Source organism: Paraburkholderia sp. SIMBA_027, from assembly GCF_046535315.1.
Lineage (GTDB): Bacteria > Pseudomonadota > Gammaproteobacteria > Burkholderiales > Burkholderiaceae > Paraburkholderia > Paraburkholderia tropica.
The window spans coordinates 230132-285325 of record NZ_JAWRWY010000013.1 but is presented as its reverse complement, the minus strand read 5'-3'; the positions used below and the strand labels follow the sequence as shown (position 1 = coordinate 285325).

The window sequence follows — 55194 nt, the reverse complement described above, 5'->3', positions numbered from 1 at the left end:
GCACCGCTTCGAGCTCTTGCGTCTCCATTGACGCGTGCATCCGCGGAGTTCCTCATCGTGTTGTCGGCATTTCTCGTCTTTCAGGTGAGCAAGGCAAGGATGCCCTTCCTTCGTATCACATCGTATGGAGACGAACGGCGAGTGACTGAGTTCGACCTAAGTCGGCCAGTCGTTCAGCCATATACGCTATGACGGCTATTTGCATTATTTCAGACGTTTGCCCAGTCTTCGAGGGGGCATTGGCTCGATGCGGCCCTTAGATCACGCTGGAAATCAGGCGACAGCCGCACGTCGCGCGGTGTCCGTCGCGTGCGATGGGAACGCCGTCGTCGGTGATCGACTCGTCGCCTTCGATGATTACATTCGGTCGTATGTCCTCGTGCCGCGGACACGTGACCTCATCGCCCTTACGCGCGACGTAGCGGCCGTCGAGTTGCATTGCTTGTGACGCCGTGGCGACCTTGCCGCCGTGATCGGTATCGTCGCCGAGTCGAATCAGATCCATTGCCTTAGGGCTCCTAGTGTGTCGTGACTCGCTCGTGGGCGCGGCATGCGAAGCTCATTTGCTGTAGAACTCGTAACTGCCGTCCTTTACCTTGAAGCAACCGTTGCTCGCCGGTTTGGGATTGTCGACCATGACGTTCGCGTATTTCGGCCGCTTCGACTCGACGTCGATCGTGATAATGACGTCGCCGATCTCGCCATGATCAATGAACTGGTTGGTCTTGACGTTATCACCATCGGGCAGATATGCGGAATCACTCATGCCGTCAGTCTTGCGAAAAAACATGGCAGTGCCGGATGCTGACAATTTGCAGTCGGGGGTGTTGAGTGCAAGGGTGTAGGCGTAACGCTTCTCGGCACCAGCGGTTGCTGGGGCGCTCTTGAGCACCAGCGTGCCTTGCTGCGCGTCAGCCTTGAGCACGACCGTCTGCGCGAAGGCTTGGCCGCAGCCGAGGACGAGTGCGGTGGCGAGCGCGGCGCTGTAGAACGAGGCGAGGTGCATGCGAATTTTCACTGGGTGACTTTCCTGGGTTGATTGTCGGGACGCTTTCGGTCGACGCGTTAATGCGTCGAGGCGGCAGTCATTTGCGCATTGTCCGTATGCGCGCGCTGCAGGTGATAGTCGTCAGGTGATTCCGTGTAATCGGACGGGAAGCGGTAGGCGACGACCCACGACGCGGGCAGCGAGCTTTCGCTTACCTCGTGCGCGTGGCCCTGGTTGCCGCCGAGCGTCGCAATACGCGTAACGTTACCGTGCGCGTCGAGTGTGGCCGCGCCGTTCACGAAGGTGACGTGCGGGATATTGTGCGGTGGAATATGCACAACCGCGACGGCGCCGTACGCGGGCTTGTTGCCCTGTGTCGGCTTGCCCCAGGATGCGAGGCTGTTGGCACCGGCGTTGTTGTTGCCGCGAAAGCCTGCGCGCGTCATGCACCAGTTCACGAAAGCGGCGCACCACGGCACTGTGTCGGTGTGTTGGCGCCCCAGGCTTGTCGCGCTGAAGTATTCCATGATGTGTTGATCGGGATGTGCGCCACCTCGGCGCTTCACGCCCGCATGGAACTCCTGCTCAGCGATGGTCATCCACGGGGCGCGGCGACCGCTCAGTACGTCGATTTGTGGATGGTCTGCCTCGTTGCGCAGATGAACGGCGTGGACTGTGTTCTCCGAATGTTGCTCGTGCGTGGGTACGGAGGCGGCTGATGGCGCAGGGGCTGTCGTGTGGGCAGCGGTGGGCGAAGCGGCGGTAGTGGTCGATGCGGGGGAAGTGCCTTTGGCGGCTTGCGTGACCTTCGGCACGCGCAGCACCTGACCTGGAAAAATGTGATAGGGAGAGGTGATGCCATTCAGGCGTGCGATGGTCAGATAGCTCGTGTGATGGGTCCTGGCGATCTGGCTGAGGGAGTCGCCCTTTTTGATCGTGTAGTCTTGCAGCGCTGGGTGGGCAGCACCAGCGTTTGTGGAGGACGTAGTTTTAGCGTCGCTCGCATGTGTAGCCGATGTGGGCGTTGAGGCTTTTTGCGAGGCTTCAGGCGTATTCGTTTCCGCCGCCGGCACATGATGCTGGGTCGACGTTTCGACGACAATCGTCGGCCCTACAAGCGTGACGGCGGTTGGAGGCGAAGTCGGCGTGATCTTGTCCGGAATCGCAATCCACCGCTTGTCGTGTTCCGACCACACCTCCAAAGCGATCTGTCCGCCCGACAACGCGGCTTGGACCTGCACGTGGCCGGTCTTGTCGGTGAGGAGCTGGCAGGTGTTGGTGCCCTGAGTTGCCTTGACCTTGACGTTCGCGAGCTCGACGCGCGCGGCATCGCGCAGATAGACGTTGATGGTTGGCAGGCAACCCTTGCAGCCTTCCTTCTGCGCGGCGGTGATCGCGCGCTTCATGGTCGGGCCGTCGAAGACTTCCTTGAGCTTGCTGGCGTAGAGCTTGTCGGTTGCGTAACCGGCGTTGTGCAGCGCGTTCGCCTCCTTGACGAGGTCACCTTTGGTGCCATCGTCGTAGAGGCCCGCTTTCGTGTAGCGCGGATTTTCCTTCAGGAACTTTTGGCGATCACGAAGGCTTTCGAGGTAGTTTGGGTAGATGCGAAACGGCGCGTTGACCCACACCTTCACGCCGTCCACCTCCTCCCAAACGCGGAAGGTTGCCTGTGGTCCCGGCCAGTCAGGTGTCGCCTTGATGTTAAAGACGTTGTTTGTGCCGGGGAGCACTTTCTCACCCCAGCCCGTTTCCTGCGCCGCCTGGGCGAGGATTAACTGCCAGGAACAGCCGGTTTCGTCGGCGCACTGACGCGCCGGGCAGTAGAGCGCCTGGATGAATGCCAGTTTCTTCTCGTACGGGTACTCGTTCTTTGCCGCTGTTGCCATATCCGCTCCGCCGCTTTATTGTGCACTGCGCCTGAAGAACTGGTCGTGCGCTTTCGTCTTCACGATGCCGACCCAGACATCGCCGTCGAAGGTAGATGCCGACACATCGCCGCCGAGAGCACGGGCGGCTGTTGCCGCCTTCGATGCTAAGTCGATGCTCGCTATGGCGGGGGCGTCGCCATCACATGCAGTACCGATGGCCTTGAGTGTGCTGCCACTCAGTGTCAGCGCATCGGCGCCGCACAGCGGCTTTTTGACGGTGAAGGCACTGAGCGTTTTACCTGTACGATCGACTTTGGCGACAGCTAGATCGTTCGGCGTGAAGCCGACCATGTACGTTGTGCCGTCCGTCGAGAACACCGCATTGGCCGAGCGTGTGTTATCGGGTAACGCATAGTTGGCCCACGCATACTTCCGGCTGGCGAGATCAATCTTTGCGGTGGCATAGGCATCACGTCCACCAGCCTGAGGCCCCTTGTTCGGAAGAAACTCGCCAGACAGCAGCAGATGGTTTCCGTCGAGTTGTGCCCGCGTGTCTGTCCAGAACGCACCGTTGTCGAGCTTGACGGTCTGGGTCGGCTGCAGATCGGTGTCGAACCGGGCGACCCAGGTGCCGAAGCTGCCGCCGCGTTCGAGCGTCGCGCTCGTGCCGCCCGCGACGGCGACGCCGCCAGCGTTTGCGTCGAGCAGATACGACCACTCGTCGAAGCCGGCGTTGATCGCCTGCTGCTTGAGCAGCACGCCCTGACTTGATAGCTTGTTGATGATGACCTTGGTCTGGTTGAGCGACTCGGCACGGTTCGTGTGCTCTTCGGTAACGGCGTACCAGGCCTTGCCGTCGCCAATGCAGCGCGTCGCGGTGTTGCCCACGGTGTTATGACCATGCGGAATCGAAGCGCGCCATAGTACCTGCCGGTGCGTCGTGTCCACGAGCAGTACGTAGGCCGATTCGCTCGGCCCCGTGTCATCGACAACCGAGCCGCTTATGCAGTAGCGGCCGTCGCCGCCCGCGTGGATATCCGATGCGATGAAACCGGCGGGCGCGCCGAGCGCGATGTCAAGCGGCGCCTGGGCGATTGCGCTTTGCATTGCTGGGAAAAACAGCAGTCCCAGCAGCACGGATGGGGCGATACGGTGCTTCATGTGTGGCGGATCCCGATTGATTTTCAAATGTTCTGCGCAGACGCGGATGGTTGGCGCACGTCCGTCTGCTTCATGCGCGTGAACCCTCTACGCTATAGTTGACGTCGTCGTCGCTCGGGTCGCTGGCGTGCGTGTCGCTGCTGTCGTTTGACGCGGCGTCGGCGTGATCTGGATAGTCGAATACGCCGGCGTCGGGGTTGTCGGTGGCATTGGTCAGCAGATTGTATGGTTCGTCGTACTGTAGGGCGGTCCATTTGCCTTGGCCCAGGTCGAGCATGGCCTTGATTGGCTGCGGCGTGTCGGTGAAAGCGCGCAGCGTTTTGCCTGCTCCATCGATGACACCACTGCCGAGCACTGCACCCGCTGCATCGACGAACGTGTAGTTGACTTCAGTTGCCGTACCCTCGGGCTTGTGCAGAACGTCGTCGAGGAATAGCTGTTGACTAAACGCGAGCGGCGTCTGGCTCTCGAAGAATGTCTGTTGCTGCTGCTGTACGCTGGTCGCGGCCTGCTTCTGCCACGAGGCGCCGCGCTCGAGGATCTGGCCCGGCGTCCCATTCTCAATGAGATTGCCGTTGATGCGAATATATGAGCCGCCAGCGCCGATCCACACTTCCTTCTCCGCGGTCAGTACCAGCCTGCCGTTCGCGCTTGTGATCTTGAGGTCCTTGAGCGCAGAAAGCGCTAGTTCGTCGCTCTGCGCGTTGATCTCGACTTTGCCTTTTGCTGCGAACAGCTTCATGCCCGCGTTCTGCACGAACAGGCTGAGCTTTTCCCCGACGCTCGCAAGCAGTGACTTGCCCGCCGCGATGTGCGTGTTCTGCCCACTCGCTATCGTGACGTGTTGATCTGAGGTCACATGCGTGGACTGTTGTGTTGAAAGTGCGATGCCCGCCGGGCTCGCCATTAGCATGATTGGTTTCTCGAAGCCGTTCGCATTGCCGTCACCCCCGCCCGCAGTCCGGCCTCCGGACTGGGTGCCGGCGACGCTGTGCTGGGTGGCGTCGGAGAAGTCCTTGAGCGCGTCCTGTGCCGCTTGCAGGCTCTCTGCGCGATTGGCGGCGCTCGCCTGCGATAGATTTTCGACGAGTGCGTCGGCGCGCGCGAGTTGCTCGCTAGCCTGCCCGGTGCTCATCGGCTGCGTGGCAGTGGCGGGGTGCGTCGTCACGAACAAACCGCGGCCAGCGCGGATCGCACCCCACGCCTCGGACTTGAGGTCAAAGCCGCTGCCCAGATAGGTGCCGCGGTTATTGCCGGTGTGCTGTACGAGATACCCTAGATGCAAATGCGAATTCGCGCTGCTGCTGTAGAGTTGTACGCGATTCTGGCCGGTCGAATCGTCCATCACCATCTGGTTGTAGCCAGCGCCGCCGTATTCCTTCGAGCGATAGCCCGAGAGCAGACCATGCGAATGCCATTGCGGCGTGGCCGCGCTGTTGTACAGGCGCGCGACAACGACGGGCCGGTCGCAGTCGCTGCCGATATGGTCGATCAACACCTCCTCGCCGACGCGCGGAATGTGCACGCCGCCGTAGCCGTCACCCGTGTCGGACTGAGCGACACGCACCCAGGAAGAGGAGCGCTCGTCGTAGCCGCCCTCGCGGTCCCAGATAAACTGGACCTTGATACGATTCAGCGCGTCGGTGTAGACCTCTTCGTTCGCAGGGCCGACGACGATCGCAGACTCCAGGTGGGTCTGAGGCTTCGCGTGTTCGAGTGGACTTCGGAAAGGTACCGTCGTGCGTTGTGCTTCGATCTCGATGCGATAAAAGCCTTCCGATCCATCTGCGTGCGGCACCGCGAATGACTCAGCGTCGCCTTGGCTTGCGCGCGCGTTGGCAAGTGTGCCTTGCAGGCTGTGTGGAAAGAGCGGGCTCTTGCTGTTACCGGGCAGGTTGTTCTCGATCGTCCAGGATGTCTCGATGATTGCGAATTCGCGCTGGCTCGTGGGATCGCGGTCGTGGTCGGGATGACCGTGCAACAGGAAACGGCGGCCCGCGTCGGCGCCGCGCACGCCGCCGACACCGTGAAATCGCTTCGCGCGTGACTCCCATTCCTCCATGCGGATGCGAGACAGTTCATCGCCGCGCTTCTGGTCCGCATACGTGTAGGCACCGGTGTACTCGTAAACTTCGGTCTGCTCCGGCAACGCGCCCTGATCGGGCATCGTTGGGATGCTGGTGTCCTTCGGGTTGTACCGCGTCGAAGGCGCCTTGTAGTCGAAGGTGCGCGTGGTTAGCACGGAGCTTTGCAGTGTGCGCGTGCCCGACCATTGAGTGAGCGCGTCTACCTCGCTCCCAGCGCCTGCGCGATGGAAGCACACCGTCCCGAATGCGATCGGATCGAGCGTCTGCAGGCGGTCAGTGATGACAAGCGTGTGAGAGTGGCCGTCTTGTGCCTGCTGCCAGTAACCGTATAGCCCTTCGGATTCGAGCAGGCGGTGCACAAAATTCCAGTCGCTTTCGTCCTGACGGCAGTAGGAGCGAATCGGCAGGTTTTTCGAGAGCGCAAAGCGGTACATGCCCTGAGCCTGCGGATGAGCGTTGAAGACATCGGCAACGATGGTCTCGGCGGTCACGTCTTGCCAGATCCGCTGGTCGCGGCGAAATCGCAGGAAGTGCAACCATGACGCAAACGCGAGCTGATAGCTCGTGAGACCGCCGTTGGAGCCGAGTCGCCGTGCAGTGTGTACGTAGCCATGATGCGGCGCGTACGTTTTGTCGGCTTGCTGGATCCAGAGCGTGACGGGTTGCGCGATCAACGACTTGAGATCGAGCACGACCGCCGTCGAAGCGACATCGACCGTGAACTCGAAGTGACGGCCTAGTCGCGAGCGGCCGACAACTCTCTGCGGTATCAGCGCATCGCGGCCCAACGGCGTGTCGAGCATGACCAGCCGATCCTGCTGGAAATATCCCCCGGAAACGCTTGTTACCGGATATTGCGCGTCCATCGCGCCCCCTTTTTTTCTGCGAATTGATGCTATTTGCTTGTTTTATCGCGAGTGCGGATTATAGCGAATTATTGAATGCGGGAAATCGATTTTTCAGGCATTTTAAAGTTTTAAAGTGTCGGGTTATTAAGAGCATTCTTGATGGATGCGCGTATCAAAAGAGCTAAAGTAATGCATTCCGCATTTGTCACTCGCAATTGAATACCGTAAAAAAGTATTTATTTCCGTATGGAGCCGTAAGCTTTTTGACGTTAGGGAAAATTTACTCTATAGCTGACGGTGGTACTACCTGAGAAATGGTAGGGCAACGCTGGTTTCTGGAAAACCGATCGAAACCACGAGCGCAGCGTCGACCAAATTGTCAGCCGGCGGTGAGGTGTCCGACCTGGATAAAAATCAGGCGTCGAGCTTCCGCTCAAGAACATCGGTCGTCACGGGTGCCTCTGCTGATTCTCCCCTTGTGCTCCGCACCTGGTCGGATGAGTTAACTCGACAAGACGGTGTGAACTGGTCACTTTGTAGTGGGCGGCGGCGGGATACTCAGCAGGTTCCTGCCTGAGGCACTTCGCAGGAACCGAAGCGACATTGAAGTACGGCGATCAACATAGTGCGACCCGAGGCGGTCACCTGTGTGCGCCGCAAGCGGACGTTCGCTGCGGCTATGCCGCGCCGTGCTCATGGCGGCGCACGCGCCGTAGCTTATAAGCGGCTATGTGTCAACGCGACTGCAATTGATGCCTTGGGTTGTTTCGATTAATTCATCACGCGTATGTTCTGTTTCGAAGCGACAAGGAAAGGTTCTCCAAAAGCGCCATCAGTTGGTGAACCCCACATGCTGCTTGATTCAATTCAATGTCTTTACCTGGGCACCTCACCCAATCTGCGCAATCGCGCAGCGACAAACCTGCCGCAATATCAATCAGACTTCGGTTTCCGCGACACCCGCATGGCGACGCGACTACTCTCCTTCGACGTTCAATTCGCCTTGCGGCAATACGCCGCGCTCGCGCGCTGTAACTCCTTATGCGATTGCGCTCCCGCTCGCCGCGATATGTACCGGAGCGAAGCGTATAGGGACAAACCCTAAAGATTTTTTTAACTTCTGTCGTAAGTCCTCGTAGATGAAGTTCTCCTTTCCACGGTAGCAAGACTTTCCAGCAGGTAAGAAAATCATGTTGAACGGCTTCACAATCAAGGCGAAAGTGGGCGTATCAATGCTCGCGCTCGGGGCGTTGATGGTCATGATCGGCGCTTTTGGTCTTTACGGCATGGCGTCCAGCAATAGCGATTTCGGTGATACGCACAACAACAAAATGCCGGGCATGCTGGCCGCGGCCATGGCCAATTTGAACGTCGCGCGCGAAAGACTGAATTACGACCGTGCTGTGATTCAGATCGGTACGCCGTCCGTCGACGTGGCCATCGATAAAGCCCACGCGTTTCGCCAGGCTGCCGCAAAGCAATTGAAGATTTACGAAGACCTGCCGGATGCACCCGGTGAAGCGGAGTTTCACGACGCCGTTCGCAAGAGCTACGAAGCCCATCAGCAACTCCTCGATCAAGGTTGGGCGGCCGTGAAGGCGGGCGATGCGCCGACGGCCCAACGCATCGCAGGCGAACTCGCCGGTCAATTCAATGCGTATGCGAAGGCCAACGAAGCGCTCTTTGCCTTTCAGCAAAACAGCACGGATAGTGCGTTTCGCGATGCAACCGCCCGTTATGAGCGCATTCGCGCGATCAGCGTGATTGCGATTCTCGTCGGGCTCGCGCTTGCGGTTTACGCGTGGTTTATGTTGCGTCGCGCGATCGGCGTGCCGTTGTCGATTGCACTCGAACATTTTCAGGCTATTTCCAAAGGCGATTTGACGCGTCCGGTGCACATTCATTCACGCGACGAAATGGGCCAATTGCTCGACGGCTTTTCGGCGATGAAAACCGCGCTGACCGAAACCGTCAGTTCCGTGCGGAGCGGAAGCGCGGCCATCGTGCAGGCGACCAGCGAAATTGCGGCGGGTAATCTCGATCTGTCTTCGCGTACGGAAGAGCAGGCTTCCGCGTTGCAGGAAACGGCGGCAAGCATGGAGCAATTGACCGGCACCGTTAAACAGAACGCGGAGAACGCGAAGCACGCGAATGCGATGGCCGAGAACGCATCGGAAACGGCATTGCGCGGCGCCGATGTCGTCGAACAGGTGGTATCGACGATGAGTGAAATTAACGAGAGCTCGACGAAAATCGCGGACATCATTGCGATCATCGAAGGTATTGCATTCCAGACCAATATTCTCGCGTTGAATGCGGCTGTTGAAGCCGCTCGAGCTGGCGAACAAGGCCGTGGTTTCGCCGTGGTGGCTGGCGAAGTGCGCACGCTCGCGCAACGTTCGTCCAGTGCGGCCCGGGAAATCAAGGATTTGATCAATACCTCGGTGTCGCGCGTGCGTTCGGGCACGACGCTCGTCGACGACGCAGGCAAGGCGATGCGCGAGATCATTTCGGCGATCAAGCGCGTGACGGACATCATGGGCGAAATCACCGCCGCTTCGCAGGAACAGAGCAACGGGATTGGCCAGGTGGCGCTTGCCGTCGGGCAAATGGATGAAGCGACGCAACGCAACGCGGCGCTCGTCGAACAGTCGGCCGCAGCGGCGCAGTCGCTTGAAGATCAGGCCGGGAAACTGCGCGAAACCGTGGCGGTTTTCCAGCTCGCCTGACGCTTGATTGAACGATCGGCTTGTCTGCTTCTCGCGCGACGAGAGGGCAGATAGTCCGATCGTCATCAGGCGTACTGATTTGCGAAACTCGACATGGCTTTAAAATAGTCGATGGCCGCGCCATGTCGGCGAACCGGCCATAACATTATAAGAACGCACGCTATGAAGAGAATCCTCACCGCTGCTCTCTGCTTTTCAACGACCTCGGTTTTCGCCGCGACGCCGGTTTTACTTGAAACGCCGGTCACCTACGCGCCGGACGCGAGCGTCGTCGAGCAGATCAAGAACGAATGCCACATTGAAGACATGCTCGCCCAGCACGTCTCCAAGATGCTCCGCAAGATCAACCATGGCGGCGACGGTACGATTGCCGCGCAAACTGATGCCGGCGATGCTCGGATTCTCAGGTTGCAGATTACGCACGTGCTGGGCGTGGGCGGCGGCGCATGGAGCGGTCCGAAGGCCACGACGGTCAGCGCCGATCTGATTGAAAACGGCAAGGTGGTTCGTCACACCAAAATCAATCGCTGGTCCGTCGGCGGCGTGTGGGGAGCGTTCAAGGGGAGCTGTTCGATTCTGGATCGCACGACTATTGTGATCAGCAAGGACCTGAGCCGTTGGGTGCGCGATCCGTCCTATGAGATCAAGGATGAGGCGCCGCCGAAAGAGGCGTCCGCGCCGACCGCGCAGGCGGAGTCGGCGAGTTCGGTCGACGCTGAGTAAGCGGTGAGGTAGGGGGGCACACGGCACGTGTGCCCTCGCTGCGACGCCGCCGACCATGGCCGACCAGGGCGTGAATGCTCTAGATCCATCGCGCTTCGCCAGACTGGTCGACGCTGCGCCGCGCGATCAATAGCAGTTTGACCTCATCGGCTGCGTACGGCTTGTGCTCGATACCTTTGGGCACCACAGCCATTTCGCCCGCGCGCAATACGAGCGAACGGTCGCGAAAGTCCAGACGTAATTCTCCGTCGAACACGAAATACGTCTCGTCGCTTTCAACGTGCGTGCGCCACAGAAAATCGCCTTGCAAACGCACGATCCGAAATTGATGATCGTTCATTTCGGCGATCACATGTTGGCCCCAATGCGATTCGATGCGTTCGAACTTGCCGTGCAAGGCGATGGCATGGCGCTGGCCGCGCGCGGCGTGCGTATCGAGTGTGTCGCGAGACATGACGGCAATTTCCCTGTGCAATGGATGGCGCAAAGGCTACGCACCATGCATCAGTCCGTCTTGCACGATATTGCAACTTGCTTACAGTCGCGGGAATCGGGATCGCTGCCGGTTATCGGTGATCCGCGGTCGGGTCGCGCAACATTTGCAGCCAGCGCGCCGGTGCGATGCCGAAGGCCTTGCCGAAATGGCGGGTGAGGTGGCTTTGATCCGTGAAGCCGGTGGCCGCGGCGACGCTTGCCAGCGGCGTGCCGGCTTCCATCATGCGGCGCGCGGCGTCCAGTCGGCGCAGGGTGAGGAAGCGGTAAGGGCTCGTGCCGTAAAAGGTGTGGAAGTCGCGCGTGAGGCTCCAGCGGTCGCGGCCCGTGATGGCTTCGAGTTCGTCCAGCGTGACCACGCGCAGCGCATTCTCGTGCAGAAATTCGCGTGCGCGACGGGCGCTGGCGAAATCGCGCGAAGCGGGCGCGGGCCGCGCACCGGAGACGGTCGCCAGTGCCATCGCGAGGTCCGCGAGCGCTTCAGCCTGTTCCATGGGATCGAGCGTGACGTTCATCGGCTGAAGCAGCATGTCGGTCGCGGCCAGCAGGCGCGGGTCGGTCGAAACACCATGCTCGATGAAGGGCAGCGCGCGCCCGGCCAGCGCATCCTGAAACAACGTGGGCTCGACGTAGATCATGCGATAACGGAAGCCACCTTCCGCGCCGGCTTGTCCGTCGTGCAGTTCGTCGGGATGCAGGACGATGGTGTGGCCCGGCAGGCTGCGCCGCTTGCCGCGCCGATACTGGAAATCGTGGACGCCTGCGAGGGAGCGGCCGATGGCATAGGTGTCGTGTCGATGGCTCGCGTAGGCGTTGCCGGTGAAAAAGGCCTCCATGCGCTCGACGCCTTCCACCGCAACAGCACGCTGGATCCAGTCCGTCTCGCTGGATCGACGGGCCCGGCTCATGCACGCCCCCGCGCCGTGCAGGCTGCTGGAGTTGTTTCGCCTGAGGTTCTAAAACAAGCCGCCATATTCCCCGATTTCGATTTATCCAATTCAGTCACGAATTCATCATAACGCGATATTCGAGTGAATCCGGAACTGTCGATCGGCGACCGCATGCTCAGTAGGGAGATTAAGCGATTGACGGGCAATGCGTCCGCACACTAATTACTTCGTTTCGTCGAGGGCGTTTAAAACACGAAGCGCGCGATGAATCGCTGATTCAATCAATCAACCGGTCTCGTCCCGACAATACCGCGAATACGGTGACGAGCGCGCTCGCGCCGACGAGCATCGCGAGCGACGCCGTCCACGAACCTGTGACGCCGTGTAGCATGCCCGTCAAAACGGGCCCTGGCGCCGCGCCCGCATAACCGACGAACTGCGCCATGCCGGAGAGCTTCGCGGCCTCGTCATGATGGCGCGTGCGAAGCGCGAACAAGGACAGGCTGGTCGTCATCGAAAAACCCGCGCCCAGACCCGCAATCGCGAGCCAGAGCGCCGGAAAGGGCGCGGCGACGCCGAGTCCGATCGTTCCCGCAAGCAAACTCGCGCCGCAAACGAGGCCGATGGCGCGCTGGTCTTTCGTGCGCTTGATGAGCGGCGCGGACAGCAGATTCGTGGCCACCGCGACCACCTGATAAAGCAGCAGATCGAAACCCGACGCAGTAGCCGATTCGCCGCGCGCCGCGCTCATCGCCGCGTACCAGGTGATCAGCGAGTAGAACACGAACGACTGGAACGCAAAGAAGCTCGACACCTGCCAGCCGATCGGATGACGCCACGGCGAGACTGCGTGCGACGCGTTCGCGCGCGACGCCACGGCATGATGCGGGCGACGCAACTGCGGCAGCCAGACGAGGATGGCGGCAGCGGTGATCACGGCGCCGAGCGCAATGGCGATGCGCCAGTTCGAGCCGGGCAGGTCCGCCACGGGCGCGGCGAGGCCGGCGGCCAGACTGGCCGCGCTGGCCATGGCCGCCGCGTACACGCCGATATACAGCGTGGCGTGCTCCGGAAACGCGCGTTTGACGAGGCCCGGCAGCAGCACGTTGCCGACGGCGATTCCGCAACTGAGCAAAAGCGTGCCGATCCAGAGGCCGCCCGATAAAGGGCACGAACGGATCAGCGTGCCGATGAGGATCGCAACCAGTGCGAAGGCGAGACTGCGCTCCAGTCCGAAGCGCCGGCCGAATGCGGGCGCAACCAGCGAAAGCAGCGCGAAAATCAGCAGTGGAAGGGCGCTGAGCAGGCTGGCGGTCGTGTCGCCGAGCGCCAGATCGGCCTGAATGCGGTCGAGAACCGGGCCGAGCGCGGTGATCGGCGCACGCAGATTGGCGCCAATGAGGACGATGCCGAGGGGGAGGAGAAAGCTGGAACGACGGCGCGATAGCGCCTTCGAAATGGCGTTATTCATCAATATGAACCCGACGCAATTGAGCCCGACGTCAGGTCGTCCGGCTCAAGGATTTGCGTTGGTTCACGTTAACGCCTACGCGAGAATCGAGCGAATGGCTGAATCTCGTCTGCGGCGCAGTGTAACGGGCTGAACGCCCGAACGCAAGCGTGCGCGGGAGACGGCGCGAGGTTGCGCGACCCGCTGCTGGCGCCGTTCGACGCGGTGCTGCCGACGCGCAAAACCGGCCATGCACGTCGAAAAAATAATCGGGACGACGAGATAAGCGGAGAAAGCCGTGTTTTTTGTGTCATCGCGTGGACCGCGACCTGTGCTACTGTGAGCCTTCAGAGCCCGCAGCACATTTCAGTCGAACACCAGAAGGATGCTCATGGAATTCAACAACGGCGCTGTACTTGAAGCTCTCCGACTCGCGTTGTATCGCCAGATACCGTGGCACAAGCGACCGGCAATTTTTACTTTGCTTCGCTCGCAAGGGCTGATTCAGACCGTTGATCAGAAACCTCCTCCCAGTACGAAATTCGTCCCGACGCTCCAGATTGCGATCCTGACCGACAAGGGGCAGCAGGAAATCCGGCGTATCGAGGCGTCGGAACATGTTTCCGGCTGGCTCGACGACGATTACTTCGCGACGTTTCTCGCGCAGGTTGCGTCATGAGTTGTTGACCGGATACGACATGAAATGGCGCACGTCGCTTGAACTGTCTATCAGGAAGCCGTTCCGTTCATAAAGCCGCCTGGCGGGATTCACGCGAAGAACGCGTAGCCGGATGGGCTTGTTGCACGCGTGCGCGCGCTCGATCAGGCGCGTGAGCAGCCACGTGCCGATGCCGCGTCCCTGAAAGGCCGGCAGGATATAAAGTTTTTCCAGCGACAGCACGCCCTCTTCTGCGACGACGGCCATGCAGCCAATCTCGTCTCCGTCGTATTGGATAATCTCGTGTATTTCGGGCCGGAAGTTTTCCGGTGGCTCGGGTATCCATGTTCCCCACGTTTGTACCGCGTACTCCTTCATGCAGGTTTCCTGAATCATGCTCAGTAAGATCCAGTCTGCATCTGATGCCTGGCGCAGCGTAATTGTCGGCATGGGAAAGGGGCGAGCAAGGGTTGTGGTGATATCGATTCTCGGTGAATCGGGTGCTTGCGCCGACTGATTAAAAATCCCTGAGTGGGGCGAACGATTATCACGCGAGAACTCGCGAGTTCATAAAAGTAATACGGAACCCTAAATAACCAGGCATCCCCGTGTCTCGGCTACCGTCACGGTCGCTTCCATGCCTGCCGTGAATCGCAAATAGTCGCTTTCCATGCCATCGGAAAAGATCACGCCGTTTTCCGGCATCCGCGAACGCACTCGCAGTGGCTGCGCGGCGCTCACGTGGCCGAATACCAGTTCGGTTTTCGACGCACGGCTCGGAAACGGCTCGCGCACGGCGAAGGTCAGTTCAGGGCTGTCCCAGTCCTGAGGCTCGTAGTGGAAATTGCCGCCCGAGCCTCGCACCGCCTCGCTCACGCCAATCGATCCCGTCACCACGCTTTTGATCCACGCGGTCGATCCCAGCCCCGTGGACACGATCACGCCCGACGACGACTGCGATTCGCATCGCTCGCCCAGTTCGATTTCGTAGAGCGCGGACGCATGCGTGCGCGGCCCGATAAACAGATCGTTGACCGCACGCAGCACCTGCCCGTCCGAGAGTCGCGCTTCCGCCATGGTGACGGATTTCGTCGCGCGACGCGGGCGGCTGTGGGCGACATCCGCGAGCACGGCACGGAGGTCGGGTGCCTCGAACGGCAGCAGCACGCCGTCCCATCTGCCGGGTTCGGGGTTCAGGCCGATCAGCGGCTGGCCGTCGAGGTATTTGATCGAGTTCGCGACGATGCCATCCTGCCCGAGCGCGACGACGATGTCGTCCGGCGCGAAAATGAAATTGGGCAGATAGCTGCGATCGACGATCTGGTAACGACCCCAGTCTTCGAGCGTGCGAACCGTCAATTCCAGTGCGCGCGCGTAAGCGGCGTGTTCGGCGAGATAGTCGGAAAAGTCCGCGCCCAGATGCTCGATGTAAAAGCGCGCCTGGGCGAGCGTGTGGTGCCGCGCGATCAACTCTTCGTAGCGCGTGCGGCGCGTCACCAGCACGACCTTGCGTGATTCGGCGCTCATGCTGCCTTCCTTTCGCCGCCGCCGATCAAGCCCTGAAGCAGATCGGGCGACACATTGAGCTGGCCGATACGTTCCGCGCGCTCGGCAATGCCGCCGAATGCCTGAGCGATCAACTGACCCGGTTGCATGCCCGCCGCCGCGAGCGCGCTGACGATGCGCGGATCGGCCTTTTCGAGCGCCTCCATGACAGCGGCGACACGGTGCGCTTCGGCTTCCGCGAGCGTCCGGCTGTTTTGCGCCTGGCCGTTCACGAACGCCTTGCGCTGTTCCTCGAGTTCGATATCCGATGTCATCTGCTCGTTGCGCAACGCGTTTTCCTTGCGCATCAACGTGGCCTTCGCTTCCATCTGCGTTTCGCGGATCTGCCGCTTCTTCTGCTCGACGGCGATGTCCGTATCGAGTTCGTTCTGGCGGATCGCGCGTTCGTTTTCCACCGCCGACATACGGCGCAGATAGACGGCGTCGTCGGCGGCCTTGAGGTTGGATTCGCGGGCCTCCGCTTCGAGTGCGCGTGCGATGTCCGGCGTCGGCTTCACGGCCATCACGGAAACGCCGAGGATTTCCAGACCGAGCGCGCCGATTTCCGTTTGATCGGCGAGGCCCGTTTGCACGGTTTGTGCGATCGCCGCGGAGGCGCGCAACGCCTGCTTCAGATCGAGCGCCTGCACGGTCTGCTGGACGATCACCTCGACCTGCATCGCCACGCGGTCGCCGAGGCGTTTGGGATCGTCGGACACATAGCTCCGGCCGTCCTTGCCCAGCGAAAAATCCATCATGGCGGCCGTGCGATGCGGATCGCGAACCCGGTAGGTGACTTGTCCCTGCACGGTCACGCTCTGAAAATCCGCTGTCACCAGTTCGAGGATGAAGGGGCGATCCTGGCTCGCAACGGGCACCGACACGAGCGTCGTGGCGGGCGCGTAATAGAAGAACGACAGCCCGGCGCCTTCACGCACCATCTGGCCGGCGCGGAACTGCATGAGGTGGACGGTCGGTTGCGACTTGATGAACCGGATGCCGAACATGGTCTGCTCCTTGGTTGAGTTGTACAGTGCAACTTGCATGGGTTGTACAATACAACCTCGAATCCGGAACGTCAAGCATTCAAGGTGCACCATGGCAAACACGAAGCCTTCCTCCAGCCGCCGCGCGCGACCGGCGCGCGAGTTTCCGCAGCCTTATACGACCGTCGACGTCGTGATCTTTTCGGTGATCGACAATGCGTTGCAGGTGTTGCTGGTGCAGCGTCCGGACGTGCCGGGCGAGCCACATCCGGGGCGTTGGGCGCTGCCCGGCGGTTTCGTCGACGTCGAGGTCGATACGACGCTCGAGGATTGCGCGCGCCGGAAACTCCACGAGAAGACCGGCGTGAAGAGTCCGTATCTGGAGCAACTGGGAAGTTGGGGCAGTGCGGTACGCGACCCACGCGGCTGGTCCGCCACGCATGTGTGGTTCGCGCTGATTGCCGCGCAGGATGTGTCGCTCGCGAAGGGCGCGAATGCAGCCGAGGTGGCGTGGTTTGCCGTCGATGCGCTGATCGGCAAACACGCACTCGCATTCGATCACGACGCCATTCTCATGGCGGCGGTCGAGCGGCTGCGCAGCAAGGTCGAATACACCTCGCTGCCTGCGTTTTTGCTGCCGGAGCCGTTCACGCTGCCGCAATTGCAGCGCATGTACGAGGTCGTACTGGGCCGACCCGTGGATAAAAGCGGCTTTCGCACGCGCATGCTTGCGGCGGGATTCCTGAGCGAAGCCGGTTATGTCGCCGGCGAATCGAACCGGCCGGCGCTCGGTTATTGCCTCGTCGATCGCAGCGCGCCAGCGGTGTTTCCGCGTACGTTCAGCCCGCGCGGCGGGGATTGATTAGGAGTTCGCGCGCGCGATTAGCCGAAGTCGCGGTTTAAGCGCAGACTGGATTGAACATGACATGGGCGGGCACGAATGAATGGCGGCGATATGCAGCCGGTAACCATTCATCGCCGCCATCTTACGCACTGTGCTGCAAGCTATCGAAGGTATCGAGCAGCGCGTGCATGGCGTCCTTGCAATCGGCGGGCTGCGGAGTCGAGGCGCGCAGCGCGTCCAGCGCGCGGTCGATGGCCTTGTCGACACGATGCCAGTCGCCGGGCGCGCGCGGTTTGATGCCGGCTTCGGCTTCATCCCAGGCGATCTCCAGATCCTTGATGCGCGCCTTGGCCGCGGGCAGGTCGCCGCTTTCGACTTTCGCCGTCACGTCTACCGCAATGGCGCGGAATGCGCCCAGATCTCCGAGTGCGGAATTCGCGCCGGCCAGGCCTTGTGCGTCCTTCTGTGCGGCAGCGTTGCTGGCGGGATTCGCGGTCGTGTTGTCGGCGGAGCGAGAGCACGCGCTCGTGGCAAGCACGAGCGTAGCGCAAGCGGAGAGCAGCAGGGTGGATCGAATCGACATCGCGACTCCTTCAGGCATGAGGTGAATGTGCGTGAATCAGTGAGTTGAAGATTCGGCGCGAAGTGATCGCGCCTTGATTTCCACCATCGCGACCAGTCCAACGATGGCAGTCAGAAATACGGCGCTGGTCCATTGCGCGCCGAAGCCGAGTCCGCCATAAACACGCGCTTGTGTCAGCAGATCACCCAGCGCGGCGCCAAATGGCCGCGTCAGGACATAGGCGACCACAGAATGTGGCGACGGCATTCGCGCCTAAGCGAAACAGCAGCCAGACCGCCGCGATCAGCACGCCGAAAATCATCGCGCCTCGCGTAAAGCCGAGTCCTGCGGCTTCCGTCGCGAGATCGCCTGCCGCCGTGCCTAATGCGAAGGTGCAGAGAATGGCGGCCCAATAGAATGCTTCGCGGCGGCGCGTCACAATGGTGTGGATCGAGAGCGTATGTTCGCTGCGATACCAGACGATAAAGATCGCGGCGAGCGTGACGGCGAAAAGGGCGGTGCTGACATACAGGCTGACGCCTAATCCATCGGTGAGCAGGTCGGTGATCTGCGTGCCGACGATGCTCACCAGAACCACAGCGAGCCAATAAAGCCACGCACGGAAACGGTCCGACGACCATTGCAACGCGAGAATCGCGACTAGCAGCGTGCACATGACGACACTTGTCACGCCTTGCCCCCAGCCCGCGTTGACTGCGAGATAATCCGCGCCGGTTTCACCGACTGTCGTCGAGAGTATTTTGATAATCCAGAATGCGAGCGTGATTTCCGGCACTTTATTCTGGCCGTGCGCGGAGGGCATTGAATACGTGGATGTCATGACCATCTCCACGGAAAAAGGAAAAGAGAATCGAAACGGCTTGGCTTGCGTGAAGCCTACGCTTCAAAGCTTAGCTGACGCTTAGCTTGCAATGCGTTGCGCGAATTCAGGTTGTCCTAAGTGATCGGCGAAATCCGGACAGGGAGTTCACGTTGAGGTGAATGACTCTTTGCGATTCGACGTGACGTGACGCGCTTGACTCGACGCGCCCGGCAGCTTGAACAGCCGCCGCAGCATGCCGATTGCGCATCCAGCGCCCAGCTATTTCCGGCAAGTGAAATAATGCTCTGCCCGCCGCCACGCCAATCTTCGGCGGGTTTCTTTACGTGCGAGAGTCGTTGTTGCAGGTCTGCATGCGACAGAGGCACCGGTATACGCTCCACGGGCGCTCCATTTCGGGCCGCGCGCACTCGCGCGGCTTCGGCACAGACCGGACAACCGTTTCCGCGACCACTGACCGGGAGACGTTCCGATGTCCTACCTCGAAGTGCTGGAACCGCTTGTTTCCACCCTCATCGCCCCCGAAGCCGCTCAGACCGACCAGCTCGCCCGCTTTCCGCGCGCGGCCGTCGATGCGCTCGGCGAGGCCGGCCTGCTCGGACTCATCAGCGCCGAGGAGGTCGGCGGGATGGGCCTGGGTGCGGCGCAGGCCTGCCGGGTCGTGGAGCGCATCGCGCGCGATTGCCCGTCCACGGCGATGGTCGTCACCATGCACTACGCGGGCGCGTCGCTGATCGAAAAATACGGCCCCGTCGAAATCCGTCGCGCGATCGCGCGCGGCGAGCACCTCACGACGCTCGCATGGTCAGAGACCGGCTCGCGCAGTCACTTCTGGGCGCCGGTCGGCACGGCCCGCGCCGATGGCGACGATTTCGTGCTCAGCGGCAGCAAGAGCATGGTGACGTCGGCATCCGAAGCCGATTCCTATGTGTGGTCGTCGCGGCCCGTGAGCGCGGAAGGCGCCAGCACGCTTTGGCTCGTCGACAGCCGCGCGCAAGGGCTGCAATCGCCGCATGCTTTCGACGGTCTCGGTCTGCGCGGCAACGCATCCGCGCCGATCCGCGCCGAGGGTTTGCGCGTGCCCGCAAGCGCGATGCTGGGCGCGGACGGCAGCGGCGGCGACATCATGAATGGCGACGCGCTGCCGGTGTTTGCAAACCTCGTTGCGTCGACTTCGATCGGTCTCGCCGACGGCGCGTTGCAACGCGCAACGCAGCACATCACCGCGAGCCGATTCGCGGAGAGCGGCGAGGCGCTCTGCGATCTGCCGACAATCCGCGCCTATCTCGCCCGCGCGCAACTGCGCGCCGACCAGGCTCGCACGTTGCGCGACGACACGCTGGCCGCGATGTCGGCAGGGCGGGCCGACGCGATGCTGCGCGTGCTCGAAGTGAAAGCCGCGGCCGCCGAAGCCGCGCTCGACGTGACGGATACGGCCATGCGTATTTGCGGCGGCGCGGCATTTCGCAAGGAGGTGGGCATCGAGCGTTTGTTTCGCGACGCCCGCGCCGCGTCCATCATGGGACCGACCTCGGACGTGCTTTACGACTTTCTCGGCCGCGTGCTGTGCGGCATGCCGCTCGCTTGACGGAGAAAAACGCCATGTCACGCAACGCACCGCTGATGCTCGGCGCCGTCGCCTACGCGCCGAAAGTCGTCACGATCTGGGAGGGCTTCAAGTCCTGGTTCGCAGAACAAGGATTGGCCATCGACTATCTGTTGTATTCGAATTACGAAACGCAGGTCGAAGCACAGTTTGCGGGCGATATCGCTTTCGCCTGGAATTCGCCACTCGCATGGATACGGGCGCGGCGCATGGCCGAGGCGCGCGGCGAATCGGTTCAATCGCTTGTCATGCGCGATACGGATGTTGATCTGCATTCCGTATTAATTGTTCGCAGTGAAAGCCATGTGAAAACGCTCGCCGATCTGCGCGATACGGCGATCGGTTTTGGCGCCATAGATTCGCCTCAGGCCACGCTGATTCCGCTCGATCATCTGCGTCATGAAGGCGGCATCGTCGCGGATCGGGATTATCGCGCGCGTCGTTTCGACGTGCTGGGCGGCAAGCATGGCGATCATATCGGCGGCGAGCGCGACGCGGCCCGCGCGCTCGTGAGCGGCGAGATCGACGCGGCGTGGATGATCGCCGGCAACTACAAGGCCTTCGCCGACGAAGGCACGCTGCCGGCGGGCGGCACGCGTATCGTCGCCACGACCGGCGCGTTCGATCACTGCAACATGACGGTCAGCCCCGGCGTGGCGGAGGACGACGCGCGCCGCTTTGGCGAGTTGCTGATGGCGATGGACTGGAACGATGCGAGCGTGCGTCCGCTGCTCGAACTGGAAGGACTGCGGCGCTGGCTGCCGGGCCGCGCGAGCGGCTACGCATTGCTCGATCGCGCCGTGACCGAGGAGGCGTTTTATGACGACCGAGGCCGGATCATCGAGCCCGCTTATCGATATTGAGGCGCTCGGTTTCGATGCGGGCGCGCATCTCCTGGTCCGGCACGCGCTCGATGCGTTGATGCCGGGCGAGCGCTTGCGCGTGGTGGGCGCGGCGCCCGGCTGGGACGTGATGCTTGCGCACTGGTGCCGCGCGCAGGGCCATGATGTGCAGTGGAAAGCCGAGGGAGGCGAGGACGGCGATGAAGGGGATATGAACGGCCGTCGCTATGCACTCGTTGCTCGAAATAGCCGGTACGGCCGCTGGCGCGACGCGCAGCAGAGCGGTCACAGCGATCCGCATGCGCCCGAGGCGGTGGCCGCGCGCGCGTTGCCCGTTTGGGGACTCGCGGCGCGCGGCGCGCAGGTCGAAGCCGGTGCGCCGGCATTCGCGTTTCGGCTCGACCAGAAGGCGGAAGTCTGGACCGACAACGCGGCCGATCTCTACGCGCAGGCCGTTGCGTCGCAATGGAATCCCGACGAGGCGATCGACTGGTCGGTGCCATTCGATCTGCCCGCGCCGGTGGAAGCGGCCGTCGTGCAGATCATGACCTATATGGTCGAGAACGAGAACGCCGCGCTGATTGTGCCCGCGCGCTTTCTGGGCCAATTGCATCCGCATTACCGCGAATTGCAGGCGGCGCTCGCGATTCAGGTCGCCGACGAAGCGCGCCATATCGAAGTCTTCACGCGGCGCATTCGCCACAAGGGCCACGAGCCTGCCTTATCGACGGCGGGCGGACAGGCGTCGCTCAAAACGCTGCTCGATGAAGCGGATTTTTCCGTTGCGAGCTTTTTGCTCTCGGTGATGGGCGAGGGTACTTTCGTCGCGCTGCTGCAATTTCTGCAGACACACGGGCCCGATCCGCTGACGCGACAGATCGCACGACTGGCCGCGCGCGATGAAGCGCGTCACGTTGCACTGGGCATGTCGCATCTGCTTTATCGTTTGAAAGGCGAACCGCATTTGCGCACGCGGCTCGCGCGCGCCATCGAATCGCGTCACGGCGCGCTCGCGGGAACGGCGGGCTTAAACGAAGAAGTGTTCGATGCGCTGATTCTCGTCGCGGCAGGCGAATTGACGCCAACTGCCGTGGCGCGCGGTTACGCGCTCGTGCAGAACCTGATGCGCGAGATGGCCGATGGCCGTTATACGCGCCTCGTGCGTCTGGGTTTCGACCCGCACGAGGCGCGCGAACTCGCGTCGCTGCACACGCGCAATTTCATGTAGCGCGAGTTATAGAACGCGGGCCGATTTTATTACCGCAATCAAACCGTGAATAACGCGCGCAACGCGCGAATATCGTGCACGGTTTCCAGACGATTGATCTGCGCGATCAATTGTTGCGTCTTGTCCTTGCCGAGCACCGGCGCCATCAAATCGCGCGCTTTGTCATTCACGCCCTCCACGCTCAAGGGATTTTCTTTCGTGCCAGGCGGAAAGCGTGTCGTATGCGATAACGTGCGGCCGTCTGTGGTCGTGACGTCCACGCGCGCGCCGCGTGGCGCGGCGGGATCGTCGAGCGCCTTATCGGCGACAACGCTGATCTTGCTGCGTAACGCGACCATATTCGGATCGTGCATCAACGCGGCGTTATGGCTGTCCGCGAACGACACCGCGCCTTTTACGAGCGCGACCGCCACCATATGCGCGCAATTCACATCGGGCATCGAACTGTCGCCGACGATACCGACCGCATCGCTCGGCACATGCACCTCGATCTTGCTGACGTTGCCGGGCGTGAGACCGTTCTGTTTGCGAAGCGTGAGAAAAGCGTCGAGCGGCGATTGAATCGGATAGCCGACCGAATACGTTTTAATCGCCGTTTCGGTGACGAAGAAACGCTGACCGAGTCCGTCGAGCATCGCCTGCGGATCCGGTTGCGTCGAGAGCGCGATGAACAGATTGTGCGTGCCGTCGAGCACGTCGGCGACACCGGTCATGCCGGACTGCACCATCGTCACGGCCTGCACGCCGTTGCGCGCACCCATGCCTGCGAAATCGAAGGCCTTTTCGATGTGGTCCTTGTCTTTCACCCAGCTCCACAAGCCCGATTCCTGCTGCGCGGCGTACGAAATGGCAAAGCGCGTGTCGCGCTCGTCGAGCGAGGCGAGCGCGGCGGCGGCGCCCACCGCGCCGAATGTCGAGGCCGTGCCTTCGGCGCTGCGATGCGAGGCCCGCACGCGGTCGGGGCCGAGCACCAGCAGCAGGCGGCACGCCATGTCGTAGCCGAGCGTCACCGCGCGAATGAACGCTTCGCCGCTGCAGCCCGCGTGTTCGCCGATGGCGAGCGCTGCGGGCACGACCGAACTGCCGGGATGCGCCTTGGTCACCGGCTCGAAGTCGTCGGTTTCGTCGGAGTGGGCGCACATGGCGTTGGCGAGCGCGGCGTTCACGCAGGTCGTGCGCAGGTTCGAGGCGATCACCGACGCTTGCGGCGTGCCGCCGAGACTGCGCACATAGCGCGTGGCGAGTTCGCCGGGACGCATGCGCGAGCCGGAGACCATCGCGCCGAAGGTGTCGAGGATATGGTTCTTGCACGCGGTGGCGACGGCCTCGGGCAGCGCCTGGCCGCGCGACGCCACGATGTAGCGCGCGAGTTGCGCGGTGACGTCGGTCGATGTGCCCGCGCTCGATGTCGTGTTGTTTTCGTCGGCGAAAGCGCGGGGCCAGCCTGGCAGCGAAGCGGCGACGAGCGCTGCGCTCGCTTGCAGAAGGTGTCGGCGGTTGCGGGAAATACGCGCCATCTGTTCTCCTGTTGTTGGGTTCGCCGATGCGCGTGCATCGGCGTCGAACGCACAATCGCGCTATGACACGGAGATCCAGTGCGAACCGATGCCGTCGACGATGCTCGCCGCGTCGAAGCGATACGCCATCAACGCGGCGAGACCGCGTCGTCCGTCGATCGACGCGGGCGCGCTCGTGAAGCCGTGTTTCGCGATCAGCGCGGCTTCGATTGCGTCGGCGGCCGCCTTGCCGGTCTCGATCGCGCGCATCGCGTGCGTGGCGTTGTGCGCGAGTCCCGCGGCTTGCGTGGCGGCCACGCCGAGCGCGTGACGCGCGCGCGTTGCGTCGAGTCCGTAGAGCCGCGCGGCGGCGAGCACTGCGCCCAGGATGCCGAGCGACGACGCCACGTTCCAGCGCGCGCGGAATTCGCTGCTGTCCACCGCGGCGAGCACGCGCGCGGCCGCTTCGATGCCGATCGCGGTGGCGGCGGCGATGTCGACATCGGATGCGTTCGTGGCTTCGCCAACCGCGATCGCAACGGCGAGCACTGGCGCATCCGATGCGAACGCATCGGCATGCGCGAGCGTTGCGCCCAGCGTCCACGCGCGCACACGCAGATCGGTGGCCGTGCTGCCTTGCGACTGCAACAGCGTCGCGAGTTGCGTGGCGATGGCGCGGTCGTCGTGCAGATATGAGCGGGCTTGCGCGAGCCGTGTTTTCGCGGCTTCAATCGCAGCGCCGGCCGAACGATCCAGCGAGGCGCAGGCCAGCGCGGTCAGCGCATCGGAGACGGCGGAATGTTGTACGGCTTCATGCATCGTTCAGTTCCTCTTGCGGTGCGCAGAGCGCGAACAACGTGTCGAGAGACGGCGCGGCGTCGATCGTTTCGACGGCTGTGGCGAGACTCGCCGCGATGCCGTCGCCGAGCAGCGGATCGATCAGCAGGCGCACCTTGTCCATGAGTTCCGCGTCGGTGAGCGGGCGGGCGAGACTGCCGCGCGCGTGCTCGACATGATGTTCGAGCACGTCGCCGCGCTTGAGCGTCGCGCGTATGAACACCTCGTCGCGATTCACCGCGGCATCGGGCGCGAGCGTCGTCAGCGCACGCACGCGCCGCACGTCGTCCTGCACCACGCGCGCGTCCTCGTACTGCGCGAGTCCCACGCGCTTGTCGCACAGCGCAGCGGCCACGCCGTGGATCGCCGAGAAGCGCGCCTGCAAGCCGTCCTTCGGCTGCGGATTGCCCATCAACTCCGGCACGAGCGGATGACAACGCAGCGTAATCGTTTCGATATCCTCAGCATGGTCAATGCGTGGCGCGAGCGCGAGTCCCGCATCGATGGCCGGATGCGCGACGATCCCGCACGGATACGGCTTGTACGTGTTGAACAGCAGTTCCCAGCGTTCGCCGAACGCGCCATTCATCTGCTCGAAATCGACGCGTGTCGACATCGAATGCGAATAGCCGCCCGCGGCTTCGAAGATATCGCCGGCGGCCTGCTGGCCCGCGAGCGCGAGTCGCGCGGCGGCGATGCCGTTGGCGGCGGCCTTGCCTGGGTGATACGGCTTGGTCATCGTGCCGAACGCCTCGCGCTGGCCGACGAACATCGACGCCGCGTTCGCCACGGCCTGCGTCAGTTGCGCTTCGTTCAGGCCGAGCAGCAGGGCGGCCGTCGTGGCGCAGCCGACCACGCCGCAGGTGCCGGTGATGTGCCAGCCGCGGTCGTAGTGCTCGGGCGAGATCGACACGCCCACGCGCAACTGCGCTTCGCAGCCGAGCGCGAACGCACTGAGCGCGGCGCGGCCCGTCGGTCGCGTTTCCGGCGCGAGCGCGGTGATGACGGCGAGCACCGACGCGGCCGGATGGATGACCGTGGCGAGATGCGTATCGTCGAAATCGTCGAGATGTGCGGCGAAACCCGTGGCGAGCGCGGAAAAATGCACGTCCACGCGTTCCGTGCGGCCCGGCACCGGCGCGCGTGGCGCGACGCCGAGATCGCGCGCGGCGGCGAGTATCGCGTCCACGCCGGGATGGCGCGACGCGCCAATCGACGTGCCGATCACATTGATGAGAGAACGTTGCGCTTCGCGCGCGACGTTCGCGGGCAGCGGGCGCTGCGCAAGGGCATGGAGACCGTGCGCAAAGGCGGCGGCGATCACACTCATTGGGACAATTCCTCCAGACGGACGCCGTTGGTGCGCGGCCCGAGCGCGCCCACCATCACGACGATGACCAACATCGCTGACGAAATCAGCACGAATACGGCGGGCACGCCCGAATGCTTGAGCAGCGCCGCCACCCAGAAGCCGACGAAAATCGAACTGAGCCGGCTCCAGCTAAAGACGAAGCCGACGGCGCGCGCGCGAAAACGCGTCGGGTACAGCTCGGCCTGATAGGTGTGGAAGATGCCGATCAGCCAGTTGTTGGCGATCGTCACCGCCGCGCCGCACAGCAGGATCGGCAACGGTTCGCGCGCCATGCCGAACAGCACGCCCGCGACCGCCACGACAATCGCGCAGCCCACCAACTGCCACTTGCGCTGCACGCGCTCGGCGAACAGCATCGCGCCGATCGCGCCCAGCGGCGTCGTGAACGCAATCACCATCGTGTAGAGCAGCGAATGCGTGAGCGTGATGCCCTTCGTGAACAGCAGCACCGGCACCCACGCGCCGAAACCGTACACGCCGAAGGTCTGGAAAAAGTTGAAGCACGACAGCATGATCGTGCGCGGCAGATAGCGGCCACGCCACATGTCGCGCCACGAAGCGGGGGCGTCGTTGATGCCGTCGCGCGGCATATCGGGAACGGGCACGGGCGCGGCCAGACGCTGGCCCGTTTCCGCGACCACATGCTGCTCGATATCGTCGACGATCGCGCGCGCTTCGGCGAACCGTCCCTGGCTTTCGAGCCAGCGCGGCGACTCGGGCAGGCCGCGCCGCACGAACCAGATCAGCACCGCGCCGCCCGCGCCGATGATCATCACCCAGCGCCAGCCTTCGAGACCCAGCGCCGTGTACGGCACGAGCAGATAGGAGAGCACCGCGACGGTCGGCACCGACGTGAGAATCACGAGAATGCTGAAGGCCGAATAGCGGCCGCGCGTGTGATTGGGCGTCAGCTCGGAAATATAAGTGTCGACAGTAATCAGCTGCACGCCGATGCCGATGCCGGCGACGAAACGCCAGGCGTCCATCGCGACCGGCGAGGTCTGGAACGCGGCGGCGAGCGTCGCCACCGAATAGACGAGCATGGCCGCCGTGAACACGGCGCGGCGGCCGAGGCGGTCGGTGAAGCCGCCCAGCGCGACGGTGCCGACGAACATGCCCGCGAAGAACGAGCCGAGGAAACTCGCGAAGCCGTTCACGTCGAACATGCTCGACGTGGTGGCGCGGTAGAGGCCGCTGTGGATCAGGCCGAGCGAGATATAGGCGGCCATGAACATCTCGTAGAACTCGAACCAGCCGCCGATGGCGATGCGCGCGACCAGGCCGCGAAAGTAGCGGGTCGGCGGCAGGCGGTCGAGCCGCGCGGACACGCCCGCCTCGACTCCGCCCGCCAGGGCGACCTCCTTCTCCAGATACATGAATGTCTCCAATAGTGATGTGCGGCTTTTTTGTGAGTGTCGACACTTGATTCAGTGTATGTCTTGAGAAGGAGAAATTTCAAGATAAAATCGGCTAAGTGTATACACTAGAGCTTGGCGGCACGTTTAGAGATTCGGGCGCGGGTCGGGGCAAACAGCGGGCTGGCAGTTGGTAAAATCGGCGGGGCGGCGCGCCAGGCGCCTCGCAGGGACAGAAAAGGAAGCGCATATGACGGAGAGCGACGCCGTGCTGATGGATACCGACGACCTGCCGGAGGCGGGCGGCGAAAGCCCGCGAGTCGCGGAAATCGTGGACTGGGTGGCGCGCGGCATCATCGAAGGACGGCTGCAGCCCGGCGACGATCTGAATTCGGTCGAACTCGCGCGGCGCTTCAGCGTGAGCCGCACGCCGGTGCGCGAGGCGCTGTTCGTGCTGCATCGCGAACGCATGGTGGACTGGTCGCCGCGGCGGCGCCCGCGCGTGGCGGCGATGAGCCTCAAGGACGTGCGCGAGATCTATCATTTGCGCGCGATGCTGTACGCGCAGGTGTCGCTCGCGATCGTCGAGCACGCGACCGACGACGACATCGCGTCGCTCTGGCGCGCGCACGGCGTGCTGGCCGAGGCCGCCGCGCAAGGCGACGTCGATCGGTATTTCTGGGCCAATGTCGCGTTTCGCGACGAGGAACTGCGCGTGAGCCGCAACGCGATCTTCAAGGAAGTGCTCGACTCCATGCGCATGCGCACGAATCGCATGCGGCACCTGAGCACGTCGCTGCCGGGCCGCATGCAACGCTCGTGCACCGATCATCAGCGACTGTGCGAAGCGTATGCGGAGCGCGACGGCACGCTCGCCGCGGCGCTGAATCGTTCGATCGTGATGGGCGCGCTGAAGTCGATCGAGAATATCTGGGTGGCTTGAATTGCCGATATCGCGTGCCGTTTAGATGAATCGGAATCCTGATTAATAGGGCGGGCGCGATGTAGCCGGTATCGAGCGAATGTTTTAAAATCGATCGGATTTCGCCGCCGTGGCCGTCGCCGGCGTTTGATCAGGCGGCGTGCGCGGCGTTCAACCGCGCCTTGAGTTCACACGATGACACAGACCGATCAGCCCTTTTCCGAGCGTTTGTTTTCCTATGGCACGCTCCAGCTCGAACAGGTTCAACTGGCCACCTTCGGCCGCAAGCTCGACGGCGAAGCCGACGAGATGCCGGGCTTCTCGCGCACGATGCTGAAGATCGACGACGCCGAGGTCGTGAAGACGAGCGGCAAGACGCATCATCCGGTGGTCGCCTATACGGGCAATCCCGCCGACCGCGTGGCGGGCGCCGTGTTTGCGATTACGGCACAGGAACTCGCCCACGCGGACGATTACGAAGTGGCCGCGTATCGGCGCGATCGCGTCACGCTTGCGTCGGGCGTGTCGGCGTGGGTTTATGTCGATGCCAATACGCCGCGTCAGCCGTAAGCGCGGCACGCTATAACCGATTATCAGGCGACCAGCACGCCACAAACGCCGGCGCCGCGCATGGCGTGGTCCGACGTTGTGCTCATATTGCGCACATGTCGCGTTTCAGCGGGCGGACGCATTCCAACTGCCGCCCGCCGCATCGAAGCGCATTACGAATGCGCGTACACCACCGAATCCAGATACGCGAGCTGGCCGTCCTGCTCGGCGTGCACGAGGTCCTGATACACCTGGGCGCGCGTGAGCGACTTGACGGGCTGGCCGTACGGCGGCACCCATTGGTCCGCCGTTGCCGCCGCGCCAACGTATTTCACCTGCGTGGGCGCAGCCTGATGCGCGCCGTAATTCGGCGCGGTGCCGACGTTCGTCTGCGCGAAAGCGGTCGTGGTGGTGGCGATACCAGCAAGGGCGGCGGCGATCATGAGGGCTTTCATCTGTTTCTCCATTACGGTTGAGTGAGGGGCGATGCGCAGTTCATTGCTCGCTCCATGTGCATAGCGTAGTGGCCTGGACTTATCAGAAAAGAGACGGCTTGATGAAGAAAAGTTAACTCGCGCGGACGGCGAGTTCGACCAGGGCGGGCGCGCCCGATGCGCAGCTTTCGTCATCGCGATACAGTGGACGCGTGCGCGTGGCTCACGGCCGTGCGCGTTGTCGAGCCGCGTTCGCATAGAAGGGCGCGAACACGCTACCTCCACGAACGACCGCGAATTCCCGCACATTTCGGCGCCGTTGCCTATGCCTCGCAAAAAATCGAACGTCTGGCTCAGAGGTTTCGATCTGCTTTCTACCGCGATGGGCGTGCGTCCCGTGAAATCGCTCAAGCCGAAGCGGGCCGCGAAAGTCGCCGCTAAATCGGCATTCAATTCCGCTGTCAATTCAGCTGTCAAATCCGCCCTTGAACCGGCCGTCAAGCGCAAGCCCGCCGTCAAACGCGCGGCGGCGCGCAGCGCGCCGTCCGCCGCGCCGGGAAAGTGGATACGCTCGTTTCATTCCGCGCCGCCGCTGCCGGGTCATCTCGTCAACCATCTTGCCTACGAGTTGTACGTGCCCGCGAATCGTCCGGCGCGCGCGCGTTTGCCACTCGTCGTCATGCTGCACGGCTGCAAGCAGAACGCCGCGTCGTTTGCGGCCGGTACGCGGATCTGCAGGCTCGCGGAACGCGCCGGTTTTGCCGTGCTGCTGCCGGAGCAGGCGGTCACCGCGAACGCGCAGCGCTGCTGGCACTGGCACGGCGATCCGGCGCAGACGGAAGCGCCTGCGGTGGCGTCGCTCGTCGCGGCTATCGTGCGGGAGCATGGTTTCGATGCGGCGCGCGTCTACCTCGCGGGCATGTCGGCGGGTGCGGGCCTCGCGGCGAATCTCGCGATACGGCACCCGGCGCTGTTCGCCGCCGTCGGCCTGCATTCGGGGCCGGCGTTCGGCGCGGCCACGTCCACGATGAGCGCGATGAGCGTCATGCGGCGCGGCAGCCGCGACGAAGCCGTGCATCTCGTCGATGCCGCCATCGACGTGGAGACGTTTCCGGGCATGCCCGCCATCGTCGTGCATGGCGATATCGACGCGGTGGTGGCGAAGCGCAATGCGCTGCAACTGGGCGAGGCGTTCGCGCGCGTCAATCGGCTCGTCGATGCGCAAGGCGAGTTGCGCGTGGGGGAGCAACGCACGTTCGAGCGCGACGGTGTGGACTACGTCGACTATATGAAGCGCGGGCGGCTGATCGTTCGCGTGTGCGTGATACGCGGGCTCGGTCACGCGTGGAGCGGCGGCGATGCGCGCGAGGCGTTTCATTCGGGACGCGGCCCCGAAGCGAGCGCGATGCTCTGGCAATTCTTCCGTCGTCAGACAAGGACTGCTTAGTATTGCGATCTTGATTCAGTCGTGGCCGGATTTCCGTGCGCAAGACAGCCTGACAACCCGTCACGCGCAGTAGGCGTATAACCGTAGCATCCGCGCGCGTTGCGCGGCTTTTCCGGATTCTCACGGACGGAGGTTGTCATGACATTCACTCTGTTGCGAAGCGTGTGCGCCTGCCTGGCGCTGAGCGGCGCCGTCGCCGCGTATGCGCAGACGGATACGCCGGCGGCCGATGGCTCGTCGATGTCGGCACAAGCTGGCGCACAAGCGGGAACACAAGCCTCGCCCACGAACCAGAAGGCAACCAAGGCCGATCGCACCCTGTCGCGTGCGGTGCGCCGCGCGCTGTCGAAAGCGCAGGGCTTCGACGTATCAGGCGTATTCGTGCGCGCGCGCAGCGGCGCCGTCACCTTGAGCGGCACCGTGCGCAATGGCGATCAGATTCGTCAGGCGGAAGAGGTCACGCGCTCCGTGCAGGGCGTGACGTCCGTCACGAACCGGCTCACGCTCTTTCACGGCGGCAACGGCTGAGCCGCGTGATCAGAAGCGGTAGTTCAGTGCGGCGAAAGTGGTGAGTTCGCGGCGGCGCTCGGTGATCGGGCTGCCGGCGGCGTAGCGCTCCAGGCGGCCGAGCGTCGCGTTGACGGAGCCGACCCAGTGCTTCGAGAAGTCGTGCGTCGCGTAGAACGTCATGTGCAGATCGCGCACGCCCGAGCCCGTTGCGTACTGCGGCAAGCCGGACGTCGCGCTCTGCGCGCCGGACACGCCGAACAGCGTGCGCGTGTAGACCGCATTGGCCCACGTGAGACCCGGTCCGACCGAGAACAGCCAGCCCGTGAGCGGCAGCGACGCGTACAGATCGAGCGTCGCCGTCGTGCCCTGACCGTGCCCGCTGATGTCCTGATACACGGCGGCCGCGCCCGTGAAGGCCCAGAGCGTGTAGTCGGCGAACAGGCGCAGCTTGGGGCCGTCGTCGACGTTGCCGAGTCCGTGCAGATGCGGATCGTCGGACGCCGTGCGCGACTGGAAGTCGAAGCTCAGCGACGCGCCCACGTGATAATTCTCGCTCTGGAACACGTTCACGCCCAGCACGTCGGGGCCTTGCGAGAAAATGCGGTCGCGGTACGAGATATCGAGCGACGGAAACGGATACACCTTCATGTGGCGCGCGCCCGGATACTGCGGCGCGAGATACATGCCAGGCCCGATCGAGATCTTCCACGGCGAATCGGCTGGCGTCGACGATGACGATGGCGTTGAGGTGAGCGTTGTCGCGTCGTCGTCGGCGCGTGCGGGCTGGGCGAAGGCAAGCGCGATCACGCACGCGAGGCCCAACGCGGCGGCAGTCTTGTCGAGCAGCTTCAAGCGTTTTTCCTTCCGACTGCCGCCAGTTGGCGCAGGCGGCGCGCCAGCGCTTTCGACACCACGGGCTGGCTTTGCGCATCGCGTGCGCCGTGCGCAATTTCGCTTTCGCGCAGAAAGAGCGCAGTCTCGCGCGCCACGATCTCGCGTTCGTTATCGGACGTGATCATGTGATACGAATCGTCGAGCCAGACGGTGCGCAGAAAACTCGCGCCGATATGATCGATCACGTAGCGTGGATTGCGCGGGCTCGACGTTTCGTCGTCGATCGAATGAATCACGAGCGTGTCGTTTTCGATCGCGGCGACGTCCTTGCGCGCGCTGCGCGAGAGCCGCAGTGCCTGATGCAGCGCGGGCAGGGCGATGGTCGAGGGGCCCACTTCGCTGAACGCATTGCGCTGCATCGCCCGCGCGATCTTCGCGCGCAGCGCTTCGTTTCGCAATCCAAATGGTTCGGCTTCGCGATACTGATACGTGTGGCGCATGGGCGTGTAGTACGCGCAATCGAGCAGGAAGCGATACCATGGAATCGCCCAGCCATCGTAGGCGAGCGTGAGCGAAAGCAGCACGAGCGACTGCGCGGCGGGCCGCGCGTGAACGAGGCGCAGCGCGAGCGCGCCGCCAATCGAAAGACCGCACACGGAGACGCGCGCGTAGCGCGCGGCCAGCGCGTCGAATTCGCGCACGGCGCCTTCGAGCCAGCGCTCCATCGTCTGCATCGGCGAACCCGCGCTATAGCCCTCGATGACCGGCGCACACACCGTAAAGCCTTCGTTCTGCAGATAGCGCGCGAGATAGCGCAATTCGAGCGGCGAACTGGAGAGGCCGTGCAGCAGCAGCACGGCGTGCGAATCGCCTTCGTGGAAAAAGCGCGCGGCCTGCATGGCGGGCCCTTGCACGGCTGAGGGTGCCGGTTCGATCGTCGCCATGTCAGCTCTCCGTGCGCAGCACGAGGAAATCGCCCGCGTGCGTGGTGAAGCGCTCGCAGAGGCAATTCGTGAGCCGATGCTCGCGGTCGTGCGGCGCGCGCAACAGGCGCACGCGATGATTGCCGGGCCACAGCGCATTGTTCAGGCGCTGCACGTCTTCGGGATGCACGGCGTCGAACAGCGGACCGGGCGCGATTTCGCTGGCTTGCGGCAGCGCGGAGCCCGCGCTCTGTCCCACGCTCGCGCGCTGCGCGGCATTCGTTTCGAGCGCCTTGATGAGAATGAAGCCGTCGTGATGCTGCGCGAGATGGCGCAGCAGGCGATGGGTTTCGTCCACGGCGCGGCGCGCGAGCGCGCGTTCGTTGTCGTGGCGCAGCAGCATTTCGTAGCGCGATTGCGCAACCGACGCGATCAATTGCGCGCGGCATTGCTCGCGTCGCAGACGCTCGATCAAGGTAATCACGATGAGCGTGACGAGCGGATAGGACACGATCAGAATGAGATCGTGGCGATCGAAATACGTAATATTGCCGTAAGGCGGCACGAACAGATAATCGGCGATACCGAGACCGAGCACCATCACGGTCAACGCAGGCGCGAGGCCCAAATAGTATTCGACCAGCGCGGCGGTGATGCAAAACGCGGTTGCGGGCATGATCGGGCCGAGCACCGGATGCAGGGCAATGCGCAGGGCGGCCGCGATGGCGAGCGCGCCGGCTGCGAGGCACCAACGGCGTGGACCTCGGGGTGCCCAAAGACGGGCATTACGGACTTTCATGGCATGCAGTGGCGCCAACCTCGTAGCGTCCCCGCGATCGGACTGCGGCGGACGCTGGCGCGCTGGTTTTATCGAATAAGGAAGCGGGTTGGCCGCGTATGCGAAGACAGTGCTGGCCAACCGGTACGGAGGATCGTTATATAAGCGATTTTCCTCGTCGGGGGCGTATGTTACCACTGATTACAAACGTTTTTTCCGGGGAATTCTTTCGAATTCCTTTCCTTAATCGGTAGGGATATTGAATTGTAGGGTGAGGTAAAGGCAAGCGAATAAACGAGATGCAAAACCGCAAGGATTCTTCATCAATAAAACGTTAAAAGTGCGCGCGCGGCATGTCGAAAAAAGCGATTGCGCCCGAAGTTTTAACACCGGTTTTACGCGATCCGCTCTACGCTAGGTTTGTCTTCACCACCGGCGCGTTTTTCGCCCGATCGTATGGCTCTCGCACAATCCCGTCTTGCCCGTCATGCCGTTGTGGATGCTTCCACCACGATTCCCGCTTTGAGTTCCGCTTCCAGTTCCGTCACATCGCGCCCGCGCGCCAAGGTCGTGCCGCTGCGCGCGCCGCGCGCCTGGCTCGATATCGTGCTCGGCGCCCGCACGCACGATGCGGCGCGCGCGCAACTCGCCACGCTCTATCATTCGCCGCTCGGCATTTACGTCGTGCAGTCCGCCGTGAAGCGCGAGACGCTGTGCGTGCGTTTCGACATTGCGCCGGAAGATTTCGATTTCACGTTGCACACGCTCATGCGCATCGTGCCCGAAGCGACGATCGGCTCGCTGCGTCCGCGTCAAGGTGGCCAGGCATGCTGAATCGATTCGAAGGCATCTGGTTGCCGATCGTCACGCCGATGCGTCGAGGCGAAGTGGATATCGACGCCTTGCAGGCGCTCACGGATCATTACGTGAACGCGGGCATCGACGGTCTCGTGGCGTTGAGCACGACTGGCGAGGCCGCCTTGCTCGACGACGTGGAGCGCGCCGCCGCGTTGCAGGCGATCACCGATGTGGCCGCGCAGCGCGTGCCGGTGCTCGCGGGCGTGGGCGGCAGCGACACGCGCGCCTTCGTGCGCGAAATTCATCGCCTCGAACATTGGGACGTGACGGGTTTTCTCGTTTCCGCGCCCGCTTATGTGTGCCCGGACCAGCGCGGCGTGGCCTGGCACTTTGAGCAGATCGCGCGCGCGACGGCGCGGCCCATCGTGCTCTACGACGTGCCGCATCGCACGGGCGTGGCCATCGAAGCGCAGACCGCGAGCGATCTCGCCGACATCGACAATATCGTGGCGATCAAGGCCTGCGTGCGCGAGCGTTTCGACGCGCTCGGCGGCTCGCGTCTTGCGATGCTATGCGGCAGTGACGACGCGTTTCTCGATTGCCTGAACGCGGGCGGCACGGGCGGTATTCTCGCCGGCGCGCACGTTTGCGGCGACCTGCTGCGCGACGTGCTAGCGCTCATGAAGCAGTCGCAACACGAAGCGGCGACAGAGTTGTTCAAGCGCTTCGTGCCCGTGCTGCGGCTGTTGTTTTCCGCGCCCAATCCGAGCGCGATCAAGGCGATGCTCGCGCTCGAAGGACGCCTCTCGCACGAGACGCGCATGCCGATCGCAAGTGCATCGCCGGTCCTGCTTACGCGGCTCGAAATCGCCCGCGCCGCGCTCGACGATCTGCGCGCCGAGCTGGCGCTGAACGCGTGACGCATTCAGCGCGACGGGTGAATCCGGTTCACTCCACCGAGTAATGCACCGAGAGCTGTCCCTTCTTCTCCTTCACCTTCGACACGACGATCCTGCCCACCCGCGCCGACGACACCACATGCGTGCCGCCGCACGGATAAGCCGGTTGCGGGCCATAGCCGATCTTGCGAACCGCGCCTTCGACATGGCTATGACGCGGCAGATCGGCCGCCGCCTGCGCGTTGGCGTGCTGCTCGATGAGATCGGCGTGGAAGGGCGGCGCGTCGCCGCTGCTTTCAAATACGACGCGTGCTTCGCCCGGCCAGTGATGCGCCTTCACGGGCTTCCAGCCAAGCTGTTCGCCGCAATAGCCGAGCAGATGGCCCGCAGAATGCAGACGCGCGTGCAGGTCGCGCGCATTCGCATCGACGCGCAAATGCGTGCTGCCGAGCGGCACTTCGGCGTCGCAAACGTGGATCACCTCGTCGCCGTCGAGCAGCGCGCGCAGCACGTTCGCCGTGCCGATCGTGCCGATGTCGGACGGCTGGCCGCCGCCTTGCGGATGAAACAGCGTCGCCGAGAGCACGACGTGATAGTGGCCGTCGTCCGTGCGCGTGCAGCGTAGCGCGACGCTGGCCGTTTCCAGTTCGTCGCTCTGCAAATAGAGGCGTTGCGTCATGAGCGGCTCCTCACGCGCGCGGCGAGGCGGCCGCGTCGCGCGCGTGCGCGATCAGGCTGTCGACCGCATCCGGCGCGGTGCAGAACGCTGTCACGAAACGCACCACGTCCGGACCCCAGCGGTCGCGATAGAACTGGAATCCGGCCTGCACCAGCGCGGCGCTGACCGGCTTCGGCAGACGGCAGAAGATGATGTTGGCCTGCGTTTCGCCCATCACCTCGACGCCTGGCACCGTCGCGAGACCTTGCGTGAGACGGCGCGCCATGTCGTTTGCGTGACGCGCGTTGCGCAGCCACAGATCGTCGTTCAGATACGCGTCCATCTGCGCGGAAAGAAAGCGCATCTTCGAGAACAGATGGCCCGCGCGCTTGCGGCGATAGCCCATTTCGGCGGCCAGCGTCGTGTCGAACAATACGATGGCTTCGGCGGCGAGCACGCCGTTTTTCGTCGCGCCGAGCGAAAGCGCGTCGACGCCCGCTTTCCACGTCATCTCGGCGGGCGTGCAGCCGAGCGAGACGAGCGCGTTCGCGAAGCGCGAGCCATCCATGTGCAGCTTGATCGACGCGGCCTTGCAGACTTCGCCGATCGCCGCGATTTCATCGAGCGTGTAGACGCTGCCCACTTCGGTGGCCTGCGTGATGCTCGCGCAGGCGGGCTGCGTCGAGTGCACGTCGCCGACCTTGACGCGCGCGGCCGCGCGCAGTGCGTCGGCATCGAGTTTCGCGGCCGGCCCGTCGAGCGTCACGAGCTTCGCGCCGTGTGTGTAGAACTCGGGCGCGCCGCATTCGTCGTTGTTGATGTGGCTGGCGGGGTGGCAGTAGACGTTGCCCCAGGGCGGCGTCATCGTGCTCAGGCACAGCGCGTTGGCGGCCGTGCCGGTCGGCACGAGAAACACGGCCACGTCGCGCTCGAAGATCGCGGCCAGCCTGCGCTCGACGCGCGCGGTGATCTCGTCCGCGCCGTATGGGCTCGATTGGCCCGTGCTGCTCGCCACGATCGCTTCGACGATTGCCGGCGATGCGCCGGCGATGTTGTCGCTCGTAAATCCCCATGCGGGCGCACGTGCGCCCGGTGCTCGCTCACTGTTCATGCCTGCGTTCCTCGACTGGCGGGCGACGATGGCTCGCCCGGATCGACGCATTCTGGCGCAGGCGGCCCGGCGTCGGCTTGTAAAAAATTGCGCGACGCGGCGGGGGCGCTCAGGCCTGGTAAGTCGATGGCGCGACGCCGAAGGCCTGGCGGAACGCGCGATTGAAGTGGCTCTGGTCGTAGAAGCCGACCGCCTGCGCGACGCTGGCGATGGCTTGCGGACGCCTCGACAGCAGGCTGCACGCATGTTCGAGGCGCAGCCGCACGAGCCAGGCGTGCGGCGTCATGCCGATGGTCTGCTTGAACTGCTTGAGGAACGCGAAGCGCCCGAGGCCGCAGAGGTCGGCCAGCGCATCGAGTGTGATTTTTTCGGCGAGATGCGCGAAGCAGTAGTCGCGCACGCGCTGCCATTGCAGCGGCGAGAGCGCGCCTTGCACCGTTTCGGGGACGATCGCGCGCGATTGCGCGAGCAGCAGATCGGCGAGCGCGAGCCATTCGGATTGCACCGCGAGCGCGTCGGCGTTGGCGCTCATGGCGTCGTGCAGTCGCAGCAGCCGATGCGCGAGCGCCGGGTCTTCGAGCAGGGTCGCGGCGAGCGAGGGTTCGCGCGGCGCGCCGCCGATCTCCTGCGCCACGCTCGCGAGCAGGTCGGGCGCGACGCGGAAGGTCTTGAGCGTATAGGCGTCGCCGTCCTCGCCCACGCCGTCGTGAATCTCGCCGGGCGGCATCAGCGCGATGCATCCGGCCCCGACGCGCACGGTCTTGCCGTTGAAGCGCTGCCGCTGCACGCCGTCGGTCACCAGCCCGATATGGAAGTCGAGATGGAAATGGCGCTCGAAACTGAAGTCGACGAAGCGCGCGGCGCCCAGCACGAGGCCGGGAACCTCTAAGACCTGGTGGTAGTGGACGGAATCGGCCATGGAGCAGGGTGCGGGAGGCGGCGGGTTCGCGTGAGTATACCGCCGGGCGGCGCGCGGCGCCTGGGCGGTTCTGCGCACAATGGCGTGGTTTGGCGTGTATTCACTCAACATCCATGAGAATTCGCTTCAAGATTCATCCACCATCGACGATGAGGTCATCATGAGCAATCCGAATCAATCGACCGAAGCGGCAGCGTCATCCGGACACAGCGAAGCGTATGAAGCCGGCAAGGCGCGGCGCACGCAGGTGATGGGCGAGCCGTTCGTCGAACGCGCGATGAGCGGAACCGATGGCTTTTCGCGTCCGCTGCAGGATTGGCTCAACGAACACGCGTGGGGCAGCACGTGGCTGCGTGACGGCCTCGATCTCAAGACGCGCAGCCTGTGCACCTGCGCGATGCTCGCCGCGCTCGGGCGCAGCACGGAACTGAAGGGGCACGTGCGCGGCGCGCTCAACAACGGCGCGAGCGTCGTCGAGATCCGCGAAGTGCTGCTGCACAGCGCGCTCTATGCGGGCGCGCCCGCGGCGAGCGAAGCGTTTCGCAGCGCGCGGGCGGTGCTGGAGGAAATGGGCGTGCCGATGCCTGAATGACGGGCCTCGCCGGATGGGCGAGACCGATAAAACCCGTTCAGGCCGCGACGCTTTCGCGTTCCTCGCGCGTTTGCGGCGTGAGCGTGTCGATCGTCACCGGCACGCGGCGCGCGACCGCGCAGAGCAGTTCATAGCCGATCGTGCCCGACGGTTCGGCCACCTCGTCGACCTTGATGTGCTCGCCCCACAACTCGACCGTCGAGCCGATATTCGCCGCCGGACACGGCGTGAGATCGACCGTGAGCATGTCCATCGACACGCGGCCGACCACGCGCGTGCGCACGCCGTCGACCATGATGGGCGTGCCGGTGGGCGCGTGACGCGGATAGCCGTCGGCGTAACCGCAGGCCACCACGCCGATGCGCATCGGCTGCTCGACTTCGTAGGTGCGTCCGTAGCCCACGGTTTCCTGCGGCGCGAGCGTCTGCACGCCGATGATCCTGCTCGTGAACGTCATGGCCGCGCGCAGCCCGACGCTTTCGATATGCCGCGCCGCGCCCGTGGGCGACGCGCCGTAGAGGATCGTGCCGGGGCGCACCCAGTCGCGGTGCGCGCGCGGATGCCAGAGCACCGCCGCCGAATTCGAGAGCGAGCGCTCGCCGGGAATGTCCTGCGTGGCGGCGTCGAAGCGATCGAGTTGCCAGTCGATCGCGCCGTCGTCGGCGTTCGCGAAATGGGTCATGAGCCCGATCTCGCCGATCGTCGGCACGGCGCGGGCGCGCTCCCAGGCGGCGCGGTAGGCGTCCGGACGATAGCCGAGGCGGTTCATGCCCGAATTCATCTTCAACTGGATGTCGATCGGGCGCGTGGTGTTGGCCGCCGCGAGCAGCGCCAGTTGATCGTCGCCATGCACGGTCACGGTCAGGCGATGCGCGACGGCCGTCGCCACGTCGGCGGCGTCGAACACGCCTTCGAGCAGCAGGATCGGGCCGGTCCAGCCCAGTTCGCGCACGCGCACGGCTTCGTCCAGATCGAGCAGCGCAATGCCGTCTGCCGCCGCGAGCGCGCAATAGATGCGCTCGATGCCGTGGCCGTACGCGTTAGCCTTGACGACTGCCCAGACGCGCGCGCCTTGCGCGCTTCGCTTCGCGATCTGGAGATTGTGGCGAATGGCATCGGGATGAATGCGGACGGCAATCGGACGCGGCATGGCGAATGGGTTCCTGGTTAGTGGTTTGTGCAATCGTATTGATTTTCGTCCAGTTATTTTTAATGTATTTTTTCGGAAATTTGGACGAAACCACTGGTTTGCGATGTCAGCCGCTGGCGAGGTGTTTGTAGTAGAAGGTGGTGGCGCAGAGTGCGCCGTCCGGCATTAGCGCGTAGTCCGGCACGGTGCCCGCGCGTTGCCAGCCGCTGCGCCGGTAGAGCCGTTCGGCGTCGCCGCCCGTGACGGTGTCGAGCACGAGCACGGTTTTTCCGGCCGCGAGCGCGTGGGTATCGACGGCCTGCATCAGCAACTGGCCGACGCCGCGCCGCCGCGCGCGGCGATGCACGAGCATCTTGGCGACATCGGCGCGATGCGGCTGATTGTCGGGCTGCGACGTGACGATCTGCACGGTCCCGGCGATCTCCCCGCGCGCGTCTTCGGCGATCAGCAGAATGCGTTCGCCTGCGGCCACGCCGTCGGCCACGCGTTTCCAGAATGCCCGCGCCGTGTCGCGCGCCAGCGGCGCCATGAAGCTGACCGAGGCGCCGCCCGCCACGCAGTCCATCAGCACGTCGGCGAGCGCGTCGATGCTGGCGGCGGCTTCGTTCGCGCCGAGCGGGCGTACCGCGATGGCGTCGTTCATTGCGTTCACGTCGTTCATGCCGGGCTCCTTGCGCTGCCGTCGGGGACGCGGCTGAGCGCCACGAGATAACGCGCCGGCTTGCGCGTGGGGTTGCGATAGACGATCGGGCAATCGAGGCGCATCGCGAGACAGTCGCCGGTGCGCAGGCGCCAGCGCTCCTCGCCGACGGTCATCTCCATTTCTCCCTCGATGATCCACACCTGCTGATGGATTTCCGCGTCGCGCAGGCTGGTGTCGTAGGCCACGCGCTTGCCCGCCGGGAATTGCACTTCCACGAGTTGCAGCGGCGACCAGAGCGCGGGCGAGAGATTGCGGCGCACGTAACCCGAAGCGGGATCGGTCCAGACCGGCTGTTCCCCGGCGACGGCGAGCGGCGAGGGCTCGGTGGCCGCCGCGCCGTCGGGTGCTTCGAACAGCGAGGCGAGCGAGACGCCGAGCGCCGTCGCGAGTTTGTCGAGCACGACGGCGGTGGGGCTGCTCTGTCCGCGTTCGATCAGCGAAATATTCGAGCGGCTGACCGTGCTGCGCTCGGCGAGCGCATCGAGCGACCAACCGCGCGCGTCGCGCAATTCGCGCAAACGCTGGGCAAGGGCGGTGTGGATGTCCATGCGGTGTCCAGTTTATTGGAGATTGGTTTCCAGTAAACTAGACGAGCAATATTCGCGTGTCAACCGTTTCGAATCGAACGCGATGATAGCGTGACGATTTCAATTGATACGGATGCCGAATTAATTGGCGCAAAAAAAAAGCGTGCAGCCGCGTTGGCCGCACGCTCGTCACCGTCGCTTACGCGGCGGCGATCACGTCGATGCGCAGCGCTTCGCCGCCCGCTGCGACTTCAAGCAGACGGTCGACGTTCGGGTGCGCGCCCGGACGATTGCGTGCGTCGGCGGTGTGCTCGGCGAACACTGCGAGGCCGTGCTCGGCCGCCTTGGCGTCGAGCGTGCCAAAGGCTTGCTGCAGATAGTGATAGACCGCGAGCGAGCCTTGTTTGCCCGGCTTGTTTTCGATCGTCGAGACCACGGCGCCCTGGCCGTTCACGAGATCGATGCGCTCGATGCCGTCGATGGCGGGCAGTTGCGCGAGATTGTCCTTGAAGACGTTGCCGGGTTGAATCATGAGAGCACTCCGTTAAGTCAGATAAAGCGTGGGGATGGCGTAGTGGGCCGCATTTTAGCCGATCCCCCGCGCCCGTTTCAGGCCGGGCCGCAGCCGCGCGCGCCGTCTCGCTGCGGCGCGCGCGAGAAAACCGCCTGATTTCAGGGCTTTTCTTTCGCGAGCGCCGTGAGGATCGCGTAGCCGGCGCGCACGCGCGCGTCGATCGGATAGGCCTTGTTGGCGAGAATCACCACGCCGATTTTCTGCGAGGGCACGAACGCCGTATAAGTCGAGAAGCCGTTGGTCGAACCGGTCTTGTTGATCAGCGCGTCGGTTTGCGGCGGCAACGGCGGCGTGATCGCGGTGGCGGGCATGCCCTTGCGCAGCATGTCGGGGCCGTTGCCGCTTTGCAGCGTGGCGAGCGTGACGGGCCACGGATACTGCTCCCACACGAGATCCTGCGTGATTGCGGCCGCCTTGTAATAGCCCGTGTGCGTGCACGCGAGCGCGCGTTGCCACGGCTCGGGCAGCGCGGTGAGACCCATGTTGGCGTCCAGATAGCGCACGAGATCGGGCGCGGTCGTGCGCATCCCGTAGGCTTCGTCGGCGAGCACGCCGGGATGCAGGCGCAGCGGCGTGTCGTGCGCATCGTAGCCTTGCGCGTAATCGGGCATGTGCGCGGCGGGCACGTCGAGCCACGTGTGCGTCATGCCGAACGCGGGCAGCAGACGCTGCTGCACGGCCTCGTGAAACGGCTCGCCCAGACTTTGCGCCGTGACCATGCCGAGCAGGCCGATGCCGAGATTCGAATAGACGCGCTGCGTGCCCACGGGCTGCGCGGGCTGCCAGCGGCGGTAGTAGGCGATGAGCTGCGCTTCGTTGGTGACGTCGTCGGGTTCGAACAGCGGCAGGCCGGACGTATGCGTGCCGAGATTCAGCGCGCTCACGCGATCGAACACGCTGCCGCGCAGCGCGCCGATATACCGGCTGGCGGGCGCGGCGAAGTCCAGCTTGCCTGCGCCCTGCGCGTAGCACGCGAGCGTGGCCGTGAACGTCTTGGTCAGCGAGCCGATTTCGAACAGCGTGTCGTCGCGCACGGGCGCGCCGCTGGCCCTGGAGGCTACGCCGTAGCGATAGAACGTGTGCTTGCCGTTCACGGTCACGCCGACGATCAGGCCCGGCACGCCGTATTGCGTCCGCACGGGCGCGATGGCGGCATCGACGGCGTCTTTCAGGCGGTCTTGCGCGTGGCCGGTGGTGGCCGTGGCAGCGGCGGCGGCCAGGCTCATCGACATCAGTAAAAGTTTTATCTTGATTTTCACGATCGAGGAGGGAGTTGGTCGGTAGAGCGCCCGACAGACGCCGCCGGGCAGCGGATCACACGCATTGCGCCGACGATTGTGGTGCGTTGCCCGCCGCCCGACAAGCGACGATAATTTGGCTGAGCCACAAGCCAAACTTATAGGTCGATACGATGCGTCCCAATTTACCGCTGCATGCGCTGCGCGCTTTCGAGGCGTCGGCGCGCCACCTGAGCTTCACGCGCGCGGGCCTCGAACTCAAGGTCACGCAGGCCGCGGTAAGCCAGCAGGTGCGCATGCTCGAAGAGTGGCTCGGCGTGCCGCTGTTCCGGCGCCTGCCGCGCGGGCTCGGCATGACCGACGAGGCGCGCGCGCTGCTGCCCGTGCTGAGCGACGCGTTCGGCCGCATCGAAACCGTGCTCAAGCAGTTCGAGGGCGGACGTCTGCACGAAGTGCTCACGGTGGGCGTGGTCGGGACGTTTGCGATCGGCTGGTTGATGCCGCGTTTGAAGTCGTTTCGCGAGGCGCATCCGTTCGTCGAATTGCGGCTGCTGACGAACAACAATCTCGTCGATCTGGCGGGCGAGGGGCTGGATTTCGCGATTCGTTTCGGCGACGGCAAGTGGCCCGCGACCGACAACACGCGCCTCTTCGACGCGCCGCACGCGGTGCTGTGCGCGCCGGAGATCGCGCGGCGGCTGACGTCGCCGGCCGATCTGGCGAAGGAGACGCTGTTGCGCTCCTATCGCCCCGACGAATGGCTGGACTGGTTCGCGGCCGCCGGTATCGGGGCGTGGGCCGTGAGCGGGCCGATTTTCGATTCGTCGCGGCTGATGGCTGAGGCGGCGATGCAGGGCGCGGGCGTCGCGCTCGCGCCCGCGTGCATGTTCGCGCGCGAGTTGCAGGCGGGCTTGCTGGTCAGGCCGTTCGAGGTGGAGGTGAGGCTCGGGAGTTACTGGCTCGCGGGGTTGAAGTCGCGCGAGATGACGCCGGCGATGAAGGCGTTTTGGGGGTGGATTGTGGGGGAGGCGCGGGCACACTGACGCCGTTCACCTTCCCGCTTCACAACACGTTCAACATCGCCAGCGCCGTCTCCTGCAGATGCGGCAGCACGCGCCGCACGGCCTCTTCGGGGCTTTCATTCCCGATCGACATATTGGTGCTCAACGCCGCCACCACATCGCCGTTGCGATTGCGCAGCGGCACGGCCACGCCGCGCACGCCGACCTGCAACTGCTGCTCGATCAGCGCATAACCGTCCACGCGCGCGCGCACGATCTTTTCGCGCAGACGCGACGCGCTCGTGATCGTGTGCGCCGTGAAGGGCGCGAGCTCCACGCCGTCGAGCCAGTTCGACACCGCCTCCTGATCCTCCTTGTGCGCGAGCAGCACGACGCCCGGCGAGATCAGCGGCGCGGGCACGCGCGCGCCGAGCACGAAGCCCGTCGTCATCACGCGCGAGACGCCGTTGCGCGCGATCACGACGAGAGCCCAGTCGTCGAGCACGCTCACATACGCGGACTCGTTGAGCGTCGCGCTCAATTGCTGCAGATACGGCTGCACGGTGCGCGGCAGGCGCGCCGAATCGAAATACGACCAGCCTACGCGCAGCACGCGCGGCGTGAGGCCGAACAGACGCCCGTCGGTGTAGACGTAGCCGAGCGATTCGAGCGTCAGCAGATAGCGCCGCGCGGCGGTGCGCGAGAGGCCGGTGCGTTCGCCGGCCTGGGTCGCGGTCATGCGCGCGTGCTGGTTGTCGAAGGCTTCGAGTATCGCGAGGCCTTTTTCGAGTCCGGCGATCCAGTCGCGCCGGGCGAGGGGGGTGGTTTTCATATCGGATGGCCGGAAGGCAAAAAAGCCGGGCATGCGCCCGGCCTCGTGACTGCCTCTGCGCTTGCGCTCAGTGCGCCTGCGCGGGCTTCATGCGCGCCGCCACGATCAGGGAAATCAGGCAGCCGACGGCGAGATACGCGGCCACCAGATGCCACGAGCCGCCGCCCACGCCCACCAGCGCCACGGCGATGAACGGCGTAAAGCCGCCGCCCACCACGCTCGCGAACTGGTAGCCCACGCCCGCGCCGCTGTAGCGGTATTCGGCGCCGAACAGTTCGGTGAACAGCGGCTGCTGCACGCTCACCACCATGTCGTGCGCGAGGTTCGCGAGCGCCACCGAGCAGATCACGATCCACACGATCGAGCGCGCTTCGAGTGCGAGGAAGAACGGCACCGCGCCGGCGAGGCCGATCGTCGCGCCGATCAGATAGACGCGGCGCAGGCCAACGCGGTCGGCGAGCCACGCGAAGCACGGAATCGTCACGCACGACAGCGCGCCGACGAACAGGCCGATGCCGAGGAACAGATCGCGCGAGAGGCCGAGGTTCGCGGTCGAATAGCTCAGGGCGAACGCGGTCACGATGTACATCGTGAAGAGTTCGGCCAGACGCAGCGCGACGATATAGACGAAGGCCTTCGGATGACGCGTCAGCGCTTCGAGCACCGGCATCTTGAGCTTGCGATGGCCGTGCTCGACCTTTTCGACGAATTCGCGCGACTCGTCCATGCTCGAACGCACCCACAGGCCGACCAGCACGAGCACCACGCTGAAGACGAACGGCAGACGCCAGCCCCAGGCGCGGAACGCCGTCTCGCCGAGCAGATGGCTCAGTAGCGCGACGATGCCGGTCGCGAGCACGAGGCCCACGCCGTAACCGACCTGCACGCCGCTGCTGTAGAACGCTTTCTTGTGCTTGGGCGCGCTTTCCACGGCCATCAGCGCCGCGCCGCCCCATTCGCCGCCCACCGCGAAGCCCTGAATGGCGCGCAGCAGCACGAGCAGTACGGGCGCCCACCAGCCGATCGTCGCGAAAGTGGGCAGCAGGCCGATGGCGACCGTCGAGAGGCCCATCAGCATGACGGTCAGCACGAGCATGCGCTTGCGCCCGAGGCGGTCGCCGTAGTGGCCGAACACCACGCCGCCGAGCGGGCGGAACAGGAAGCCCACGCCGAAGGTCGCGAACGCCGCGAGCGTGCCCATCTTGCCGATGTTGGGGAAAAATGCCGTGTTGAAGACCAGTGCGGCGACAATCCCATAGAGCAGAAAGTCGTACCAGTCGACGACGGCGCCGACGAAGCTGCCGATCGCGGCCTTGCGGGCCTGGCCGCTGGAACGGGCGGCAGGGGCGGGCTCGCTGGCGCCGGTGGTGTCGAGGGTCGGGGTCATGAGTGTCTCCAGAAACTGGCTTTTGATCTATGTCGCAAAACATGGCTGCGGGACTTGCCGCAGCGGTGAAACGGAGCATAGAGCCGCGCAGGCGGCTCGGCAATGTACGGAACGCGCAAAATGCGCGATTATCGCCCAAGCGCGTGCGTTTATCGAACGCTTTGCGGGTTAGCACCGAGAACGGGCAGCCCCGGAACGATGCCCGTCTTTGGCGCGATGAACGATTTGGTTAAAATTGGCGTGCACTGGCGGCGCGGTCTGTCGTCGCTGTCGTTCATGGTTTTTTGCTGGTATCAGGAGCCTTCCGCATGTCGTCCAACCCCATTTCCGGCGCGCCGGAGCAGGCCAATCCGCTCGGCATGGCCGGCATCGAGTTCGTCGAATTCGCGGCGCCCGATCCCGCCGCGCTCGGGCGGCGCTTCGAGCAGCTGGGGTTCAAGGCCATCGCGCGCCACATCAGCAAGGACGTGACGCTCTATCGCCAGGGCCAGATGAATTTCCTGCTGAACGCCGAGCCGGACTCGTTCGCCGCGCGCTACGCCGAGGAATACGGCATGGGCATCTGCGCGATCGGCGTGCGCGTGGACAGCGCGCGGCGCGCCTTCGAGCACGCGCTGCGTCTGGGCGCGTGGGCGTTCGAGGGCGAGCGCGTGGGCACGGGCGAGCTGAAGATCCCGGCCATTCAGGGTATCGGCGACTCGCATATCTATTTCGTCGACCGCTGGCGCGGCCGTGGCGGCCAGCGCGGCGGCGTCGGCGATATTTCGATTTTCGACATCGACTTCCGGCCGATCGACATCGCCACCGCCGAGGCCGATCTGGAGCACGGCGGCACCGGCCTGCAACGCGTCGATCACCTCACGCAGACGGTGGGCGCGGGCCGTATCGGCGAATGGCTCGACTTCTATCGCGAGCTGCTGCACTTCCGCGAGATTCACGAGATCAACGCGAACTGGCACGTCTCGCAGGAGTCGCGCGTGATGGTGTCGCCGGGCGGCGAGATCCGCATTCCCGTCTATGAGGAAGGCACGCGCCGCACGGAGCTGATGCACGACTATCTGCCCGATCATCCGGGCGAGGGCGTGCAGCATATCGCGCTCGCCAGCGACGACATCGTGCCTTGCGTCGACGCGCTGATGGCCAATGGCGTCGAATTCGTGGAGCCGCCGCCCGCGTACTACGATTCGGTCGATGCGCGCCTGCCCGGTCACGGCCTCGATATCGCGGCGCTGCGCAAGCGTCATATTCTGATCGACGGCGAAATCGGCGCGGACGGCGTGCCGCGTCTTTTCCTGCAGACCTTCGTGAAGCGTCGTCCCGGCGAGATTTTTTTCGAAGTGGTGCAGCGCCTGGGCCACCACGGTTTCGGCGAGGGCAATCTCGACGTGCTCGCGAAGGCGCGCACGGCTTGATGCCTGACATTGCACGCTGAAAAGAAAAACGCCCCGCTGAAACCGGGGCGTTTTTCATGCTGCGTTGGTCTTCGTGCCGGCGGGCTTTACACCGTCACGACGATCTTGCCGACCTGCGCGCCCGCCTCCATGTAGCGATGCGCTTCGACGATCTCGTCGAGCGTGAACGTGCGGTCGATCGCGGGCTTGAGCGCGCCCGAGGCGAGGCCTTCGGTAATGAAGCGTTTCGCGCGTTCGAGCTTCGCGGCGTCGGTGGTGATTTCGAACAGTTCGTAGCCGCGCACCGAGAGATGGCGCGAGAGCAGGTCCATCACCGGCACGCTCAGATCGCGCGTGTCGAGCGCGCCGTATTGCACGAACATGCCCTGTTTCGCGAGCGCGCGCAGTTGATGCGCCGCTTCCGGGCCGCCAACCGGATCGAAGGCCAACTGCGCGCCCGTGCCGCCCGTGAGCTCGCGCACCTGCTGCGTGAGCGCGTCGCCGCCGCCCGCGATCACGTGCTGTGCACCGGCTTCGAGCAGCGCCGCGCGCTTGCTGTCGCTGCGCGTGAGCGCGATCGGTACTGCGCCGACGCTATTGGCGATCTGGATCGCCGCCAGTCCCACGCTGCTGGACGCCGCGCCCACCAGCACCGCCTGGCCGCGTGCGAGGCCGCCGATCTCGATCAGCGCGCCCCAGGCCGTGGCGTACTGCATCCACGTGGCGGCCGCTTCCTCGAACGAGAGGCCGGCGGGGTTCTTCACCACGGCGCGCGCGGGTGCGTTCACGAGTTCGCCGTACATGCCGTAGTCGAGAAACGAAAACGCGGGGACGACGCTCACGGCGTCGCCGGGCGCGAAGTCCTGCACGCCCCTGCCCACGGCCTCGACCACGCCCGACGCTTCGTAGCCGAGCGCGGCCGGAAAGCGCGGCGCGTGCGTGTACTGGCCGCTGCGATACATGACTTCGGCGCGATTCAGGCCAATCGCCTTGACGCGGATCTGCACGTCCCCGGCCTTGGGCGCGGGCACGTCGATATCGTCGATCTGAAGCACCTCGGGGCCGCCGATACGGTGAAAGCGTACGATTCTGGACATTCTGGATTCCTCTTGAATTCGAACGGGGCGCACAGCATCGAGCACAGCCTCGCGGAGCGCGCCGGGTCCGAATACTGTATGCCGCGCGGCGGCGCGAATAAACGCGCGGGGCGATTACTCATTGTTATTGGATGAATAACAATGCGCGACACCGGTGAGGAACGCGCGCAGCACGTCAGCCCGGACACCGCTTGCCGATCAGCTCCGTGAGCCAGTCGACGAACACGCGCACCTTGCCCGGCAGATGCTCGCGATTCGGGTACATGACGGAAATCGGCTTGGGCACCTTCACGACGCCCGGCACCACTTCCACGAGTTGTCCCGCGTCGATATGCGGCTGCAACGCGGGACGCAGTGCGTGTATCAGCCCGAAGCCCGCGAGACCGCAGGCGAGCAGCGCTTCGGCATTGTCGGTGAGCAGGGCGCTCTCGAGCTTGAGCGCGACGTTCTTGCCACCACTGCGATACACCCAGTCCATCACGCGGCGATTGCGTCCGGTGAAGAAGTTCACGGCGCGATGCGCGCGCAGATCGTCGAGCGTGCGTGGCAGGCCGTGACGCGTGCAATAGGCGGGCGACGCGCAGGTCGCCATCGACACCGAGCCGATCTTGCGCGCGACCATGCTGGAGTCTTTCAGATCGCCGATACGCACCACGCAATCGATGCCTTCGCCGATCAGATCGACGGGCTGATCGCTCGCGCCCAGCACGATTTCGATCTGCGGATAGCGCTGCTGGAATTCGGGCAGTGCCGGAATGATGACGGCCTTGGCGAGCGCGACGGCCACGTTCAGGCGCAGCCGTCCTTTAGGCTGCGGACGCTGCTGCGAAAACTGCGCGAACGAGGCGAAGGTCTCGTTGACGCCCGCGAGCAACTGCACGCAGCGCTGATAGAACTCGTCGCCCTCGGCGGTCGTGCTCACGCGCCGCGTGCTGCGGTTCAGGAGCCGGATGCCGAGTTCGTCCTCCAGTTGCTGCACGGCTTTCGTGACGGCGGGGCGATGCAGTTGCAGCGCGTCGGCGGCTTGCGTGAAGCTGCCGCGCTCGACGATATTCACGTAGATCTGCATGGTTTGCAGACGATCCATGGGGCTTCCTCGGCGATCGGTTCAAGCGGTTCAAAGCGTTTCGGGGCGCACGCGGTTTCGCATGTGCGGCGGCGCACGGACGCGCGGCATCGCGTTCGCCTATGCTGCAACCGGGTCCTCCCACAAGCGGTGACGACAATGATAAACACTGACCGCATCGACGAGAGACGTCCGCGTGCACGGCGTAGGACCGTGCTGCGCGCGAGCGCGTGGCTGGGCTTCTGTCTGAATCTGCTACTGAGTTTGTGCGTGAGTTTGTGCGTGAGTTTGTGCGTGGGCGTGTCTGCGGATGCGCGGGCGCAGGACCGCACGCCGCGCGGCGCGCAAGAGGCCGCGCCGGGCTATCGTCCGCCTGTGTGGACCGCGAGCCTGCCCGGTCATCCGACCTTGCTGCTGCTGCCGACGATCCACGGCCTCGCGCACGACGATCCGCGCATCGACGCCGCGCTTGCCGCGCTGGCGGACGGCGTGCAGGCGGTCGTGCTCGAAACGAACGTGAACCCGACGCACGAGAACGTGCAGACGATCCTGCGCTACGGCCTCTATCCGGCCTCCGACAATCTCTCGAATCACATGCAGTCGATGAGCGCCGAAGCGCTCGCGCATTGCGCGCGCGACAGCGGCGCCGACATCAAGCTGTTCTTCCAGCACAAGCCGTGGTTCGCGGGCTTTCTCGTCGATGCGGTGCGGCTGCACGCGGACCGCTTCGAGTGGAAGAACGGCGCGACGCATCCGCATCTCGTGCCGACGGGCGAGTCGCTCGTGTTCGCGGGGATCGATTTGCGGCTCGAAACGATCGCGCAGCGCCGGCGCATTCCGCTGATCTATCTGGAGACGATGGAGCAGGGCATGAGCCTCTTCGACACCATGCCCGCCGCCGATCAGGACGCCTTCCTGCAAGGCGAGTGCGCGGGCCTGCATGGCGCGCGCCAGGGCGCGGCGTCGTATGCGCAATTCCAGCAGGCGTGGGTCGCGGGCGACGCCGCGCAACTGGAGCGGCTGGCGATGGCGCGCTACCCTGGCGAAAGCGACGCGCATTACGACTTCAGCCAGTATCTCTACGTGCGCGGCACCGATATTTTTGCGCAGACGCTCGCGCGCGACGGCTATTTCTACGGCAAGGGCCCGATTCTGGTCGCCGTGGGCGCGGGGCACTTCTTTGGTGCGCAGTCGCTGCTGCAACGGCTGCGCGACGCGGGTTACAACGTGAGCGGGCCGGCGCCCGCGCCCGGCGAAGTCGCGGCTCGCTGACGATTCGTAAACTTACCGATTCTTGCGAGGACTTCCCTAAACTTTCCCGTACATGCGCCGTTAGAGCAGGTATGAAAACGCCATTCTCGAAAACGGAAGCCCAGCTTCTGCTGTCGATCGCCCACGAACGCGCGGAGCACCGCGCGGCGGCGGCGGGCGTCGATCTCGAGTCGCCCGCGGGTTCCGCGATCTACGACACGGTGATCTATTCGACACTCTCCGAATTCGCGCCCGCGCTGACGATCGACGAATTCATCGGCCTGCTCGCCCGTCCCGAGGTCCTGCACTGAGACCGGTATCGCCAATGGCTGGATGAAAAAACGGCGCGCGGGTGAGAGCCCGCGCGCCGTTTTCTTATCGGCGAAATGATGAGCGACGCCTAGAACTTCTCGCGCAAACCCACGCTCACGATCGCCTGCGATTGCGCGTTCGACGAGTGGCCGTTGCCCTTGTCCGAGACCGAGGCGGTCGCGGCCACCGGACGGCCGAGCGCGTCGAGCGTCGTGCCCGAGGCGTGCTGATAACCGGCCAGCAGATACACCGTCGAGCGCTTCGAGAAGTCGTAGAGCGCGCCGACCGAGACGTTGTGGTACTGCGCGGCGTCGTCGAGATTGTCGACGTCGCTGCCGCGCGTGTAGCTGTAGCTCGCGAACAGATGCGTGTTCGGCTGCACGTTCCACATGCCGAACACGCCCGCGATATTGAACTTCGCCGTGCCCGAATAGAGCGAGTTCGCGCCCGCCTTGTACTGCACGTTGCTGTAGTTCACGCCCACCTGCACCGTGCTGAAATTCCACGTCGCGCCCGCGGCCACCACCTGCTGCGATTGCGCGCTCGCGAAGCCTTCGTTGATCGACGAGTTGAAGGTGCCGTCGTAGGTGCCTTGCCACTTGCCGTAAGTGGTGTCGTCGAGGCCGGTCTTGCTGTTGTCCGAGCGCTCGTAGCCCACGCCCACGCGCAGCGGGCCGTTCGCGTAGCCCGCGCCCACGCTCCACGTGTTCTTGCGCTTGAGGCTGCCCGCCTGGCCGCCGAAACCGTATAGCGCGCCGAACGTGAAGCCGTTGTAGTTCGCGCTCGTGTACTTGATCGAGTTGTCGACGCGCGTAGTCTGGTCGAGATCGTCGATATCGCCCGGATGCGCGCCGAAGCCGCCGATCTGGCTCACCGGCGCGACCGGCCCGACGAAGTCGTCGAGCGAGGTGTACTGGCGGCCCATCGTCAGCGAGCCGAAGTGCTGGTCGGCGAGGCCCACGAACGCCTGGCGGCCGAACAGGCGGCCGCTCTGGCCCGAGGTGCCGTTGCTGATGTCGAAGCCGTCTTCGAGCACGAAGATCGCCGAGAGGCCGTTGCCCAGATCCTCGCGGCCCTTGAGGCCCCAGCGGCTGCCGGAGAGGTTGCCGGTCGTCACGCCGACATTCGAATGGCCCTGATAGGCGCCGGTCTTGCCGACGCGCTCGTTGCTGCGGTAGGTGATGCCCGCGTCGGCGATGCCGTAGAGCGTGACGGAGCCCTGCGCGGCCGCGGTGCCCGCGAGCGTGAGCAGAACCGGAGCGCAGAGCAGGTGGTGTTTCATCATGTGTCGTCTCGGTGAAGAGTGGAGCGCCGCATCAAAGCGGTCTCGTTGTTATGCGCGCGCAGCCCGGCCGCCTCGATGACGAGGCAGCCGGCGTGCGGCGCTGGAAAAACGCGGATGGGAACTTCAGGACCTCAGGCGCGTGATATCGCGCGACGCCACGTGATTCGACGCGTGGCGTGTCGCGGATATCAGCGCTTGAGCGAGGCGCCCGGCGGCAGCTCGGGCGGCGTGACGTTCACGGTCTTGCGCAGCTTCGCGACGTCGTCGGCGCTGACCGGCGCGCCGGTATTGCCCCAACTGGTGCGCACGAAGGTGGCGACGTCGGCGACTTCCTGATCGGAGAGGCGCCAGCCGAACGGCGGCATCGTGAAGGTCGAGGGCGCCGTCTGCGTGCCTTCGAGCGCGGCGCCCGCGAGCAGCACGTGGATCAGCGACGTGGCGTCCTTGCCCTGCACGACGGGGTTGCCGCCGAGCGCCGGGAACACGCGCGTGTAGCCGCGTCCGTCGCTGCGGTGGCAGGCCATGCAGTTGTCGCGATAGACCGCCGCGCCGCGCGCGCTCGCATCGCCGCCTTGCAGCTTGCTCGCGGCGGTGGCGTCGTAGGCGTACGGCGTTTCCTTCGCGTCGTTCGAGGGCAGCGTCTTGAGATAACGCGCCATCGCGAGCAGATCGGCGTCGGTCATGTACTGCATGCTGTGCTGGACCACGTCGGTCATGCCGCCGAACGCCGCCGTGTGCAGATTGCGGCCGGTTTTCAGGAACTGGACGATGTCGTCCTCGCTCCACGCGCCGATGCCCGTACGCGGATTGCCGCGCAGGCTCGACGGCACCCAGCCGTCGATCGGGCCGCCGCCCGCGAGGAAGTCGTCGCCTTCGAGATCGGTCAGCGCGAGTTCCTGCATCGTGCGCGCGCGCGGCGTGTGGCATGCGCCGCAATGGCCGAGACCCTGCACGAGATATGCGCCGCGCGCGACGATCGCATCGTTGTAATGCGCGGCGTCGAACGGCGCGACCTTCGGCGCGAACATCGTGCGCCAGATGCCGAGCGGCCAGCGCATCGACAGCGGCCACGGAATGTCCACCGCGCGATTGGCGGCGTTCACCGGCGCGACGCCGTGCATGAAGTACGCGTAGAGCGCTTTCATGTCGTCGTCGGAGAGGCGCGCGTACGACGGGTAGGGCATCGCCGGATAGAGCGTGTCGCCGTTCGGGCGCACGCCCTCGCGCACGGCCTTGGCGAAGTCGTCGTAGGTCCACTTGCCGATGCCGCTGTTCGCGTCGGGCGTGATGTTGGTCGAGTAGATCGCGCCGATCGGCGTGTCGAACTTCAGGCCGCCCGCGAAGGGCTTGCCGCCTTGCGACGTGTGGCAGGCGATGCAGTCGCCGGCGCGCGCGAGGTACTCGCCGTGCGCGACGCGCGCGGCGTCGGACGACGCGGCTTGCGTCGACGGCGCCGCCGTGGCGGCGTGCGCAGCCGTGGCCGCGAACGTCATCGAAAACGTCACCGACAGCGCCGCGCATGCGGCCAGCGCGCCACGTGCGACGCCCGTGGGGAAAAGGGTCTTCTTCATGCGGGTCGTCACACGCTCACCAGAGGGCCGGGGTTCTTGAGGTACTGGCTGCGAATGGCCTTCGCGGACCAGTACGCCAGGGCGGCGACCATCCCCGTGGGGTTGTAGCCGATGCCTTGCGGGAACGCGGACGCGCCAATCACGAAAACGTTATGGACGTCCCAGCTCTGCAGATAGCGGTTCAGCGCGCTGGTGTTCGGGTCGGTGCCCATGATCGCGCCGCCCACGAGGTGGGTGGTCTGATAGCGGCGCGAATCGAAATGCGCGCCGAACTCGCGCGTGTAGACGTTGATGGCCTTCGGGCCCATCGCCTCGGCGATCTTCTTCATCTGGCCGGTCACGTACTGCGCCATCTTGACGTCGTTGTCCTTCCAGTCGAAGGTCATGCGCAGCAAGGGCTGGCCGTACGAGTCGCGATAGGTCGGATCGAGGTCGAGGAACACATCGCGATACGACATGTTCGAGCCGTGCGCGTCCATCGAAATGGTGTGCGCGTAGTGATCCTTCACGGCCTTCTTCCACTGCGAGCCCCAGTTCGGCGTGCCCGCGGGCGTGGCGATGCCGCTGATCGGCTTCACGCCCGCCTGGTTCACCCACAGCGGCGAGCCGCCGACGAAACCGAGCGGACCGTGGTCGAAGTTGTCGGCGTTGAAGTCGTCCACGGCCACGCCGTTGCCGCCCGCGCCGATGAACGGATTGGTCCACGTGTCCTTGTCGAAGAACGCCGTGATGGTCGAGAGATTCTGGTAGGCGAAATTGCGGCCCACGACGCCCGTGCCCGACACCGGGTCATACGGCTTGCCGATGCCCGAGAGCAGCATCAGATGGACGTTGTGATACTGGAACGCCGAGACGATCACGAGATCGGCGGGCTGGAACACTTCCTGGCCCGACGGATCGACGTAGGTCACGCCGGTCGCGCGCTTTTTCGTGTCGTCGAGTTCGACGCGCAACACATGGCACTTCGAGCGCAGTTCGAAGTGCTTTTCGAGCTTGAGCGCGGGCAGGATGTTCAGGTTCGGCGACG

At 64.3% G+C, this 55194-nt stretch carries 54 protein-coding genes and 1 pseudogene (1 of these 55 running past the window's edge); 18 read left to right on the top strand and 37 right to left on the bottom strand.

What is annotated here, in order from left to right:
* Positions 1-256: 256 nt before the first annotated feature.
* From SB764_RS25275 to SB764_RS25255, 5 genes are all read right to left on the bottom strand, one after another.
* Entirely contained in the window at positions 257-505 is a 249-nt protein-coding gene (locus tag SB764_RS25275) for a PAAR domain-containing protein (RefSeq protein ID WP_410865372.1), read from the bottom strand.
* 54 nt (positions 506-559) lie between these two features.
* Positions 560-1018, bottom strand: a complete 459-nt coding sequence (locus SB764_RS25270) for a hypothetical protein (protein WP_321892553.1) — start codon at positions 1016-1018, stop codon at positions 560-562.
* 47 nt (positions 1019-1065) lie between these two features.
* A complete protein-coding gene (locus SB764_RS25265) occupies positions 1066-2874 on the bottom strand; it encodes a TIGR02594 family protein (RefSeq protein ID WP_321892551.1) in 1809 nt (602 codons plus the stop codon).
* Positions 2875-2889: 15 nt separating this feature from the next.
* Positions 2890-4017 (bottom strand): hypothetical protein, encoded by a 1128-nt coding sequence (locus SB764_RS25260; RefSeq protein ID WP_321892550.1) that lies wholly within the window; start codon positions 4015-4017, stop codon positions 2890-2892.
* Positions 4018-4087: 70 nt separating this feature from the next.
* Positions 4088-6970 (bottom strand): type VI secretion system Vgr family protein, encoded by a 2883-nt coding sequence (locus SB764_RS25255; RefSeq protein WP_321892549.1) that lies wholly within the window; start codon positions 6968-6970, stop codon positions 4088-4090.
* A gap of 1172 nt (positions 6971-8142) precedes the next feature.
* Here SB764_RS25255 and SB764_RS25250 point away from each other — a divergent pair.
* Together SB764_RS25250 and SB764_RS25245 are read left to right on the top strand one after the other, a co-directional pair.
* A complete protein-coding gene (locus tag SB764_RS25250) occupies positions 8143-9681 on the top strand; it encodes a methyl-accepting chemotaxis protein (protein WP_065064911.1) in 1539 nt (512 codons plus the stop codon).
* 162 nt (positions 9682-9843) lie between these two features.
* Positions 9844-10404 carry a hypothetical protein gene (locus tag SB764_RS25245; protein WP_410865369.1) on the top strand — a complete coding sequence of 187 codons (561 nt, stop codon included), beginning with the start codon at positions 9844-9846 and terminating at the stop codon, positions 10402-10404.
* 79 nt (positions 10405-10483) lie between these two features.
* Here the strand turns inward: SB764_RS25245 and SB764_RS25240 are convergent, their stop codons facing one another.
* The 3 genes from SB764_RS25240 to SB764_RS25230 all read right to left on the bottom strand — a co-directional run bounded on the left by SB764_RS25240 (position 10484) and on the right by SB764_RS25230 (position 13257).
* Entirely contained in the window at positions 10484-10858 is a 375-nt protein-coding gene (locus SB764_RS25240) for a cupin domain-containing protein (protein ID WP_065064915.1), read from the bottom strand.
* A gap of 112 nt (positions 10859-10970) precedes the next feature.
* Positions 10971-11804 carry an AraC family transcriptional regulator gene (locus tag SB764_RS25235; RefSeq protein WP_065064916.1) on the bottom strand — a complete coding sequence of 278 codons (834 nt, stop codon included), beginning with the start codon at positions 11802-11804 and terminating at the stop codon, positions 10971-10973.
* 259 nt (positions 11805-12063) lie between these two features.
* Positions 12064-13257, bottom strand: coding sequence for a CynX/NimT family MFS transporter (locus SB764_RS25230; RefSeq protein ID WP_176081140.1), 1194 nt, complete (start codon positions 13255-13257; stop codon positions 12064-12066).
* Positions 13258-13627: 370 nt separating this feature from the next.
* Between SB764_RS25230 and SB764_RS25225 the strand changes: the two genes are divergently transcribed.
* Positions 13628-13915: a hypothetical protein gene (locus tag SB764_RS25225; RefSeq protein ID WP_065064973.1), complete on the top strand. Its 288-nt coding sequence runs from the start codon at positions 13628-13630 to the stop codon at positions 13913-13915.
* On the opposite strand, the gene SB764_RS25220 is transcribed toward SB764_RS25225, so the two are convergent.
* The 3 genes from SB764_RS25220 to SB764_RS25210 form a co-directional block, all read right to left on the bottom strand.
* Complete coding sequence (locus tag SB764_RS25220; RefSeq protein ID WP_161495541.1) at positions 13910-14290, bottom strand: GNAT family N-acetyltransferase; 381 nt, start codon at positions 14288-14290, stop codon at positions 13910-13912. The two genes, SB764_RS25225 and SB764_RS25220, sit on opposite strands and share 6 nt — an antisense overlap.
* Before the next feature lie 192 nt (positions 14291-14482).
* Complete coding sequence (locus tag SB764_RS25215; RefSeq protein ID WP_410865366.1) at positions 14483-15421, bottom strand: sugar kinase; 939 nt, start codon at positions 15419-15421, stop codon at positions 14483-14485.
* A complete protein-coding gene (locus SB764_RS25210; RefSeq protein WP_074985826.1) occupies positions 15418-16446 on the bottom strand; it encodes an SPFH domain-containing protein in 1029 nt (342 codons plus the stop codon). The genes SB764_RS25215 and SB764_RS25210 overlap by 4 nt, the downstream gene beginning before the upstream one ends.
* A gap of 91 nt (positions 16447-16537) precedes the next feature.
* On the opposite strand from SB764_RS25210, the gene SB764_RS25205 reads away from it, so the two are divergent.
* Positions 16538-17287, top strand: a complete 750-nt coding sequence (locus SB764_RS25205; protein ID WP_410865364.1) for an NUDIX hydrolase — start codon at positions 16538-16540, stop codon at positions 17285-17287.
* A gap of 124 nt (positions 17288-17411) precedes the next feature.
* Here the strand turns inward: SB764_RS25205 and SB764_RS25200 are convergent, their stop codons facing one another.
* Both SB764_RS25200 and SB764_RS25195 read right to left on the bottom strand, forming a co-directional pair.
* Positions 17412-17852 (bottom strand): hypothetical protein, encoded by a 441-nt coding sequence (locus SB764_RS25200; protein WP_074985828.1) that lies wholly within the window; start codon positions 17850-17852, stop codon positions 17412-17414.
* A 36-nt stretch (positions 17853-17888) separates the two neighbouring features.
* Positions 17889-18672, bottom strand: a pseudogene (locus tag SB764_RS25195) (hypothetical protein).
* Positions 18673-19144: 472 nt separating this feature from the next.
* Between SB764_RS25195 and SB764_RS25190 the strand changes: the two are divergent.
* Genes SB764_RS25190 through SB764_RS25180 form a run of 3 tightly spaced genes read left to right on the top strand, consistent with a single transcriptional unit; the run spans position 19145 to position 22348 of the window.
* Positions 19145-20260 carry an acyl-CoA dehydrogenase family protein gene (locus tag SB764_RS25190; RefSeq protein WP_322004896.1) on the top strand — a complete coding sequence of 372 codons (1116 nt, stop codon included), beginning with the start codon at positions 19145-19147 and terminating at the stop codon, positions 20258-20260.
* 14 nt (positions 20261-20274) lie between these two features.
* Positions 20275-21141 carry a phosphate/phosphite/phosphonate ABC transporter substrate-binding protein gene (locus SB764_RS25185; protein ID WP_410865361.1) on the top strand — a complete coding sequence of 289 codons (867 nt, stop codon included), beginning with the start codon at positions 20275-20277 and terminating at the stop codon, positions 21139-21141.
* Positions 21098-22348 (top strand): ferritin-like domain-containing protein, encoded by a 1251-nt coding sequence (locus SB764_RS25180; RefSeq protein WP_410865359.1) that lies wholly within the window; start codon positions 21098-21100, stop codon positions 22346-22348. The genes SB764_RS25185 and SB764_RS25180 overlap by 44 nt, the downstream gene beginning before the upstream one ends.
* 38 nt (positions 22349-22386) lie before the next feature.
* Here the strand turns inward: SB764_RS25180 and SB764_RS25175 are convergent, their stop codons facing one another.
* Genes SB764_RS25175 through SB764_RS25160 form a run of 4 tightly spaced genes read right to left on the bottom strand, consistent with a single transcriptional unit; the run spans position 22387 to position 27429 of the window.
* Positions 22387-23865, bottom strand: a complete 1479-nt coding sequence (locus SB764_RS25175; RefSeq protein WP_410865357.1) for an MmgE/PrpD family protein — start codon at positions 23863-23865, stop codon at positions 22387-22389.
* A gap of 60 nt (positions 23866-23925) precedes the next feature.
* A complete protein-coding gene (locus SB764_RS25170; protein ID WP_110328559.1) occupies positions 23926-24663 on the bottom strand; it encodes an MmgE/PrpD family protein in 738 nt (245 codons plus the stop codon).
* Entirely contained in the window at positions 24656-26011 is a 1356-nt protein-coding gene (locus SB764_RS25165; protein WP_110328560.1) for an MmgE/PrpD family protein, read from the bottom strand. The genes SB764_RS25170 and SB764_RS25165 overlap by 8 nt, the downstream gene beginning before the upstream one ends.
* Complete coding sequence (locus tag SB764_RS25160; protein ID WP_065064927.1) at positions 26008-27429, bottom strand: MFS transporter; 1422 nt, start codon at positions 27427-27429, stop codon at positions 26008-26010. Before SB764_RS25160 ends, SB764_RS25165 begins: the two co-directional genes overlap by 4 nt.
* Positions 27430-27658: 229 nt before the next feature.
* Here SB764_RS25160 and SB764_RS25155 point away from each other — a divergent pair, with 229 nt between their 5' ends.
* Positions 27659-28351, top strand: a complete 693-nt coding sequence (locus SB764_RS25155) for a GntR family transcriptional regulator (RefSeq protein WP_074985840.1) — start codon at positions 27659-27661, stop codon at positions 28349-28351.
* Between the two features lie 174 nt (positions 28352-28525).
* On the top strand, positions 28526-28900 hold the full coding sequence (locus tag SB764_RS25150) for a gamma-glutamylcyclotransferase family protein (RefSeq protein WP_410865354.1): 375 nt from the start codon (positions 28526-28528) through the stop codon (positions 28898-28900).
* Between the two features lie 152 nt (positions 28901-29052).
* On the opposite strand, the gene SB764_RS25145 is transcribed toward SB764_RS25150, so the two are convergent.
* Positions 29053-29334: a DUF4148 domain-containing protein gene (locus SB764_RS25145; protein ID WP_065064976.1), complete on the bottom strand. Its 282-nt coding sequence runs from the start codon at positions 29332-29334 to the stop codon at positions 29053-29055.
* Positions 29335-29638: 304 nt separating this feature from the next.
* Here SB764_RS25145 and SB764_RS25140 point away from each other — a divergent pair, with 304 nt between their 5' ends.
* Both SB764_RS25140 and SB764_RS25135 read left to right on the top strand, forming a co-directional pair.
* Positions 29639-30760, top strand: a complete 1122-nt coding sequence (locus SB764_RS25140) for a PHB depolymerase family esterase (protein ID WP_410865352.1) — start codon at positions 29639-29641, stop codon at positions 30758-30760.
* 138 nt (positions 30761-30898) lie between these two features.
* The gene (locus tag SB764_RS25135; protein WP_065064931.1) at positions 30899-31288 is read left to right on the top strand and encodes a BON domain-containing protein; all 390 of its coding nucleotides are present in this window, start codon (positions 30899-30901) and stop codon (positions 31286-31288) included.
* Positions 31289-31297: 9 nt separating this feature from the next.
* Here the strand turns inward: SB764_RS25135 and SB764_RS25130 are convergent, their stop codons facing one another.
* From SB764_RS25130 to SB764_RS25120, 3 genes are read right to left on the bottom strand one after another with little or no spacing between them, the layout of a single operon-like run.
* Positions 31298-32122, bottom strand: coding sequence for a MipA/OmpV family protein (locus tag SB764_RS25130; RefSeq protein WP_410865350.1), 825 nt, complete (start codon positions 32120-32122; stop codon positions 31298-31300).
* Positions 32119-33003 carry an alpha/beta hydrolase gene (locus SB764_RS25125; protein WP_065064977.1) on the bottom strand — a complete coding sequence of 295 codons (885 nt, stop codon included), beginning with the start codon at positions 33001-33003 and terminating at the stop codon, positions 32119-32121. The genes SB764_RS25130 and SB764_RS25125 overlap by 4 nt, the downstream gene beginning before the upstream one ends.
* A gap of 46 nt (positions 33004-33049) precedes the next feature.
* The gene (locus SB764_RS25120) at positions 33050-33826 is read right to left on the bottom strand and encodes a DUF4118 domain-containing protein (RefSeq protein ID WP_065064933.1); all 777 of its coding nucleotides are present in this window, start codon (positions 33824-33826) and stop codon (positions 33050-33052) included.
* Positions 33827-34327: 501 nt separating this feature from the next.
* On the opposite strand from SB764_RS25120, the gene SB764_RS25115 reads away from it, so the two are divergent.
* Positions 34328-34639, top strand: a complete 312-nt coding sequence (locus tag SB764_RS25115) for a hypothetical protein (RefSeq protein WP_410865347.1) — start codon at positions 34328-34330, stop codon at positions 34637-34639.
* Entirely contained in the window at positions 34633-35523 is an 891-nt protein-coding gene (locus SB764_RS25110) for a 4-hydroxy-tetrahydrodipicolinate synthase (RefSeq protein ID WP_321943355.1), read from the top strand. Before SB764_RS25115 ends, SB764_RS25110 begins: the two co-directional genes overlap by 7 nt.
* Before the next feature lie 28 nt (positions 35524-35551).
* Here the strand turns inward: SB764_RS25110 and SB764_RS25105 are convergent, their stop codons facing one another.
* From SB764_RS25105 to SB764_RS25095, 3 genes are all read right to left on the bottom strand, one after another.
* Positions 35552-36181 (bottom strand): alanyl-tRNA editing protein, encoded by a 630-nt coding sequence (locus SB764_RS25105; protein WP_410865345.1) that lies wholly within the window; start codon positions 36179-36181, stop codon positions 35552-35554.
* Between the two features lie 10 nt (positions 36182-36191).
* Positions 36192-37271 (bottom strand): threonine aldolase family protein, encoded by a 1080-nt coding sequence (locus SB764_RS25100; protein ID WP_410865343.1) that lies wholly within the window; start codon positions 37269-37271, stop codon positions 36192-36194.
* A 109-nt stretch (positions 37272-37380) separates the two neighbouring features.
* Positions 37381-38190 carry an AraC family transcriptional regulator gene (locus SB764_RS25095; RefSeq protein ID WP_176081156.1) on the bottom strand — a complete coding sequence of 270 codons (810 nt, stop codon included), beginning with the start codon at positions 38188-38190 and terminating at the stop codon, positions 37381-37383.
* A gap of 160 nt (positions 38191-38350) precedes the next feature.
* Between SB764_RS25095 and SB764_RS25090 the strand changes: the two genes are divergently transcribed.
* Positions 38351-38782, top strand: a complete 432-nt coding sequence (locus SB764_RS25090) for a carboxymuconolactone decarboxylase family protein (protein WP_065064978.1) — start codon at positions 38351-38353, stop codon at positions 38780-38782.
* Positions 38783-38819: 37 nt separating this feature from the next.
* Here the strand turns inward: SB764_RS25090 and alr are convergent, their stop codons facing one another.
* From alr to ampC, 5 genes are all read right to left on the bottom strand, one after another.
* Positions 38820-39932, bottom strand: a complete 1113-nt coding sequence (alr, locus tag SB764_RS25085) for an alanine racemase (RefSeq protein WP_110328569.1) — start codon at positions 39930-39932, stop codon at positions 38820-38822.
* Positions 39933-40038: 106 nt separating this feature from the next.
* On the bottom strand, positions 40039-40575 hold the full coding sequence (locus SB764_RS25080; RefSeq protein WP_410865385.1) for a GNAT family N-acetyltransferase: 537 nt from the start codon (positions 40573-40575) through the stop codon (positions 40039-40041).
* A 14-nt stretch (positions 40576-40589) separates the two neighbouring features.
* Complete coding sequence (locus SB764_RS25075) at positions 40590-41183, bottom strand: helix-turn-helix domain-containing protein (RefSeq protein WP_410865340.1); 594 nt, start codon at positions 41181-41183, stop codon at positions 40590-40592.
* Positions 41184-41361: 178 nt separating this feature from the next.
* The gene (locus tag SB764_RS25070) at positions 41362-41694 is read right to left on the bottom strand and encodes a DUF2322 family protein (RefSeq protein WP_065064941.1); all 333 of its coding nucleotides are present in this window, start codon (positions 41692-41694) and stop codon (positions 41362-41364) included.
* Positions 41695-41834: 140 nt separating this feature from the next.
* Positions 41835-42968, bottom strand: a complete 1134-nt coding sequence (gene ampC / locus SB764_RS25065; protein ID WP_410865338.1) for a class C beta-lactamase — start codon at positions 42966-42968, stop codon at positions 41835-41837.
* Positions 42969-43147: 179 nt separating this feature from the next.
* Here ampC and SB764_RS25060 point away from each other — a divergent pair, with 179 nt between their 5' ends.
* A complete protein-coding gene (locus SB764_RS25060; protein ID WP_410865336.1) occupies positions 43148-44017 on the top strand; it encodes a LysR substrate-binding domain-containing protein in 870 nt (289 codons plus the stop codon).
* A 19-nt stretch (positions 44018-44036) separates the two neighbouring features.
* On the opposite strand, the gene SB764_RS25055 is transcribed toward SB764_RS25060, so the two are convergent.
* The 3 genes from SB764_RS25055 to SB764_RS25045 all read right to left on the bottom strand — a co-directional run bounded on the left by SB764_RS25055 (position 44037) and on the right by SB764_RS25045 (position 46472).
* Complete coding sequence (locus SB764_RS25055; protein WP_410865334.1) at positions 44037-44807, bottom strand: IclR family transcriptional regulator C-terminal domain-containing protein; 771 nt, start codon at positions 44805-44807, stop codon at positions 44037-44039.
* Between the two features lie 67 nt (positions 44808-44874).
* Positions 44875-46194, bottom strand: a complete 1320-nt coding sequence (gene shiA / locus SB764_RS25050) for a shikimate transporter (RefSeq protein WP_065064945.1) — start codon at positions 46192-46194, stop codon at positions 44875-44877.
* Between the two features lie 149 nt (positions 46195-46343).
* Positions 46344-46472 carry a hypothetical protein gene (locus SB764_RS25045; RefSeq protein WP_260183678.1) on the bottom strand — a complete coding sequence of 43 codons (129 nt, stop codon included), beginning with the start codon at positions 46470-46472 and terminating at the stop codon, positions 46344-46346.
* A gap of 30 nt (positions 46473-46502) precedes the next feature.
* On the opposite strand from SB764_RS25045, the gene SB764_RS25040 reads away from it, so the two are divergent.
* Positions 46503-47606: a 4-hydroxyphenylpyruvate dioxygenase family protein gene (locus SB764_RS25040; RefSeq protein WP_065064946.1), complete on the top strand. Its 1104-nt coding sequence runs from the start codon at positions 46503-46505 to the stop codon at positions 47604-47606.
* 86 nt (positions 47607-47692) lie between these two features.
* Here the strand turns inward: SB764_RS25040 and SB764_RS25035 are convergent, their stop codons facing one another.
* Together SB764_RS25035 and SB764_RS25030 are read right to left on the bottom strand one after the other, a co-directional pair.
* The gene (locus SB764_RS25035; protein ID WP_065064947.1) at positions 47693-48682 is read right to left on the bottom strand and encodes a zinc-dependent alcohol dehydrogenase family protein; all 990 of its coding nucleotides are present in this window, start codon (positions 48680-48682) and stop codon (positions 47693-47695) included.
* 175 nt (positions 48683-48857) lie between these two features.
* On the bottom strand, positions 48858-49769 hold the full coding sequence (locus SB764_RS25030) for a LysR family transcriptional regulator (protein ID WP_065064948.1): 912 nt from the start codon (positions 49767-49769) through the stop codon (positions 48858-48860).
* Positions 49770-49961: 192 nt separating this feature from the next.
* Here SB764_RS25030 and SB764_RS25025 point away from each other — a divergent pair, with 192 nt between their 5' ends.
* Together SB764_RS25025 and SB764_RS25020 are read left to right on the top strand one after the other, a co-directional pair.
* The gene (locus SB764_RS25025) at positions 49962-51020 is read left to right on the top strand and encodes a TraB/GumN family protein (RefSeq protein ID WP_410865331.1); all 1059 of its coding nucleotides are present in this window, start codon (positions 49962-49964) and stop codon (positions 51018-51020) included.
* Between the two features lie 71 nt (positions 51021-51091).
* On the top strand, positions 51092-51310 hold the full coding sequence (locus SB764_RS25020; protein WP_065064950.1) for a hypothetical protein: 219 nt from the start codon (positions 51092-51094) through the stop codon (positions 51308-51310).
* 89 nt (positions 51311-51399) lie between these two features.
* Here the strand turns inward: SB764_RS25020 and SB764_RS25015 are convergent, their stop codons facing one another.
* The 3 genes from SB764_RS25015 to SB764_RS25005 form a co-directional block, all read right to left on the bottom strand.
* Complete coding sequence (locus tag SB764_RS25015; protein WP_183039446.1) at positions 51400-52593, bottom strand: porin; 1194 nt, start codon at positions 52591-52593, stop codon at positions 51400-51402.
* A 191-nt stretch (positions 52594-52784) separates the two neighbouring features.
* On the bottom strand, positions 52785-54167 hold the full coding sequence (locus SB764_RS25010) for a c-type cytochrome (RefSeq protein WP_183039345.1): 1383 nt from the start codon (positions 54165-54167) through the stop codon (positions 52785-52787).
* 8 nt (positions 54168-54175) lie between these two features.
* On the bottom strand, positions 54176-55194 hold the 3' portion of the coding sequence (locus SB764_RS25005; protein WP_065064951.1) for a GMC family oxidoreductase. It continues 757 nt past the right edge of the window; the window shows 1019 of its 1776 coding nt (coding positions 758-1776); its start codon lies off the right edge, out of view; its stop codon occupies positions 54176-54178.

Excerpts from the sequence above, each read along its gene's own strand:
- SB764_RS25275 (WP_410865372.1), bottom strand. The coding sequence starts at position 505 with ATGGATCTGATTCGACTCGGCGACGATACCGATCACGGCGGCAAGGTC.
- SB764_RS25265 (WP_321892551.1), bottom strand. The coding sequence starts at position 2,874 with ATGGCAACAGCGGCAAAGAACGAGTACCCGTACGAGAAGAAACTGGCA.
- SB764_RS25260 (WP_321892550.1), bottom strand. The coding sequence starts at position 4,017 with ATGAAGCACCGTATCGCCCCATCCGTGCTGCTGGGACTGCTGTTTTTC.
- SB764_RS25255 (WP_321892549.1), bottom strand. The coding sequence starts at position 6,970 with ATGGACGCGCAATATCCGGTAACAAGCGTTTCCGGGGGATATTTCCAG.
- SB764_RS25250 (WP_065064911.1), top strand. The coding sequence starts at position 8,143 with ATGTTGAACGGCTTCACAATCAAGGCGAAAGTGGGCGTATCAATGCTC.
- SB764_RS25245 (WP_410865369.1), top strand. The coding sequence starts at position 9,844 with ATGAAGAGAATCCTCACCGCTGCTCTCTGCTTTTCAACGACCTCGGTT.
- SB764_RS25240 (WP_065064915.1), bottom strand. The coding sequence starts at position 10,858 with ATGTCTCGCGACACACTCGATACGCACGCCGCGCGCGGCCAGCGCCAT.
- SB764_RS25235 (WP_065064916.1), bottom strand. The coding sequence starts at position 11,804 with ATGAGCCGGGCCCGTCGATCCAGCGAGACGGACTGGATCCAGCGTGCT.
- SB764_RS25230 (WP_176081140.1), bottom strand. The coding sequence starts at position 13,257 with ATGAATAACGCCATTTCGAAGGCGCTATCGCGCCGTCGTTCCAGCTTT.
- SB764_RS25225 (WP_065064973.1), top strand. The coding sequence starts at position 13,628 with ATGGAATTCAACAACGGCGCTGTACTTGAAGCTCTCCGACTCGCGTTG.
- SB764_RS25220 (WP_161495541.1), bottom strand. The coding sequence starts at position 14,290 with ATGATTCAGGAAACCTGCATGAAGGAGTACGCGGTACAAACGTGGGGA.
- SB764_RS25215 (WP_410865366.1), bottom strand. The coding sequence starts at position 15,421 with ATGAGCGCCGAATCACGCAAGGTCGTGCTGGTGACGCGCCGCACGCGC.
- SB764_RS25210 (WP_074985826.1), bottom strand. The coding sequence starts at position 16,446 with ATGTTCGGCATCCGGTTCATCAAGTCGCAACCGACCGTCCACCTCATG.
- SB764_RS25205 (WP_410865364.1), top strand. The coding sequence starts at position 16,538 with ATGGCAAACACGAAGCCTTCCTCCAGCCGCCGCGCGCGACCGGCGCGC.
- SB764_RS25200 (WP_074985828.1), bottom strand. The coding sequence starts at position 17,852 with ATGTCGATTCGATCCACCCTGCTGCTCTCCGCTTGCGCTACGCTCGTG.
- SB764_RS25190 (WP_322004896.1), top strand. The coding sequence starts at position 19,145 with ATGTCCTACCTCGAAGTGCTGGAACCGCTTGTTTCCACCCTCATCGCC.
- SB764_RS25185 (WP_410865361.1), top strand. The coding sequence starts at position 20,275 with ATGTCACGCAACGCACCGCTGATGCTCGGCGCCGTCGCCTACGCGCCG.
- SB764_RS25180 (WP_410865359.1), top strand. The coding sequence starts at position 21,098 with ATGACGACCGAGGCCGGATCATCGAGCCCGCTTATCGATATTGAGGCG.
- SB764_RS25175 (WP_410865357.1), bottom strand. The coding sequence starts at position 23,865 with ATGGCGCGTATTTCCCGCAACCGCCGACACCTTCTGCAAGCGAGCGCA.
- SB764_RS25170 (WP_110328559.1), bottom strand. The coding sequence starts at position 24,663 with ATGCATGAAGCCGTACAACATTCCGCCGTCTCCGATGCGCTGACCGCG.
- SB764_RS25165 (WP_110328560.1), bottom strand. The coding sequence starts at position 26,011 with ATGAGTGTGATCGCCGCCGCCTTTGCGCACGGTCTCCATGCCCTTGCG.
- SB764_RS25160 (WP_065064927.1), bottom strand. The coding sequence starts at position 27,429 with ATGTATCTGGAGAAGGAGGTCGCCCTGGCGGGCGGAGTCGAGGCGGGC.
- SB764_RS25155 (WP_074985840.1), top strand. The coding sequence starts at position 27,659 with ATGACGGAGAGCGACGCCGTGCTGATGGATACCGACGACCTGCCGGAG.
- SB764_RS25150 (WP_410865354.1), top strand. The coding sequence starts at position 28,526 with ATGACACAGACCGATCAGCCCTTTTCCGAGCGTTTGTTTTCCTATGGC.
- SB764_RS25145 (WP_065064976.1), bottom strand. The coding sequence starts at position 29,334 with ATGAAAGCCCTCATGATCGCCGCCGCCCTTGCTGGTATCGCCACCACC.
- SB764_RS25140 (WP_410865352.1), top strand. The coding sequence starts at position 29,639 with ATGCCTCGCAAAAAATCGAACGTCTGGCTCAGAGGTTTCGATCTGCTT.
- SB764_RS25135 (WP_065064931.1), top strand. The coding sequence starts at position 30,899 with ATGACATTCACTCTGTTGCGAAGCGTGTGCGCCTGCCTGGCGCTGAGC.
- SB764_RS25125 (WP_065064977.1), bottom strand. The coding sequence starts at position 33,003 with ATGCAGGCCGCGCGCTTTTTCCACGAAGGCGATTCGCACGCCGTGCTG.
- SB764_RS25120 (WP_065064933.1), bottom strand. The coding sequence starts at position 33,826 with ATGAAAGTCCGTAATGCCCGTCTTTGGGCACCCCGAGGTCCACGCCGT.
- SB764_RS25110 (WP_321943355.1), top strand. The coding sequence starts at position 34,633 with ATGCTGAATCGATTCGAAGGCATCTGGTTGCCGATCGTCACGCCGATG.
- SB764_RS25105 (WP_410865345.1), bottom strand. The coding sequence starts at position 36,181 with ATGACGCAACGCCTCTATTTGCAGAGCGACGAACTGGAAACGGCCAGC.
- SB764_RS25100 (WP_410865343.1), bottom strand. The coding sequence starts at position 37,271 with ATGAACAGTGAGCGAGCACCGGGCGCACGTGCGCCCGCATGGGGATTT.
- SB764_RS25095 (WP_176081156.1), bottom strand. The coding sequence starts at position 38,190 with ATGGCCGATTCCGTCCACTACCACCAGGTCTTAGAGGTTCCCGGCCTC.
- SB764_RS25090 (WP_065064978.1), top strand. The coding sequence starts at position 38,351 with ATGAGCAATCCGAATCAATCGACCGAAGCGGCAGCGTCATCCGGACAC.
- alr (WP_110328569.1), bottom strand. The coding sequence starts at position 39,932 with ATGCCGCGTCCGATTGCCGTCCGCATTCATCCCGATGCCATTCGCCAC.
- SB764_RS25080 (WP_410865385.1), bottom strand. The coding sequence starts at position 40,575 with ATGAACGACGCCATCGCGGTACGCCCGCTCGGCGCGAACGAAGCCGCC.
- SB764_RS25075 (WP_410865340.1), bottom strand. The coding sequence starts at position 41,183 with ATGGACATCCACACCGCCCTTGCCCAGCGTTTGCGCGAATTGCGCGAC.
- SB764_RS25070 (WP_065064941.1), bottom strand. The coding sequence starts at position 41,694 with ATGATTCAACCCGGCAACGTCTTCAAGGACAATCTCGCGCAACTGCCC.
- ampC (WP_410865338.1), bottom strand. The coding sequence starts at position 42,968 with ATGTCGATGAGCCTGGCCGCCGCCGCTGCCACGGCCACCACCGGCCAC.
- SB764_RS25060 (WP_410865336.1), top strand. The coding sequence starts at position 43,148 with ATGCGTCCCAATTTACCGCTGCATGCGCTGCGCGCTTTCGAGGCGTCG.
- SB764_RS25055 (WP_410865334.1), bottom strand. The coding sequence starts at position 44,807 with ATGAAAACCACCCCCCTCGCCCGGCGCGACTGGATCGCCGGACTCGAA.
- shiA (WP_065064945.1), bottom strand. The coding sequence starts at position 46,194 with ATGACCCCGACCCTCGACACCACCGGCGCCAGCGAGCCCGCCCCTGCC.
- SB764_RS25045 (WP_260183678.1), bottom strand. The coding sequence starts at position 46,472 with ATGAACGACAGCGACGACAGACCGCGCCGCCAGTGCACGCCAATTTTA.
- SB764_RS25040 (WP_065064946.1), top strand. The coding sequence starts at position 46,503 with ATGTCGTCCAACCCCATTTCCGGCGCGCCGGAGCAGGCCAATCCGCTC.
- SB764_RS25035 (WP_065064947.1), bottom strand. The coding sequence starts at position 48,682 with ATGTCCAGAATCGTACGCTTTCACCGTATCGGCGGCCCCGAGGTGCTT.
- SB764_RS25030 (WP_065064948.1), bottom strand. The coding sequence starts at position 49,769 with ATGGATCGTCTGCAAACCATGCAGATCTACGTGAATATCGTCGAGCGC.
- SB764_RS25020 (WP_065064950.1), top strand. The coding sequence starts at position 51,092 with ATGAAAACGCCATTCTCGAAAACGGAAGCCCAGCTTCTGCTGTCGATC.
- SB764_RS25015 (WP_183039446.1), bottom strand. The coding sequence starts at position 52,593 with ATGAAACACCACCTGCTCTGCGCTCCGGTTCTGCTCACGCTCGCGGGC.
- SB764_RS25010 (WP_183039345.1), bottom strand. The coding sequence starts at position 54,167 with ATGAAGAAGACCCTTTTCCCCACGGGCGTCGCACGTGGCGCGCTGGCC.